Source organism: Dermacoccus sp. Ellin185 (assembly GCF_000152185.1).
GTDB lineage: Bacteria > Actinomycetota > Actinomycetes > Actinomycetales > Dermatophilaceae > Dermacoccus > Dermacoccus nishinomiyaensis.
In genome coordinates this window covers 1-56,957 of the sequence record NZ_AEIQ01000119.1, presented here as the reverse complement: position 1 = coordinate 56,957, position 56,957 = coordinate 1, and the positions used below count along the sequence as shown (strand labels likewise).

General features: G+C 68.8%; 53 protein-coding genes and 1 riboswitch (1 of these 54 running past the window's edge). Of the genes, 21 read left to right on the top strand and 32 right to left on the bottom strand.

What is annotated here, in order from left to right; all coding sequences use genetic code 11:
* The 7 genes from HMPREF0321_RS13670 to HMPREF0321_RS13640 form a co-directional block, all read right to left on the bottom strand.
* Positions 1-939 carry part of the coding region annotated (locus HMPREF0321_RS13670; RefSeq protein ID WP_006947261.1) for a TniB family NTP-binding protein on the bottom strand (this coding region is incomplete at its 3' end). 116 nt of the annotated region lie to the left of the window's left edge, so 939 of the 1,055 annotated nt are shown.
* 9 nt (positions 940-948) lie between these two features.
* A complete protein-coding gene (locus HMPREF0321_RS13665; protein WP_083803288.1) occupies positions 949-2,994 on the bottom strand; it encodes a Mu transposase C-terminal domain-containing protein in 2,046 nt (681 codons plus the stop codon).
* Positions 2,991-3,701, bottom strand: a complete 711-nt coding sequence (locus HMPREF0321_RS15155) for a TnsA-like heteromeric transposase endonuclease subunit (protein WP_170957188.1) — start codon at positions 3,699-3,701, stop codon at positions 2,991-2,993. The genes HMPREF0321_RS13665 and HMPREF0321_RS15155 overlap by 4 nt, the downstream gene beginning before the upstream one ends.
* Before the next feature lie 321 nt (positions 3,702-4,022).
* A complete protein-coding gene (locus HMPREF0321_RS15150) occupies positions 4,023-4,475 on the bottom strand; it encodes a hypothetical protein (RefSeq protein WP_006947210.1) in 453 nt (150 codons plus the stop codon).
* A 66-nt stretch (positions 4,476-4,541) separates the two neighbouring features.
* On the bottom strand, positions 4,542-5,462 hold the full coding sequence (locus HMPREF0321_RS13650; protein WP_115296240.1) for a formate transporter FocA: 921 nt from the start codon (positions 5,460-5,462) through the stop codon (positions 4,542-4,544).
* A 262-nt stretch (positions 5,463-5,724) separates the two neighbouring features.
* Complete coding sequence (locus tag HMPREF0321_RS13645) at positions 5,725-6,669, bottom strand: aminoglycoside phosphotransferase family protein (protein ID WP_006947274.1); 945 nt, start codon at positions 6,667-6,669, stop codon at positions 5,725-5,727.
* Between the two features lie 112 nt (positions 6,670-6,781).
* Positions 6,782-7,210 carry a PH domain-containing protein gene (locus tag HMPREF0321_RS13640; RefSeq protein ID WP_006947257.1) on the bottom strand — a complete coding sequence of 143 codons (429 nt, stop codon included), beginning with the start codon at positions 7,208-7,210 and terminating at the stop codon, positions 6,782-6,784.
* Between the two features lie 212 nt (positions 7,211-7,422).
* Here HMPREF0321_RS13640 and HMPREF0321_RS13635 point away from each other — a divergent pair, with 212 nt between their 5' ends.
* From HMPREF0321_RS13635 to HMPREF0321_RS13605, 7 genes are all read left to right on the top strand, one after another.
* On the top strand, positions 7,423-7,899 hold the full coding sequence (locus tag HMPREF0321_RS13635; protein ID WP_006947224.1) for an SRPBCC family protein: 477 nt from the start codon (positions 7,423-7,425) through the stop codon (positions 7,897-7,899).
* 103 nt (positions 7,900-8,002) lie between these two features.
* Entirely contained in the window at positions 8,003-8,863 is an 861-nt protein-coding gene (locus HMPREF0321_RS13630; RefSeq protein WP_006947219.1) for a pseudouridine synthase, read from the top strand.
* A gap of 163 nt (positions 8,864-9,026) precedes the next feature.
* The gene (locus HMPREF0321_RS13625; RefSeq protein ID WP_006947263.1) at positions 9,027-10,598 is read left to right on the top strand and encodes an APC family permease; all 1,572 of its coding nucleotides are present in this window, start codon (positions 9,027-9,029) and stop codon (positions 10,596-10,598) included.
* Between the two features lie 88 nt (positions 10,599-10,686).
* Positions 10,687-11,499: a gamma-glutamyl-gamma-aminobutyrate hydrolase family protein gene (locus HMPREF0321_RS13620; protein ID WP_006947309.1), complete on the top strand. Its 813-nt coding sequence runs from the start codon at positions 10,687-10,689 to the stop codon at positions 11,497-11,499.
* Positions 11,496-12,449, top strand: coding sequence for an Rv0909 family putative TA system antitoxin (locus tag HMPREF0321_RS13615; protein ID WP_006947227.1), 954 nt, complete (start codon positions 11,496-11,498; stop codon positions 12,447-12,449). The genes HMPREF0321_RS13620 and HMPREF0321_RS13615 overlap by 4 nt, the downstream gene beginning before the upstream one ends.
* Before the next feature lie 56 nt (positions 12,450-12,505).
* Positions 12,506-13,873, top strand: a complete 1,368-nt coding sequence (locus HMPREF0321_RS13610; RefSeq protein ID WP_006947229.1) for an MFS transporter — start codon at positions 12,506-12,508, stop codon at positions 13,871-13,873.
* Positions 13,874-14,091: 218 nt separating this feature from the next.
* The gene (locus HMPREF0321_RS13605) at positions 14,092-14,460 is read left to right on the top strand and encodes an RNA polymerase-binding protein RbpA (protein WP_006947299.1); all 369 of its coding nucleotides are present in this window, start codon (positions 14,092-14,094) and stop codon (positions 14,458-14,460) included.
* Positions 14,461-14,592: 132 nt separating this feature from the next.
* On the opposite strand, the gene HMPREF0321_RS13600 is transcribed toward HMPREF0321_RS13605, so the two are convergent.
* Together HMPREF0321_RS13600 and lnt are read right to left on the bottom strand one after the other, a co-directional pair.
* The gene (locus tag HMPREF0321_RS13600) at positions 14,593-15,225 is read right to left on the bottom strand and encodes an FxsA family protein (protein WP_006947225.1); all 633 of its coding nucleotides are present in this window, start codon (positions 15,223-15,225) and stop codon (positions 14,593-14,595) included.
* A gap of 103 nt (positions 15,226-15,328) precedes the next feature.
* Positions 15,329-17,029, bottom strand: a complete 1,701-nt coding sequence (gene lnt, locus HMPREF0321_RS13595) for an apolipoprotein N-acyltransferase (protein WP_006947221.1) — start codon at positions 17,027-17,029, stop codon at positions 15,329-15,331.
* A 284-nt stretch (positions 17,030-17,313) separates the two neighbouring features.
* Here lnt and ybaK point away from each other — a divergent pair, with 284 nt between their 5' ends.
* Both ybaK and HMPREF0321_RS13585 read left to right on the top strand, forming a co-directional pair.
* Positions 17,314-17,817: a Cys-tRNA(Pro) deacylase gene (gene ybaK / locus HMPREF0321_RS13590; protein ID WP_006947301.1), complete on the top strand. Its 504-nt coding sequence runs from the start codon at positions 17,314-17,316 to the stop codon at positions 17,815-17,817.
* A 43-nt stretch (positions 17,818-17,860) separates the two neighbouring features.
* On the top strand, positions 17,861-18,787 hold the full coding sequence (locus HMPREF0321_RS13585) for a 5'-3' exonuclease (protein ID WP_006947213.1): 927 nt from the start codon (positions 17,861-17,863) through the stop codon (positions 18,785-18,787).
* A gap of 3 nt (positions 18,788-18,790) precedes the next feature.
* On the opposite strand, the gene HMPREF0321_RS13580 is transcribed toward HMPREF0321_RS13585, so the two are convergent.
* The 12 genes from HMPREF0321_RS13580 to HMPREF0321_RS13525 form a co-directional block, all read right to left on the bottom strand.
* Positions 18,791-21,580, bottom strand: coding sequence for an RNA helicase (locus HMPREF0321_RS13580; RefSeq protein WP_006947218.1), 2,790 nt, complete (start codon positions 21,578-21,580; stop codon positions 18,791-18,793).
* Positions 21,581-21,662: 82 nt separating this feature from the next.
* The gene (gene tatC / locus HMPREF0321_RS13575; RefSeq protein ID WP_006947222.1) at positions 21,663-22,487 is read right to left on the bottom strand and encodes a twin-arginine translocase subunit TatC; all 825 of its coding nucleotides are present in this window, start codon (positions 22,485-22,487) and stop codon (positions 21,663-21,665) included.
* A gap of 17 nt (positions 22,488-22,504) precedes the next feature.
* A complete protein-coding gene (tatA, locus tag HMPREF0321_RS13570) occupies positions 22,505-22,789 on the bottom strand; it encodes a Sec-independent protein translocase subunit TatA (protein ID WP_006947258.1) in 285 nt (94 codons plus the stop codon).
* A 56-nt stretch (positions 22,790-22,845) separates the two neighbouring features.
* Complete coding sequence (locus tag HMPREF0321_RS13565) at positions 22,846-23,187, bottom strand: hypothetical protein (RefSeq protein WP_006947226.1); 342 nt, start codon at positions 23,185-23,187, stop codon at positions 22,846-22,848.
* Positions 23,184-24,260 carry a YafY family protein gene (locus HMPREF0321_RS13560; RefSeq protein WP_006947310.1) on the bottom strand — a complete coding sequence of 359 codons (1,077 nt, stop codon included), beginning with the start codon at positions 24,258-24,260 and terminating at the stop codon, positions 23,184-23,186. Before HMPREF0321_RS13560 ends, HMPREF0321_RS13565 begins: the two co-directional genes overlap by 4 nt.
* A complete protein-coding gene (locus HMPREF0321_RS13555; protein ID WP_006947232.1) occupies positions 24,257-25,249 on the bottom strand; it encodes a YafY family protein in 993 nt (330 codons plus the stop codon). The genes HMPREF0321_RS13560 and HMPREF0321_RS13555 overlap by 4 nt, the downstream gene beginning before the upstream one ends.
* Before the next feature lie 206 nt (positions 25,250-25,455).
* Positions 25,456-25,875: an FKBP-type peptidyl-prolyl cis-trans isomerase gene (locus tag HMPREF0321_RS13550; protein WP_006947303.1), complete on the bottom strand. Its 420-nt coding sequence runs from the start codon at positions 25,873-25,875 to the stop codon at positions 25,456-25,458.
* Positions 25,876-25,916: 41 nt separating this feature from the next.
* A complete protein-coding gene (locus tag HMPREF0321_RS13545; protein ID WP_006947214.1) occupies positions 25,917-26,966 on the bottom strand; it encodes an FKBP-type peptidyl-prolyl cis-trans isomerase in 1,050 nt (349 codons plus the stop codon).
* Between the two features lie 104 nt (positions 26,967-27,070).
* Positions 27,071-28,444: a Pup--protein ligase gene (gene pafA, locus HMPREF0321_RS13540; RefSeq protein ID WP_006947220.1), complete on the bottom strand. Its 1,374-nt coding sequence runs from the start codon at positions 28,442-28,444 to the stop codon at positions 27,071-27,073.
* 133 nt (positions 28,445-28,577) lie between these two features.
* A complete protein-coding gene (locus HMPREF0321_RS13535; protein WP_006947260.1) occupies positions 28,578-28,769 on the bottom strand; it encodes a ubiquitin-like protein Pup in 192 nt (63 codons plus the stop codon).
* Positions 28,770-28,949: 180 nt separating this feature from the next.
* The gene (dop, locus tag HMPREF0321_RS13530) at positions 28,950-30,467 is read right to left on the bottom strand and encodes a depupylase/deamidase Dop (protein WP_006947228.1); all 1,518 of its coding nucleotides are present in this window, start codon (positions 30,465-30,467) and stop codon (positions 28,950-28,952) included.
* A gap of 70 nt (positions 30,468-30,537) precedes the next feature.
* The gene (locus tag HMPREF0321_RS13525; RefSeq protein WP_006947289.1) at positions 30,538-32,550 is read right to left on the bottom strand and encodes an MFS transporter; all 2,013 of its coding nucleotides are present in this window, start codon (positions 32,548-32,550) and stop codon (positions 30,538-30,540) included.
* Between the two features lie 113 nt (positions 32,551-32,663).
* On the opposite strand from HMPREF0321_RS13525, the gene HMPREF0321_RS13520 reads away from it, so the two are divergent.
* Entirely contained in the window at positions 32,664-33,020 is a 357-nt protein-coding gene (locus HMPREF0321_RS13520; protein ID WP_006947215.1) for a DUF3054 domain-containing protein, read from the top strand.
* Positions 33,021-33,168: 148 nt separating this feature from the next.
* Here HMPREF0321_RS13520 and arc read toward each other — a convergent pair whose 3' ends face one another.
* The 3 genes from arc to HMPREF0321_RS13505 all read right to left on the bottom strand — a co-directional run bounded on the left by arc (position 33,169) and on the right by HMPREF0321_RS13505 (position 37,406).
* On the bottom strand, positions 33,169-34,800 hold the full coding sequence (gene arc, locus HMPREF0321_RS13515; protein WP_006947264.1) for a proteasome ATPase: 1,632 nt from the start codon (positions 34,798-34,800) through the stop codon (positions 33,169-33,171).
* Between the two features lie 210 nt (positions 34,801-35,010).
* Positions 35,011-36,219, bottom strand: coding sequence for a tRNA (adenine-N1)-methyltransferase (locus HMPREF0321_RS13510; protein WP_006947211.1), 1,209 nt, complete (start codon positions 36,217-36,219; stop codon positions 35,011-35,013).
* Between the two features lie 11 nt (positions 36,220-36,230).
* Positions 36,231-37,406: a site-2 protease family protein gene (locus HMPREF0321_RS13505; protein WP_006947279.1), complete on the bottom strand. Its 1,176-nt coding sequence runs from the start codon at positions 37,404-37,406 to the stop codon at positions 36,231-36,233.
* Between the two features lie 49 nt (positions 37,407-37,455).
* Between HMPREF0321_RS13505 and HMPREF0321_RS13500 the strand changes: the two genes are divergently transcribed.
* The 4 genes from HMPREF0321_RS13500 to thiC all read left to right on the top strand — a co-directional run bounded on the left by HMPREF0321_RS13500 (position 37,456) and on the right by thiC (position 42,761).
* Positions 37,456-38,301 (top strand): PD-(D/E)XK nuclease family protein, encoded by an 846-nt coding sequence (locus HMPREF0321_RS13500; protein ID WP_006947250.1) that lies wholly within the window; start codon positions 37,456-37,458, stop codon positions 38,299-38,301.
* Positions 38,302-38,593: 292 nt separating this feature from the next.
* Positions 38,594-39,784 (top strand): CE1758 family FMN-dependent luciferase-like monooxygenase, encoded by a 1,191-nt coding sequence (locus tag HMPREF0321_RS13495; RefSeq protein ID WP_006947212.1) that lies wholly within the window; start codon positions 38,594-38,596, stop codon positions 39,782-39,784.
* Between the two features lie 103 nt (positions 39,785-39,887).
* A complete protein-coding gene (locus HMPREF0321_RS13490; protein ID WP_006947233.1) occupies positions 39,888-40,598 on the top strand; it encodes a CE1759 family FMN reductase in 711 nt (236 codons plus the stop codon).
* Positions 40,599-40,691: 93 nt separating this feature from the next.
* A riboswitch (TPP riboswitch) is annotated at positions 40,692-40,806 on the top strand.
* 89 nt (positions 40,807-40,895) lie between these two features.
* Positions 40,896-42,761, top strand: coding sequence for a phosphomethylpyrimidine synthase ThiC (gene thiC, locus HMPREF0321_RS13485; protein ID WP_006947230.1), 1,866 nt, complete (start codon positions 40,896-40,898; stop codon positions 42,759-42,761).
* Positions 42,762-42,932: 171 nt separating this feature from the next.
* Here thiC and HMPREF0321_RS13480 read toward each other — a convergent pair whose 3' ends face one another.
* Entirely contained in the window at positions 42,933-43,685 is a 753-nt protein-coding gene (locus HMPREF0321_RS13480; protein ID WP_006947276.1) for an HAD family phosphatase, read from the bottom strand.
* Positions 43,686-43,688: 3 nt separating this feature from the next.
* Positions 43,689-47,381 carry a methionine synthase gene (metH, locus tag HMPREF0321_RS13475; RefSeq protein WP_050786620.1) on the bottom strand — a complete coding sequence of 1,231 codons (3,693 nt, stop codon included), beginning with the start codon at positions 47,379-47,381 and terminating at the stop codon, positions 43,689-43,691.
* A gap of 260 nt (positions 47,382-47,641) precedes the next feature.
* Here metH and HMPREF0321_RS13470 point away from each other — a divergent pair, with 260 nt between their 5' ends.
* The 3 genes from HMPREF0321_RS13470 (at position 47,642) to HMPREF0321_RS16620 (ending at position 49,071) form a co-directional block, all read left to right on the top strand.
* Positions 47,642-48,520 carry a proteasome assembly chaperone family protein gene (locus HMPREF0321_RS13470; protein WP_006947266.1) on the top strand — a complete coding sequence of 293 codons (879 nt, stop codon included), beginning with the start codon at positions 47,642-47,644 and terminating at the stop codon, positions 48,518-48,520.
* A gap of 195 nt (positions 48,521-48,715) precedes the next feature.
* Positions 48,716-48,925, top strand: a complete 210-nt coding sequence (locus tag HMPREF0321_RS13465) for a type II toxin-antitoxin system Y4mF family antitoxin (RefSeq protein WP_040015113.1) — start codon at positions 48,716-48,718, stop codon at positions 48,923-48,925.
* Positions 48,922-49,071, top strand: a complete 150-nt coding sequence (locus HMPREF0321_RS16620; protein ID WP_160126205.1) for a hypothetical protein — start codon at positions 48,922-48,924, stop codon at positions 49,069-49,071. Before HMPREF0321_RS13465 ends, HMPREF0321_RS16620 begins: the two co-directional genes overlap by 4 nt.
* A gap of 28 nt (positions 49,072-49,099) precedes the next feature.
* Here the strand turns inward: HMPREF0321_RS16620 and HMPREF0321_RS13460 are convergent, their stop codons facing one another.
* Positions 49,100-50,275 (bottom strand): PLP-dependent aspartate aminotransferase family protein, encoded by a 1,176-nt coding sequence (locus HMPREF0321_RS13460; protein ID WP_040015112.1) that lies wholly within the window; start codon positions 50,273-50,275, stop codon positions 49,100-49,102.
* 85 nt (positions 50,276-50,360) lie between these two features.
* Here HMPREF0321_RS13460 and HMPREF0321_RS13455 point away from each other — a divergent pair, with 85 nt between their 5' ends.
* Together HMPREF0321_RS13455 and HMPREF0321_RS16210 are read left to right on the top strand one after the other, a co-directional pair.
* Positions 50,361-50,888, top strand: a complete 528-nt coding sequence (locus tag HMPREF0321_RS13455; protein ID WP_006947262.1) for an Lrp/AsnC family transcriptional regulator — start codon at positions 50,361-50,363, stop codon at positions 50,886-50,888.
* Positions 50,889-51,404: 516 nt separating this feature from the next.
* Positions 51,405-51,650 carry a hypothetical protein gene (locus HMPREF0321_RS16210; RefSeq protein WP_006947265.1) on the top strand — a complete coding sequence of 82 codons (246 nt, stop codon included), beginning with the start codon at positions 51,405-51,407 and terminating at the stop codon, positions 51,648-51,650.
* Here the strand turns inward: HMPREF0321_RS16210 and HMPREF0321_RS13445 are convergent.
* The 5 genes from HMPREF0321_RS13445 to HMPREF0321_RS13425 form a co-directional block, all read right to left on the bottom strand.
* Complete coding sequence (locus tag HMPREF0321_RS13445; protein WP_006947267.1) at positions 51,637-52,218, bottom strand: hypothetical protein; 582 nt, start codon at positions 52,216-52,218, stop codon at positions 51,637-51,639. The genes HMPREF0321_RS16210 and HMPREF0321_RS13445 overlap by 14 nt on opposite strands.
* Positions 52,215-53,477 carry a cysteine--1-D-myo-inosityl 2-amino-2-deoxy-alpha-D-glucopyranoside ligase gene (mshC, locus tag HMPREF0321_RS13440; RefSeq protein WP_006947307.1) on the bottom strand — a complete coding sequence of 421 codons (1,263 nt, stop codon included), beginning with the start codon at positions 53,475-53,477 and terminating at the stop codon, positions 52,215-52,217. The genes HMPREF0321_RS13445 and mshC overlap by 4 nt, the downstream gene beginning before the upstream one ends.
* Positions 53,478-53,548: 71 nt before the next feature.
* Positions 53,549-54,370 (bottom strand): SCO1664 family protein, encoded by an 822-nt coding sequence (locus HMPREF0321_RS13435; RefSeq protein WP_006947217.1) that lies wholly within the window; start codon positions 54,368-54,370, stop codon positions 53,549-53,551.
* Positions 54,367-54,894 (bottom strand): DUF3090 family protein, encoded by a 528-nt coding sequence (locus tag HMPREF0321_RS13430; protein ID WP_006947252.1) that lies wholly within the window; start codon positions 54,892-54,894, stop codon positions 54,367-54,369. The genes HMPREF0321_RS13435 and HMPREF0321_RS13430 overlap by 4 nt, the downstream gene beginning before the upstream one ends.
* A gap of 10 nt (positions 54,895-54,904) precedes the next feature.
* Positions 54,905-55,624: an MSMEG_4193 family putative phosphomutase gene (locus HMPREF0321_RS13425; RefSeq protein ID WP_006947223.1), complete on the bottom strand. Its 720-nt coding sequence runs from the start codon at positions 55,622-55,624 to the stop codon at positions 54,905-54,907.
* A gap of 79 nt (positions 55,625-55,703) precedes the next feature.
* On the opposite strand from HMPREF0321_RS13425, the gene HMPREF0321_RS13420 reads away from it, so the two are divergent.
* Both HMPREF0321_RS13420 and HMPREF0321_RS13415 read left to right on the top strand, forming a co-directional pair.
* The gene (locus HMPREF0321_RS13420) at positions 55,704-56,708 is read left to right on the top strand and encodes a magnesium and cobalt transport protein CorA (RefSeq protein ID WP_006947278.1); all 1,005 of its coding nucleotides are present in this window, start codon (positions 55,704-55,706) and stop codon (positions 56,706-56,708) included.
* On the top strand, positions 56,708-56,957 hold a 250-nt coding region (locus HMPREF0321_RS13415), incomplete at its 3' end, for a hypothetical protein (RefSeq protein WP_006947280.1). The genes HMPREF0321_RS13420 and HMPREF0321_RS13415, both read left to right, overlap by 1 nt.

The following is a 56,957-nucleotide window of genomic DNA, read 5'->3' as shown; positions in this document are numbered from 1 at the left end:
TTTGCCGTCGATGAGGGCGCCGAGCGCTGCCATGCGCACGAGGGTGCGCAGGGAGCCGATGCTGCCGCCTGTTGCGGCGTGCAGGAACTCGCTCGCTTGACTCGACAGGTGGCCGGCGGGCTGGCTCATCAAAGGCAATGACTCCTCGAGGAGGTCGATGAGCGAATCCCACTCGTCACGGTCCTCTTGGGTGCCTCTGCTCATGGGCTTGAGGTAGTGCATGGTCACGCGCCCTTGCATTTGGGCGCTCATAGGGCCCGCGAACAGGTCAGAGTCCGGAAGGTCGACTCCGACAAATAGGAATAGCGCTGGCACGCGGTCCATGAAGGCCTTGAGTGCTGACGCTGCGTCCAGGCCGGATTGGGCTCGTGTGCGGAGGTTTTGGACCTCGTCAACGATGATGAGACTGGTGCTGAGGCTGGCAAGGACGTCAACGACCTGAGCGGTGATGGTCTCGGTGGTGTCACGTACGTGCACCGGGAGGTTCAGTGCGGCGGCGAATGCACTCATGAGGGTCTTGGGCGTAGCCCCGGGGGGTGTCGACAGGTAGAGGGTCGGTGCGAAGTCCGTGCCGGCACGGCCCGTCTTCCTTCGCTCGGTGATTTCGTGGAGCTTGCCGAGATGGAGGGCTGCGGTGCTCTTGCCCAGGCGCTGGGCTCCCGAGACCGCCATGCTCTGGCGGGGCCCGAACTGGGGGCCGTGCGCGCCGAGCCGATGAACCCTGAATTGACGTTCAAGGCGATCCAAGTCAGGCGTGAGGAGCACGTCGTGGCTGTTGATAGCGGCGGCGCGACGCTCTAGGTAACGCTCGGCTTCTTCGTGTGTCAGCCGTTCAACTTGCTCTGGACTAAGGGCGTCGACGATCACCGGCTCATATGCCATGAAGCGTCGCCATTGGTCGAGTGTGATTGGTGCGCTAGTCAGTTGGATGTCGCTCATGGTGGCTCCTCAGTACTCGGCGCGGCGCACTCGTTTGCGTTGCTTCGTCTGGTCCTCGGCGTCCGGCTCTTCTTCCGGTGTGGGGGCGCTAGCCTCGCCATTCCGGGGGACAGGTGTCCGCGCCTCAGGTGCGAGGGCTACCTCCGGAACGTTCGGCTGGCTGTTCCGTCGCCTGGCCTTACGTTCCGTCGCTGTCGATAGGTTCAGTCCGGACTGAATGCGCATGATGTGGTCGAGTACAAGGTTTGACGGTGCTTCTTGGCCCCGGGATGCTTCCTTCGCGAGTCTGACAGCCACCTTGGCCACGCTCTCCGAGAACGCTGGGACGGCGTCGGTGTGCAAGATCCACGGCACCTCAATCCACTGCTCGCCAGACGGCTTGCGGTGGTCACGCAAGAAGATGACGTTCATGCGAGAAGGGTCGTAGCGCACCTCCCACTTGTCGGTGTTCGACAATCCGGATGGTTGTTTGCGGTAGGGGTTGAGGGCAGGGGAGTTGTACGACATCGCGTCCAGATTAATTCCGGAGTGCTGGACGGTTCGCATTTTCATCGGGAGCATACTGATGTAGTCGTCGCGGGTGAGAGCCCTCGTGGCTGTCGGTGCGACCCCCGACAGCGCCGTGTACATCTGATTGGGTGTCAGCGCCCGCTTCGGAACGGCGGGGTGTCGCAGGCGGTCCTTCGGTTGGTTCTGCCAGACGGTGACGAGCCACTGGTCGAGAAGTGATTGAACCTCGTGGAGAGCCCATCGGGCCCTTCGTTCGACGTCGCGGCCACGGTTGGCGACATCTCGACCGGTGTATCCGTTGAGGTACTGCGTGAACTGCTCCTCGACTGCTCGCATGAACCGTTCGATGTGTGGCTTATCTGTGGGCGTGCCCGGAGAGGCTAGCGTTAGACCGATTTCGAGGCGTTCGCATGCGTTCCTGAAAACCTCACTCATGTAGTTCTTTCCCCGGTCGATCGTGATCGTTTCGGGGTAGATGAGGGGGCGGGCGGCGATCCCCGCTCTCAGTTCGGGGTCGGGAACCATCATTTCGACGGGCAGGGTGGATCGCGCGAGAGAGAGGGCGTCGTCCCATCCGGGCTGCATGGGAAGTGGGGTCAGAGAGCGCGCCAACAATTGAGTACCGAGTTCCACTCCCTTCGTTCCCTCGGGCACCAGGATGGCGCCGCAAATGGTCCCGGTGGCTACGTCGATCATTGCGGACAGCTCTGGGCGCCCGGTGCTTCCGTCTGGGTACACGATGGCGAGGTCGAGTGGGGTCGAGTCGATTTCAACGAGTTGGCCTGGAAGCGTGGCCCGGCGCCTGCTGAAGGGCTGGTTCGGCCGGTTGGCGCGGGTTCGTCTGGTCGTGGCGTTGCCAAATGGGTGCAGGTCACCTTCCACTTGGGACAGGAGGCGGTAGAGGGTCGCGTCGGAAGGAACCGTGATGCCCTCAAGCCGGGCCTGGTACTTCAGATGATCCAATGCGCGTTTACGGGTTCCGGTAGACGTCTCCGTTTGGTCGACGACGTACGCGTGTAGGAGCGTCATGATGCGCGGATCTTGTCGGAGACCGGGCCGCTTGTCGCGCAATTTGCGCTTGTCGACGAGGGCGGCCACGCCATCGCGTTCATATGCCTTCACGTATTGCCGAAGTTGCCGCTCCTTTAGGGGTCGTGCCGTTGAGGCGAGCTCGGCTACTTTGGCTTCAATGCGGCGGTAGCGGGGGACGTCGTCGGCGTAGGCCGGATTCGGGATAGTCTCCTGGGGGGTGTCGTCGATGGGTGGCACACCGCGGATGATTTCCACGATGTGCCGCTGGAGCCAGCGGGCATCCTCGGCGACCTGCTGGGGGACGCTCTCCAAGAAACGCACATCGTCGAGGGTTGGCAAGCGGTCCGGGGTCTCTGGCTGGAAGGAGTCATCGGCGAGTAGCTCGGTGAGCGCGACGTGGCGGATGCGCCCACTCGCTTGGCTTTTCAACGCGGCTCTCGGGCCATCCACGCCGACGACCTGCCAGGCCTGGGCGTCGAAGAGAATGAAGTCGTACATCCTGACAGATTTCATGCACTCTCCGCCGTGACTATGGTGCTGCTGCGTAGCGGCTGCTCGAGGTCAAACGTAAGCTGCTGGTGCCACATCATGTTGTAGAGGTGCATGCGCGCTTCGTGTTCGGGTAGCGCGGCCTCGCGCATCAGACGCCTCATCCCGAGGTTGAATGACGCGCCACCGTCGAACGCCGTTAGCGCTGCGTCACGCACTGAGGGATCGGGAACGAAGCGCGTGCGCCGGTAGGTGCACAGGTGTTCCATGTTGAATGCCCGCTGGGGTTCCCAACCTGAGAACACCTCGTACTGCCATCCAACGGTTTCACAGGCTGTGCGGGTGAGGGCGAACTGATCTGCGGCAGCTTCAGTGTGATCGGCGGACTTGACGTCAACGACGAGACCGTCACCGCTAGCGAGTCGGCAGAAGAAGTCTGGGACGTGGTCACGTCGTCCGGGTGTTCCTCGCGGCCAGGAGAAGATGAGCGGCTGCCATGAGTACGCGACCACATCGCGGCGGAAGTCAGCCTCGACCGCGAACCTCTTCTCGAGCCCAGATTCGTGGTGAACGAGGCACCCCAGCGTCGCGGACCAATAATCGCCCTCAAATGAGCGCTTCTGCTTGTACGAGGTGACCTCCCGTATGGGGCGAGCGTGCTCAACGGCCACCCTGGCTAAATCGGGCCCGAGGGGAGTTACGAGTCGCTCACCGTCCGCTGTGCGGATCATGCACATCGTCTCGTCACTGGCGGCTACGGAGGTTGTACCCATGGTCCCTCGATCTAGTGGCGATGAATCGTGCGAGTCAACCATCAAAAGGTAACAGGAGGAGTTGAGTGAGAAAACGGCAGTCTTTTATGAACGATAACACGTGTGGGGGTGCTGGGGAAGGCCCCTCATCCGCTTACTTAACATAATGTAGATTATCGGATGACGAACGTGGCGCAGAAGAGGTCCCAATGACAGTGGGTCACACCGCTGTGTGCGATGTGACCCACTGCTGGCTCTCGCCGCCAGAGTGCTGACGCTTACGTCCGCGCGCCCGAAGCGTCAGGACACGTCGTCGAGCGTCAACATCGTGCCGTTGAACTCGAATGTGTCTTCGGCTCGCTTGCCCTCGATGGCTGCGTAGATCGGTGCGTCCGGTGAGATGCCCAGGTAGGTCGTGCCGCCCGAGGTGAACTCGTCCGTCGCCACGCCGACGACGAAGTGCTCGCCGCCGAAACTGATGACCGCGCCGGGCTTGACGACGTCACACGCCGTCGTCGTCAACGCCTTCGCCGTCTCGACGATGCGCTGCTGCGTCTTGTCGACCTCCTGGAGCATGTCGTGCATGTCGCCGGCGTCCTCCTGATGCGAGACGTCGTCGACGCGGTGCTCGTCCTGCTCGATCACCTCGCCGACCTGCTGGCGCAGGCCGACAGCCTTGTCGGCCTGGTCGAGGCGCTCGCTCAGGTGTGCGACGAGGTCCTCCAGGACCTGCGCCTTGTCGACACCGCTCACGGTGGTCTCTTTCTGGTGCAACTCCCCTGCGCCATAAATATAGCTAATGAATGTAAAGCGCGATCCTCAGACCGCAGCTGCTTCGACCTTCGGACGGTTCGCGTACCACTGGTACAGGCCCGCGATTAGCCCGCCACCGATGATGTTGCCGAGCGTCACCGGCAGCAAATTGTTGACGAAGACATGCGTCCAGGTGAGATCCGAGTACGCCGACATGTCGAGGCCCTTGAGGAACTTCGCTCCCCCGTGATCCTTGAAGATCATGGCGAGCGGCAGGAAGAACATGTTGGCGATCGAGTGCTCCAGACCCGTCGCGACGAACAGCGCGACCGGCCCGACGACGGCGAACGCCTTGTCGACGAGCGTCTTGCCGGCGAACGCCATCCACACCGCGAGGCAGACCGCGAGGTTCGCGAAGATGCCGAGGACGAACGCCTCACCCCACGAGTGATGCAGCTTGGCAGCCGCGCCGTCGAGGACGACCTTGCCCCACCCGTTCTTACCGTTCGTCTGCAGCCCACCGAAGTAGCACAGCGCCGCGACGAGCAGCGCGCCGACGAAGTTGAACACCCACACGATCACCCAGTGCAGCGCGAACTGGGGCCACGTGATGCGTCCAACGACCTTGGCGATGATCGTCATCGTCGAGGACGTGAACAGCTCCGCGCCCGTCACGATGACGAGCAGCAGGCCGACGGAGAACGCGACGCCGCCAATGGTGCGCGAGATGCCCCACGGCATCGTCGACGCGCCCGTTTGCGTCGTGATGTAGAAGACAAAACCGAGCGCGATCCATGCGCCGCCCAGCACGGCGAGCATGGCGATGCGCCACGGTTCGCGCACAGGCCGCTTGGCCATCGCGGCCTCGGCAGCCGTCGCGATCGCTTCAGGGGTGAGGATGGCGGTCGATGCGGCGGGTGGCGCCGCAGGCGCCGGGGCCGAGCTGACGGGCGCGGCGGGCGTCGACGAATCAGTGGGATGGCTCATGGCCACAGCGTACGAGATGGCCCGCCGCCGGGTGGCGCGACGCTCCGCACGGCCCGGGCACCTCACCTGCCACGTGCGACGGCCGGGGCGAATGCTTCCGAAAATCGCAGATGGGGACGCAGATCGCGAAGGTGGACGTGAGTCGCCGATGGCTACGCAGATCGCGAATGGGGACGTACATCGCACGTGGGGCGGGGCCGCTGGGCAGTAGTCGGAAGCTCTCTGAGGCCTTCGAACCGAGGCGTTCGGGCAGGGGTGAACGTCAGCCCTGCATGGCCTTGATGATGGCGACCTCGCGAGTCAGATCCGGTGCAGGAGCGCGTCGCTCGCGCGCGTCGTGGCAGGCCCACCAGGCGTTGGCAAGCACCCGAATGATCGTCCATGCCCGGGCCGCTTCGGGCGCGACGCCCATCGGGTCGCACGCGTAATCGACGCGAAAACGCAGATGATTCCTCAGGTTGTAGGCGTCAGCGGCCTCGTCCCACCGGTTCCACAACAACGGTGCAACCGCGAGCGCGAGGTTTCCCGCGACCGGTTTCGGATCGATCGCGACGAGCCCGCCAATAGCTCCGGCTCGCGTCACGCTCATGACGTTGTCGTCGTGCAGATCCGAGTGCACGAGCGTCGCGTCGACACCACGCTCTTGCGCGAGCGATCTCGCCAACGACACCCCCTGGGTGACGAACCGCCTCGGCATCGGCAGCTCCTCCCCCGTCAGCCGCTCGGCGATCCGGCCGCACCACGCAGACGCCGTGTCGAGCTGCGGCAACGCCGGCACGGCGAGACGCCGGTGGATCGCGCCGATCGTCTCCGCCGCGTCGAGCGACGACATCTCCACCAGCTGCGTCGCCGGCCGACACCGTTCGAGCAGCAGCGCCCATGACGACGGTTCGGCCGCGACGAGCTTGACCGCTCCGACACCGCGCCACGCGCGCAGCGCCAGGTGCTCGTGCCGCGCCTCGGCGTGCGGCCACGCGAGCTTGAGCGCGAGCCGCTCCGAACCCCGCCGCACCGGCACGACGAGCGCGCACTGACCGTGCATCGACGGCCCGTCCGGCGTCAGACGCCAGGTGCCCAGCAGCGTCTCGAGCGTCTTCGGGACGCTGCGCAGCCACGCCTCACCGTCAGGCAGCCCGGCGCCGTCAGCCGCCCGACCGGCCAACAGCGCTCGCAGCGACTCGGGGATCAACGCGTCCGTCTCGACCATTGCCCGATCCTGTCATGCGCGTCGAGTCCCCAACTCGGCGCGCAGGCGACATCTCGCTCGGCGCGCAGCCCCGCGTCGAGCGGCTACGCACGCAGGCCGGCAGGCACCACTGTCACGCGCGGTTCAGGTTCTGACGGTTGTTGAGGGCGATGCCCATGAGATGCCGATACAGCGCCGCGATGTCGAAGTTCTTGGGGAACTCGAACGTGTACTCGCCGTACTGCAGGGTGTGGGCCCTGAGGTAAGGCGTCACGACGTACGTGATCGTGATCTCCGAGTCGTCGACTCCTCCGCCTGCGGTCTCTGCGGTGACGTCCACGATCGCAGCCAGCTGGATCGACTTGACGCGAGTCTTCTTCCCCGTCGCACCCTGGTGATCGAGCGTGATGATGCGGAAGTTGGTCATGCAGAAGCCGTCGCGCAGCATCTTGTACGCCGACTGGATCTGCTCACCCTCGAGCAGCCAGGGGCCGTAGAGCTCATGTGCTTGCTGCGGGTCGATCTGCTGCATGTTGCCAGCGAGGCCCTGAAAGATTCCCATGCCGTGAATCTACGTGGCTGGAGGTACCTGCGGGCGCCCGGCGCCCTACTCCTTGTCTCCGCGACTCCTGCTGCGAGGCCGGCCACGCGGGCGACCCAGGGCCTGTCCGGGCCGACCTGGCATTCCCTGCCACCACACTCGATGAGGGCGGCCGGGTGAGCCCCGGAGCGTGCGTGTACCAGCTCGGGCGGCTCCCGCATATCCTCTGGGGCATGGGTGAGTTCCGCGTCAGTCGCAGCCGTCACATCGCTGCGCCGCTCGAGCAGGTGCACGGGTTCGTCGACGACTTGCACGAATGGGTGCACTGGTCACCGTGGGAGGGGCTCGATCCGCAGCTGCGCCGCACCTATTCGGGGGCCGCACGTGGCGTCGGCGCGCCGTACGAGTGGGCCGGCGACAAGAAGGCCGGGTCGGGACACAGGGAGATCCTCGACTCGACGCCGCACGAGATCACCGTCGCGCTCACGTTCACGGCGCCGTTCGAGTCGGAGAACACCTCCCACTTCGCCTTCTCCCCCGCCGCTGACGGCGGAACCGACGTCACCTGGACGATGACGGGTCCGCAGAGCGCGCCGCAGCGCGTCCTGTTCACCCTCATCCGCATGAACGCGAAGGTGGCGAAGGACGTCGACAAGGGCCTCGCCGCCCTCGACGCCGCCGCGACGGGCCGCGCGCCCGCGGGCGCCTGACGGTTCGCGAGCGCCGTCCGTGCCAGATTTTCATCCCCTTCCCCGCCGTCACGGCCTCAGTGCCGCATGGGTGCGCACGCCCGATCGTGACCGCACGAACCCCATGCCCTGGCCGACGATGCGGGCGTTCCTGCACGACAAGCTGCCCGACCACGTCGACGTCGACGGGATGCTCGAACGCGGCCGTTTCGTCGACGACCACGGCCGATCCTGGAACGGTGACGAACCGTACCGGCCGCACACGTTCGTCCACTTCCACCGCGAGCTGCGCGAGGAGCCGGAGGTGCCGTTCGAACTCACGGTGCTGCACGAGGACGAACGCATCGTCGTCGTCGACAAGCCGCACTTCCTCGCTTCGATCCCGCGCGGCAGGCACGTCACGCAGTCGGTCGTCGTCAAGGCACGCGCGATGCTCGACGAACCGACGCTCGTGCCCGTTCACCGCCTCGACCGGCTCACCGCCGGGGTGCTCCTGCTGACGCGCGAGCCACGCTGGCGCGCTGCATACCAGGGCATCTTCGAAGCGCGGCAGGTGAGCAAGACGTACGAGGCCGTCGCGGCGTACGACCCGTCGCTCGAGCTGCCGCGTCGGGTCGAGTCGCACATTCGCAAGCAGCACGGCCTCGCGCAGGCGTTCGAGGTGCCGGGGGCGCCGGTCAACGCCATCACCGACATCGAACTCGGGCAGGTGCGCGGCGACGTCGCCACCTACCGACTGACCCCCGCCACGGGCCGCACCCATCAGCTGCGCCTGCACCTCAACGGTCTCGGCATCCCGATCGTCGGCGATCCGCTCTATCCGCACGTGCGTCTCGACGACGACATCGACGACTTCACGCGTCCGCTGCAGTTGCTCGCGAAGACGCTCGCGTTCGTCGACCCCGTCGACGGCACCCCCCGCCACTTCACATCGGCGCGCACCCTCACCTGGCCCGACGGCACCGCGGCTCCGTCGCCGGCGTGACCACGCTGACGTCCTGCCCAACCCGCGGACGTCACGTCGCCGGCGGCGAACGCAGCACTAGGCAGATGAGGACGAATCACGCGGCGATGCGTCTGGGGGCGACTCACCGCGACTGACGCCGTCGTCCCCTCGCCGGGGCACGGCCCGAGGAGAGGAAGCCGTCATGGCCGCATCATCGGCGGGTTCGACCCCGTCTGCGAGCGCGGACGGGTCGTCGACGCCCGCGACGACGCCTGATCAGCCCACTCGCGGCGAGACGCCACAGGACGCGACGACGCGCGGCGAGACGCCGCAGGAAGCGGCGAATCGGGATGACACCAGCGGGCGCAAGACGTCGCGCGCCAAGTTCGGGCTCGCGTCAATCGTCCTGCTGACGATCAACGGCATCATCGGCTCGGGCATCTTTCTCTCCCCCGGCGCCGTCATGAAGGTCGCGGGCACGTGGACGCCGCTCGTCTATGTCATCGCCGGTGTTTTCGCGGCCGTCCTCGCCGTGACGTTCGCCGCCGCGGCCCGTTGGACGAGCGAGAACGGCGCGGCGTTCGCGTACACGCGGGTCGCGTTCGGTGACGACGTCGGGTTCTACGTCGGCCTGACGCGCTTCGTCGGCGCCGCGATCGCGTGGGGCGTCATGGCGACGGCCGTCGTGACGACCGTGCTCACCGTCTTCGGCGGCCACGAGGCGGTGACGACGACGAACATCACGATCGGCTTCGTCCTGCTCATGGTGGTGCTGCTCGCGATCAACCTGGCGGGCACACGCATCACGAAGGTCGTCAACAACATCTCGACGATCGGCAAGGTCGCCGCGCTCGTCCTGACGATCGTCGCCGGCCTCGTCGTGCTGGCGATGACGGGCGACAACCACTTCTCCGATCTCGCGCATCTCAAGGGCCCCGACGGCAGCCCTCTCGTGCCGAGCATGGACACGACCGCGTTCGTCGGCGCAATGCTCGCCGCGTTCTACGCGTTCACCGGGTTCGAGGGCGCCGGCAGCGCCGCGAGCGAGATGGAAGACCCGGCCCGCAACCTGCCGCGCGCCATCCCGATCGGTGTCGCGGTCGTCATCGTCGTGTACGTGGCCGTCGTGTCCGTGGCGATGATGATCAACCCGACGGGCGTGCTCGAGTCGAAGGACGCCGTCGTGCTCGCGAGCGCCTTCGACAACTCGATCGTGCGCGACCTCATCGTCCTCGGCGCCCTCGTCAGCATGTTCGGCATCAACGTCGCGGCGAGCTTCAACACGCCGCGCATCTTCGACGCGATGAGCCGCCGTCGGATGCTGCCCGCCGCGGCAAGTCGGACGTCGCAGCGCGGGGTGCCGGTCGTCGCGTTCGTCGTGACGGCGGTGCTCGCGATCGTCGTGCCGATGGCGTTCGGGTACTCGATGCGCGGCATCATGGTCATCAGTTCGGTGACGCGGTTCGTGCAGTTCGTCATGGTGCCGCTCGCGCTCATCCTGTGCTTCCTCGGGCGCACGCGGCACCGCCCGAACGATGTGAAGCGCAGCGTCCTCCTCGACGTCGTGTTCCCGATCCTGTCGATCGCCGCGTCGGTGCTCCTCATGGTCGAGTTCGACTGGCGTGGCCAGTTCAGCAATCCCGGCGGCGGGCTCAACCTGTGGGCGGTCGCGGCGATGATCGTCGGCTACGTCGTGTTGCCGGCGGCGTTGTACTTGCCGTGGAAGCTGGGCGTCTACGACGACACCCCGAAGCAGCTCCCCGAGGACCGCTGAGCTGACACATCGGTGATTCACGGACACATTCGCGATTCACGGTCACATTCGCACCGCCCCACGAGGGCCAGGCCAGGAAGGACGCACGATGAGCGCCCGCAAACCCGTCATCGGCATCATCACGAACGTCGAGTACGACCCGCACTACCTCTTCCCCGGCTACCGGCGCGTCGCCGTCAACGAGGACTATTCGCGCTCGATCACGCAGGCCGGCGGCATTCCGATCATGTTGCCGCCGTCGACGGATCACTCGACACTGCCGCAACAGCTGACCCTGCTCGACGGCTTGCTGCTCGCCGGTGGTTCCGACGTCGACCCGCTGCTGTACGGCCAGCCCGCGAAGCAGGAATGCCAGACGACGTCGCCGATCCGCGACGCGTACGAGATCGAGGCGCTCCGGCTCGCGCGCGAGAACCGGCTGCCCGTGCTCGGCATCTGCCGCGGCATGCAGCTCATCAACGTGGCCCTCGGCGGGAGCCTGTTCCAGGATCTGCGCTACGCGGGCACCGACCAGCAGCACATGGCGATGGGCAACCCCGCCTCGCCGCTGCATCACATCAGCGTCGAGGAACGCTCGTTCCTCCACGACGCGTGGGGTGTGACGAAGGCGGCCGTCAACTCCTTCCACCACCAGGCGCTCGACGCCATCGCCGACGCGCTGCGGGTCGTCGCGCGCGCCGACGACGGCCTCGTCGAGGCGGTGCAGCACGCGGACGACGCGTGGTGCCTCGCGGCCGTGCAGTGGCACCCGGAGATGATGAGCGGGGCCGACGTGCGTTCGCAGCAGGTGTTCACGTGGTTCGTCGACGCCGTCACCGCCGACGCTGAGCGCCGCGCCGCGGCCCGCTCCGCGCGCATCACCGCGAACCCCACCCACGGCACCGCGCAGGCCGCGTCATGACAGGCGCTTCACACCAGGCTGACGCCGACACCACCTGGCCGCACGGCCCGCTCACTCTCGTGCTGTTCGATCTCGACGGGACGTTGTCCGACTCGGCGCGCGGCATCACAGCATCGATGCGGCATGCGCTCGGCGTCCACGGCGTCGCGGTGCCCGAGCAACACGTGCTCGACTCGTTCGTCGGCCCGCCGTTCAAGGTCGCCCTCGAAGGCATCGGTATCCCGGCCGAGCAGGTGCCGGGCATCGTCGGCACCTACCGCGAGGATTACAACGCCGGGCGCCTGTTCGACAACGACCTCTACCCCGGCATGGCCGACCTGCTCGCCGAGCTGCACGCTGCCGGCGTCAGCGTCGCCGTCGCGACGTCGAAACCGCAGCCGACGGCGCGCCGCATCGTCGCCCACTTCGGCCTCGAGCCATACCTGACCGGGGGTCTCGACGGCGTCTTCGGGGCCGACATCACGCGCCCGGACGACACGAAGGCGGACGTCATCGCCCGCGCGCTGGCCGCGCTCGGTCGTGACGCCGGGCCGGACGTCGTCATGGTCGGCGACCGCCTCCACGACGTCGAGGGCGCCGCGCGTCACGGCATCGCGACGATCGGGGTGAGCTGGGGCTACGCCGCGGACGACGAGCTCGCGCGCGCGGGAGCCGTGGCCGTCGTGGACACCGCCGAGCAGCTCGCGGCACTGCTGCTGCCCTGGGCACAGGGACGAGACGGCGGACGTCCACTAGGATCACGCCCCATGAAGACCAACATCGCCAGGCAGCTCGTCGCGCAGGGTCGCCGCTACGTGCAGCAGAACCCCGAGAAGGTGCGCGCCATGACCGACAAGGCCGGCGAGTTCGTCGACCAGCGCACGGGCCGCAAGTACTCGGCGCAGATCACGAAGGCGCGCGACTCGGCGGGGCGCTACCTCGACAAGCAGCGCCTCGATCGGCGGCGCTGACCTCTCAGTGGCCCGCATGCCCGAAGATCGCGTCGTCGATGTGACACGCTTCACCCGTGATCGAAGCCCCCACCCCGCCCCCTGACGCCGTTCTGACGAGGCGCCAGCGCAGCTGGTACTTCTACGACTGGGCCAACTCGGCGTACGTGACGACGACGTCGACGGTGCTGTTCTCCCCGTATCTCACTGCGGTCGCGAAGTCGGCGGCCTGCCCGGGGCAGGATACGGACCTGGCGTGCCACACCGACCTGCACGTGCTCGGTCTACCGATCTCGCCCGGCTCGCTCGCGCCGTACACGGTGACGGTCTCGACGATCATCAGCGCGATCCTGCTCATCTTCGTCGGCGCGATCGCCGACCGCATCTCGCGCCCGGCGCACCTGCTGGGCGCGTTCGCGTTCGTCGGTGCCCTCGGGGCGAGTTCGATGTTCTTCGTCGCAGGCAGCAACTGGCAGCTCGGTGTTGTCGTGCTCATCCTGGCGAACCAGTGTCTGGGTGCCTCCCTCGTCGTTTACGACGGGCTGCTCGTTCAGATCTCGAGCGACGACGAGCGTGACCGCGTCAGTTCACGGGGGTGGGCGCTCGGCTATCTGGGCGGCGGGCTGCTGCTGGCCGTCAACCTCGTCGTCATGACGATGCACGACTCGTTGGGGCTGTCGACGGGCGAGGCCGTGCGCGTCAATCTGCTGAGTGCCGGCGTGTGGTGGGGCATGTTCACGATCATCCCGGTTGTCGGCCTACGGGACGTGCGTCGGGTCGGCCCGGCCGTGACCGGCTCGCTGACGGCGGCGGTGAGCGGCAGCGTCCGTCAGCTTCGCTCGACGTTCGCGGAGTTGCGGCATTTCCCCGACACGATGACGTTCCTGCTCGCGTACCTGTTCTTCAACGACGGCATCCAGACGGTCATCGTCTCGGCGAGCCTGTACGGCAAGGAGGAGCTGGGCTTCGGCGACAGCCAGCTCATCGTGACGATCCTGCTCGTGCAGTTCGTCGCCTTCCTCGGCGCGCTGCTGTTCGGTCGGCTCGCGCGGACGATGGGCGCCAAACGGGCCGTGTTGCTCTCCCTCGGCTTGTGGACGCTCGTCGTGTTCGCAGCGTTCTTCCTGCCGTCGGGGCAGTTCGGGTTGTGGCTCGTGCTGGGCGTCGGCATCGGCATCGTGCTCGGCGGGTCGCAGGCACTCAGCCGGTCGTTGTACTCGCGGCTCGTGCCGACGGGCCGGGAGTCGGAGTACTTCAGCCTCTATCAGGCGATGGAGCGAGGGACGAGCTGGTTCGGCACCCTCACGTTCGGTCTCGTGCACCAGCTGACTGGCTCCTACCGCCTGTCGATCGTCGCGCTCGTTGTCTTCTTCGCGCTCGGCGCGGTGCTGCTGCGCCGCGTCGACGTCGAGCGAGGCAGCGCCCGGGCACGCGCCGCCGGCTGACGCCCCGGGCTCGAGACCGGCGGCAGGATGCGCGCCGGCCGCTCCCCCGAACGCGATTCGTGACGCGTCCCGTCCGCGCCGTAGACTGGTGTGTCAGCGCGTCGGCGTGCGTGCGGAACAAACGGCCCCCGGCCGGCGTTGTTCCGTCAGGATCGCGCGGGCTGCAGGCTCAGCGCATCACGAACCACCACGAACCCCGTGTGACGTAGGGAGACACCATGGCAGAACGTTCACTGCGAGGCACCAACCTCAGCACGCTCTCGCTCGAGACCGACGAGGGCATCGCGTTCAGCGAGCGACAGATGGTCAGCTACAAGTGCGCTCAGGGCCACGTCATCGAGCTGCCGTTCTCCGTCGAGGCCGACGTGCCCGCGCTGTGGGAGTGCCGTTGCGGCCTCGAGGCGCTGCTCGTCGACGGCCCCGAGCCCGACCGCAAGCCCACGAAGCCGGCGCGTACCCACTGGGACATGCTGCTCGAGCGCCGTTCCGTCGAAGAGCTCGAGGAGCTGCTCGACGAGCGCCTCACGCTGCTGCGCGAGTCGCGCGGCGAAAAGCCGAAGCGAAAGCGTGCTGCCGCGTCCAAGTGACGCTCACGTCGTGACGAACAAGGCCGCCCCCGGTTCGGGGGCGGCCTTCGTGTGTGCTCGCTCGTCTTGTTCAGGGCCTTGGGTATCAGCGTGTGACGGCGGAGGGCACTGCGGCCGAGCCGTCTCACCAACTCAGTCGATGATCTCGCCCTCGACGACGTCGGACGCACCCCGTCGTGGAGAGTTCCAGGCAGCGTCGCGCCCGGCCTGCGTGGCGAACGCGTCGGCGGTGGGGTATGGCCCGGGCGCGGGTGACGGACCAGCCGCCGAAGCGCCGCCCGCATCGGCGGCGCGCACGCGGGTGAAGCGCACTCGGCCGGGCGCCGCGTTCGCGGCACCAAAGGCGGCCGCACCAAGGGGAGATGCACCGAACAGCTTGTGTGCGACGGCACCTTCGAGCAGTCGGCGCGTCAGCGGGCGCGTGAAGGGCAGCAGGACGAACAGGCCGAGTGCGTCCGTGAGGAAGCCCGGGGCGAGCAGCAGCGTGCCGCCGATGAGGACGAGCGCCGCGTCGGAAAGCTCGCGCGCAGGCATACGACCAGAGCCGAACGCCTGACGGAGGGAGCCGAACGCGCGCGAGAACTCGCGCTTGACGATCCACGCGCCGAGCGCCGACCAGAACAGGAGCAGCAGGAAGGTGCTGAGGCCACCGATCTGCTGCCCGACCTTGAGGATGATGAAGACCTCGACGACGGGGACGACGAGCAACGCCAGCATGAGCCAGCGCGCGAAGCCGCGGCGGCGAGGTCGAGTCGTGGTGTTCACATCTCGTTCAACGCGCGGGCACGCTCGAAGAGTTCCGATTCGTCGACGAATCGTGAAGCGATCGCCGGTCGTGAAACCCCCGTTGGCACCAGCGAGAGCGGGCTCAGGCGTCGCCGCGACCGTTCTTGCGGCGGCGACGGCGCGGCAGGCGGGCATGACGCAGCGCGAACGCGAGCGCGACGACGCTGACGACGGAGGCGGCGATCTCGGGCCAGCGTCCGAGCCGCTGGGCGGGCGTCGCGTCCGAACGCAGGGGCAGCTGCCCGGTCAGCACCTTCTGCGTGAACAGTTCGCTGCGCTCGTGCAGCTGCCCGTCGGGGGTGATGAGGGCGCTGACGCCGACCGTCGAGACGTGGATGATCGAGCGGCCGTATTCGAGCGCGCGTAGGCGCGAGATCTCGAGTTGCTGCGTCGACTCGGCGGTGTGGCCGAACGTCGCGTTGTTCGTCTGCACGGCGAAGATCTGTGCGCCCTGGTTCGCCGGTTTGCGCAGCAGATCGTCGTAGGCGACCTCGAAGCAGATGATCGGGGCGAGTTTCACGTCACCCTTCGCGTTCGGCAGCGTGAACAACCCGACCTTGCGCCCGGAGGCGAAGTCGGCCTTGACGAGGTCGACCCGCGAGGAGAACGTGCGGAAGAACGAACGGTACGGGATGTATTCGCCGAACGGCACCGGGTGCTGCTTGACGTAGGTGTCGCTCAGGCCCTTGCCGGGCAGGTAGAGCATCGACGCGTTGGACACCTCGGGGCGCGGTTCGTTCAGCACGGCACCGACGATGAGCGGCGTGTTGACGGCGGCGAGGGCCGAGGCGATCTCGGCGCCCGCGTCGGGGTTGCGTTTGGGGTCGATGTCGGAGGCGTTCTCGGGCCAGACGACGACATCGGGGCGCGGCGTCGCTCCGGCATCGATCTGCTTGGCGAGGTCGAGCGTCGCGTGGACGTGGTTGTCGAGCACGGCGCGGCGCTGCGCGTTGAACTCGAGCCCCTCGGTGGGCACGTTGCCCTGCACGCCGGCGACGCGCAGCATCCGCCCGCTCGTGCCGGGCGTGATGAGTGAGCCGACGATCAGTGCGAGGACGGCCGTCGACGCGGCCGCAGCGGGCACGGCGATCGGGAGACGAGCCGTGATGCCGCGGGCGTCGTCGGGCCGTGCGTCACCAACAGGCGTGGCCCCGGAGCCCGTGGCGTTCGCTGAGGTGTAGGCGTCGTCCGAAACCGAAGCCGAATCCGAAGCAGACGTTCGGCCCGCACTCCCCCGCCGTTCCGCCGTGAAGAGCCGCGGCGCGGCCAGGGCCACGCACGATGCGAGCGCCGCGCCCGCGAGCGCGAGCACGAACGTCAGGCCGGGTGCGCTGACCCACGCGATGAGCGGTGCCCACGGTGCGTCGGCCTGGGAGAACGACAGGCGTGCCCAGGGGAATCCGCCGAACGGCGTCGTCGAGCGCAGCCATTCCTGCGTCACCCACAGGCAGGCGACGACGAACGGCGCGATGCGGCGGCGTTGCACGAGCGCAACCGCTGCGCCGAGCGCGGCCATGTAGAGCGATTCGAGGACGGCGAGCGCTGTCCACGGGAACGCGCCGACGTAGACGCCCGACCACGACAGCGTCGGCAGGAAGAACGCCATGCCGAAGACGAAACCGAGCAGCGCGCCGGTGCGCGCCCGCACGCGCCAGAGGCACAGCGTGATGAGGGCGACGGCTATCGGCGGCGTCCACCACAGACCGTGGTCGGGAAACGCGAGCCACAGGAGCAACCCGGCGCTGATGGCGCCGAATGCGCGAAGGAGAGATTTCGTGGGCACCGGCCAAGCGTAGGCCTCTCAGGCGAGAGGCGGCGGACGGGCTCACGCCGTTGGGGCCATCGCGGGGTGAACCGCGAAGTTTTCTACTAGGCGTGAGGCCCGTCCGCAATGACGCGCGCAACGGGCGCGTTCGAGCCAACATAGCCGCCCCACAGCCCGGGAGCAACGCAGGCGAGCGCACTGGCGCCCGGCCGACGGGGCGTCGAACAGTGGCCGAGGTGCGTCATGCCTTGTGTGCGTAGGCATGTCGCTCACCTTGAATCCGTCGCGCATGAGGTAGGAGGATGAACACGATGTCTCGCACGATGAACACACCACCCGCCACGCCCGCGACCCGCGCCCTCGACCGGCTCGGTATCGCCTACGAGGCGCTCCCCTACGCCCACGATCCCGACGTCACGAGCTACGGCGCCGAGGCGGCATCCGCGCTGGGGCTCGACCCTGCGACGGTCTACAAGACGCTCGTCGTGAAGCTCGACACCGGCCGCTTCGCGATGGCCTGCGTCCCCGTCTCGACGACGGCGGACCTCAAGGCGGTCGCCGCCGCGTGCGGCGCGAAGAAAGCTGTGCTGGCCGCGGAGGCCGACGTCCGGCGCCTCACCGGCTACGTCCTCGGCGGCGTCAGCCCACTCGGAACGCGCTCACGCCTCGACGTCGTCATCGACGCGCAGGCGCACGAACATCCGCGGGTCTGCGTCTCCGGCGGCCGTCGCGGCTTCGACGTGCGGCTCTCCCCCGACGACCTCGCCCGTGCCTGCGACGCCCACATGGCCGACATCGCGCGCTGACGAGCACTGACGCTCGACGCCGCACCGTGACAGGATGGCGCCCATGACGCCGCGCCGACTCATGCTGCTCGACTCTGCCAGCCTCTACTTCCGCGCTTTCTACGGCGTGCCCGAGCGCACCGCCGCCGACGGCACGCCCAACAACGCGCTGCGCGGCTTCGCCGACATGATCGCGACGCTGCTCACGACGTACGAACCGACCGACATCGTCGCCTGCTGGGACAACGATTGGCGCCCCGCGTTCCGCGTCGAGGCGATCCCGAGCTACAAGGCGCACCGCGTGCAAGAGGGCTCCGACGTCGCCGAGGAGAGCCCCGAGAACCTCACCCCGCAGGTGCCGCTCATCCGCGAACTGCTCGAACTCGCAGGCATCACCCGCCTCGGCGTCGACGGGTACGAGGCCGACGACGTCATCGGCACCCTGACGCACCGATTCCGCGACGCCGGCCCCGTCGACGTCGTCACCGGTGACCGTGACCTGTTCCAACTCGTCGACGACGCGATGGGCGTGCGCGTCATCTACACGGCCAAGGGTGGCGTGCGGGCCCCCGACCTCGTCGACGAGAGCTTCCTCATGGCGAGGTACGGCGTCGCGACGGGCCGCGCCTACGCCGACATGGCCGTCATGCGCGGCGACACGAGTGACGGGCTGCCCGGTGTCGCCGGCATCGGTGAGAAGACGGCGGCGGCCCTCATCGCCGAGTTCGGCTCCCTCGCGGCCATCCGCGACGCCATCGCCTCCGGCGACCCGCGGATCAAGGGCGCACGCCGCACGCGTCTCGAGGCAGCCTCCGATTACCTCGACGTCGCACCGCGCGTCGTCGACGTCGCTCTCGACGTCCGTGTGCCCCACGACCTCGTCACGACGCGCCCGCAGGGCGTCGCCGACGGCGCCGGATTCGCTGACTTCGCAGCGCGCTGGGACATGGGCGGCTCCGCTGAACGCCTTTCCGCAGCCCTCGCCCGCTGACGTTCAGTCGATCCGGTCAGCCGCGACGACGCCGCGCTGCACGCCCTTGATCGCCTTGCGCGCTGCCCTGCGGATGCCGTCGTCATCGGTGGCGGCGGCGATCTGGTCGAGCACGTCGACGAGCTGACGGCAGCGTCGTACGAAGTCGCCGGCGGTGAGGTCCTCGTCGCGTAGCACCGTCTCGAGGCCCTGGCCGCTCGCCCAGCGGTGCGCGGCCCAGGCCAGGCCCGCGTCGGGTGCCGCCATCTCGGGCAGTCGGTGCATGACGAGCGCGTCGTCGATGACCGACCACAGCTCGTGCGTGCGCTCCAGCGCGTCGGCGACATCACGGTTCGGCATGCGCGGGGTCTCACCGACCACGTCACGCCGCGACTCGTGGACGAGCGCCGAGACGGCCGCCGCGAGCGACGGTGCGTCAAGGCCCTTCCACGCACCCGAGCGCAGGCACTCGGCGGTGAGCAGATCCTTGTCCGAGTACAGGCGCATGAGCATCGCGCCGTCGTCGGTCAGCTTCACTCCACCGGCAGCCGACGGATCGGCCGCGAGGTAGTCGAACTCGAGCAGCAGGTCGCAGATGCGGTCGAACTGCTTCGCGACGGTGTTCGTCCGGTTCTCGACCTTCGTGACGAGCGCGTCGGTCTCGCGGCGCAGCGTCCACCAGCGTTGCGCCCAGCGCGCGTGCTCCTCGCGGTACTCGCACGCGTGGCACGGATGGGCGGCGAGCCGGCGTCGCAACTCCTCGATCTCCGCGGTGACGGCCTTGTCCGGTTCGATCTCGGTGCGTCGCAACGGCTTCGGCGGATCGTGCGGCACCTTGGCGCGCAGCGTCGCCGCGAGGTCGCGGCGCGACTTCGACGAGCGTGCGGTGAATGTCTTCGGGATGGCGAGGTGCGTCAGCACCTCGAGCGGCGCGTGGATGTCGCTGGAACGGATCTGGCGCAGCTGTGCGTCCTCGGTGACGACGGACGGGCTCGGGCCCTCGCGCTTGCCGCCGCGGTTGGTGCGCACCACGATGGCGAGCCCCTCACGTCGCCCGGACGGCACGCGCACGACGTCGCCGGGGCTGAGGTCGGCGAGCGAGCGGTCCGCGGCGGCGCGCAGGGCGGCGGCGCGTCGCTTCTGCGCGTTCTTCTCGAGGTCGCTGATGCGACGGCGGATGCCCGCGTACTCCGCGAAATCGCCGAGGTGGCACTGCATCGCCTCGGCGTAGCCCTCGAGGCCCTCATTGTTCTTGGCGATCTGACGCGACAACCCGACGACGCTGCGGTCGGCCTGGAACTGCGCGAACGACGACTCGAGCACCTCGCGCGCCCGCTCCCGTCCGACGGTGTGGACGAGGTTGACGGCCATGTTGAACGTCGGGCGGAAGCTCGAGCGCAGCGGGTAGGTGCGGCGCGATGCGAGGCCTGCGACCGCCTCCGGTTCGACGCCGCGGTTGTACAGGACGATCGCGTGGCCCTCGACGTCGATGCCGCGCCGGCCCGCGCGGCCCGTCAGCTGGGTGAACTCCGCGGGCGTGACGTCGACGTGAGCTTCACCGTTGTACTTGACGAGCCGTTCGAGCACGACGCTGCGCGCCGGCATGTTGATGCCGAGAGCGAGCGTCTCCGTCGCGAATACGGCCTTGATCTGACCGGTGACGAACAGTTCCTCGACGATCTCGCGGAACGTCGGCAGCATCCCCGCGTGGTGCGCGGCGAAGCCGCGCGCGAGGCCCTCGACGAAGTCGTGGTAACCGATGACGGCAAGATCCTCGACGGGGATGTGCGCGACGCGCTCGGCGACGTAGGCGCGGATCGTGGCGCTCTCATCGTCGGTGACCAACTGCATGCCGTACCCGAGCAGCTGCGCGACGGCGCCCTCGCACCCGGCGCGGCTGAAGATGAACGTGATGGCCGGCAGCAGCCCCGCGCGATCGAGTGCGGCGATGACCTCGGCGCGCGGCGCCGGGCGGAACGTCTCCCCCTGCGGCTGACGCGGCACGGGACGGCGGCCGCGCCCACGTCGACCGGACGGGGCGCCGACGTCGAAGCGGTGACCGCCGCGCGCGGGCGCCGTCAGGCTCGCGATGCGCGAGAGCAGGTCGGGGTTGACGACGCGATCGCCGCGTTCGTCCTCGCCCAGCAGGTCGTACAGGCGCGCGCCGACCATCATGTGCTGGTACAGCGGCACCGGGCGGTGCTCGGTGATGACGACGTCGGTGTCGCCGCGCACCTGCTGCATCCAGTCGCCGAACTCCTCGGCGTTGCTCACCGTCGCCGACAGCGCGATGACCTGCACCGACTCGGGCAGGTGGATCATCACCTCTTCCCAGACGGCGCCGCGGAAGCGGTCGGCGAGGTAATGGACCTCGTCCATGACGACGAAGCCGAGGCCGCCCAGCGTCGAACTGCCCGCGTAGAGCATGTTGCGCAGCACCTCGGTCGTCATGACGACGACCGGCGCCTCACTGTTGTGCGAGGTGTCACCGGTCAGCAGCCCGACGTTCTCCGTTCCGAGCATCTCGACGAGGTCGGCGTACTTCTGGTTCGACAGCGCCTTGATCGGCGTCGTGTAGAACGCCTTGCGCCCGGTGTGCACCGCGAGATAGCAGGCGAACTCGCCGACGACGGACTTGCCCGCACCCGTCGGCGCTGCGACGAGGACGCTGCGTCCGTCCTGCACGGTCCGCGCCGCCTCCGACTGGAAGTCGTCGAGCGGGTACGGCAACGTCTCGACGAAGTGGCCGAGGTGACTCGAGTCGAACTTTCGCCGACGAGCGGCCTGGGCGAACTTCTCGGCGGGCGACGACATGCCCCCAGGCTATGACAACGGCGGGCTCCCGCTCGGGAGCCCGCCGTCGGGCGTCATGTGTGTCGTGCCTGCAGCCTGGGCCTCACAGGGCCGAGGCCTGGTCGTCGCTGACGTCCATCCAGGCCGGACGCTCACGCTTCTCCTTGCGTGCACGCCACGCGTCGAGTGCGAGGGCTAGCCCCGCGCTGCCGAAGAACAGCACGATGAGCGGCACTGCCATGAGGAACATCGTGTAGACGTCCGGCGTCGGCGTCATGATGGCCGCGAAGGCCACTGCGATGATGACGGCGAAGCGCCACCCCTTGAGCATGATCCGGCCCTTGAGCACGCCGACCGCGTTGAGTGCCAGCAGCAGGATCGGCAGCATGAACGTCAGCCCGAACGACAGGATGAAGCGGGTGACGAACGAGAAGTACATCCCGCCGTCGGCGAAGTTGGCCGCGCCGCGCGGCGTCGCACTGATGAACATCTCGACGGCGTTGCCGAAGGTCAGCGACCCCATGTAGACGCCGCAGGCGAACAGCACGATCGCTGAGGCGACGAAGATGCGGCCGACGCGCTTTTCCCGCGGCGTCAGGCCGGGCACGAGGAAGGCCCAGATCTGCCACAGCCACACGGGCGCCGCGAGGATGAGGCCGGCCCACGCCACGACCTTCAACTTGAGGTTGAACGGCGCCGTGACGGCGTTGAACGCGACCTCGACGTGCGCCTCGGGGTGGGCGTGCTGGTAGTCGCGGAACGGCTGCTCGATGAAGTCGTAGATGTTCTGGTAGTAGTGCCAGCCGATGATGCAGCACAGCAGGATCGCGACGCCGGCGACGATCGCGCGGTTGCGGAATTCGCGCAGATGGTCGCCGATGGACATCCGCGCTTCGGGGTTGTCCTTGCGTCGTCCGAAGATTGCCACGAGCGAACGGGATCCGATCAGACGTCGTTGCGGTGCGCGTCGGTGCGCGTCACGGGGTCACCGGAGTGGACCGGGTTGCCGTTGGCGTCGTGCACCGGGTTCGCCGTCTCACCCTCGACGGTGGCGCCGGAGGCCTTCGACCGGTTGCTCTCCGTCTTCATCTCGTCGATCTCGCTCTTGAGGATGCGCGAGCTGCGCCCGAGGCTGCGCGCCATGTCGGGCAGCTTCTTCCAGCCCAGGAGCACGACGATGACGAGCACCAGGATGAGCAGTGACGCGGGGTGTTCGAGCAGGTTTTTCATGGCCAGTCCTTGAGTCCCGGGAGTTTCCGGCGCGGCGGCAGCCGCATGGTCGTCGTTCACTCTAGTGGATCGCGCCAAGACGACCACACCTCGGCCTGGGAGTCCAAGCGCAGGTCGCGCTGCCGTTCGCGGGCCCGCTGACGCTCGCCTCGCCAGTGCGAGGCCGGCTTGTTCCACGCGAGATCGTCGACGCCCTGCGTGACGAGCGCCGCACTGTTCTCGGCGGCGGATCGCTGCTCGGCGAGGTTGCGCGCCTCGTCGAGACGCGACCACGCCTCGGACGTCGTGCGGGCGAAGTCGCGCGCGTGCGGCCACACGCGCCAGCATCGCCAGGCGAGGTAGGCGACGGCCGTGACCCAGAAGATCGCCCAGAACAGCAGCCACATCCACCACGTCACGGCACGGTGCCCCCGAGCATCTCGGCGTAGGCGTCGAGGGCGCGGCGGGCCTCGTCGGCGACCTGCGCCCGCACCGCGGCAGGCGCGAGCACCTGGGCGTCCCGGCCGAGCTGCAGCAGCAACCGGCGCAACCAGCGCCCGTCGCCGAGGACGAGCGAGACGTCTGCGTGCTCGCCGTCGTCGGATCGTTCGACGTCGAAGCACGGGTAGTAGTCGATGATCCAGAACGCGGCCCGCTGCACCCGCAGACGCACCTGCGGCGCGTCGGGGCTGGGGGCGAAGAAGCCGCGCGAGAGGTCGGTGCGCTGCGCGTCCTGCGGGATCTCGGCCCGGACATCGAGGAGCTCGACGCTCTCGATGCGGTCGAGACGGAACGTGCGCATGCCCTCGGCGCGACGGCACCACCCTTCGAGGTACCAGTGGCCGTCGGAGGTGAACAGGCGCAGCGGGTCGACGTCACGCTCCGTCACCTCGTCCCGGGCCGGCGCAAGGTAGCGCAGGTGCACCCGATGTGCGCGGCGCACCGCGTCCTGCAGCGTGCTGAGCACCTGCTCACCATCGCGTTCGAGGCTGACGTGGACGCGTGCGGCGCCGCTCTCCCCCGTCGCCTCGCTCAGCTTGGCGAGGGCGCGATCGACGGCGTCGCGCTCCTGCAGCCCGGGCACGTCGAGCAGCGTGCGCAGCCCGACGGTGAGGGCGAGCGCCTCGTCGCGGGTGAAGCGCAGCGGTTTGGCGATGGCGTCGGCGTTGCGGATGTAGACACGCCCCTGCTCCCACTCGGCCTCGATGAGGTCGTCGGGCATGTGGCCGGGTGTGCCGCAGACGAAGAGCAGCTCGAGGTCGGCCTCGATCTGCGCGCGGCTGACGCCGAGGGTGCGGGCCGCCTCCTCGATGTCGATGCCCTGACGGTTCATCAGCCACGGCACCATCGTGAGCAGCCGTGACAGGCGCGTCGTCGCCGCTTCGGAGTTGATCGGCCCCGAGTTGATCGACCCCGAGCTGATGGACCCCGTGTCGGCGGACCCAGAGTCGATCGCCCCAGAGCGGGCGGCCTTGTCAGTGCGGGCGTTCATGGTGCAGTCTCCGCCGTCTGGGCTTCATAGGCGCCCCGCAGGCGCGCCATGACACGTTCGCGCAGCTCGTCGGGCTTCTCCACGAGCACGTCGGCGCCGAAGGAGACGACTTCGTCGGCGAGCACGCCGGGGTCGGCGTACTCGATGTCGATGAGCTGCCACGTCTCGTCGATGACGCCGACGGTGCGGGCGCGCCGCACGAGCGAGTGTCCTCGCCCCGCGCGCACCCGCAGGACGGCAGGCGCCCAGTCGGGGGTGCGTTCGGTACGTTCGATGAGGGCGCTCGTGTCGTGATCGTCCGGCACCTCGTAGGCGCCCGGCTTGCCGACGAGTCGCACCGGGCCCTCGATTCGCGAGAGACGGAAGACGCGCGGCGCGTCACGGTCGGTGTCGAACCCGGCGACGTACCAATGACCCCGGCGGTTCGTCACCGTCCACGGCTGAACGTGACGCACAGCGCTCTCCCGCCCGGCCGCGCGGTAGGTGAACGTGATGGCGCGCCGCGTCATCACCGCGTCCTTGACGGCGTCGAAGGCGGGTTCGCTGGTGCGGATACGAGGTTCGAGGCCGACGACCGATTCGACGTCGGGGCTGATGTCGAGCGCCTCGAGCTTGCGCATCGCCGCCGCCGCAGGGCCGGCGAGGCTGGCCTGCTGCCACGCACGCGAGGCGAGGCCGAGGACAGCGAGTTCGTCGGCGTCGAAGTGCAGGTCGGGCAGCTCGTACTCACGCTTGTCGATGCGGTAGCCGATCTCGTCCTCGAACAGGATGTCGATGGGTTCGGCGCGCAGCGGGATGCCGAGCTCACGCAACTCGTCCTTGTCCCGCTCGAACATCCGGTCGAAGGCTTCGTCGTTCGGTGCCTCGGTGTACGGGCGCACGGCCTGACGGATGGCGTCCTTCGTCAGCGGCCTGCGCGTGTAGAGCAGCGCGATGACGAGGTTGAGCAGGCGCTCGGTCTTCGCCTCCGGGGTGGGTCGTGCTGCCACGCTCGCTCCTTCGTCGCTGTCGGGTCTGACGCCGTGGTCCTGCTGCAGAGCCTACCCTCTCATTCGCACAGGTGTGCGATTGGCGGCACTCGGCCCCGCGTGATGGCCACGGGCACGCAGAACGGGGTGAGTACCGATGGCACTCACCCCGTCTTGTTGCTCAGGCCGAACCCACTCGCGGGACGACCAGAGCGGCGAAGGCTACCTCAGCGCAGGCCGAAGGAGCGTCCAGCGCCGGGCTTGTTCGTCGAAACGAGGTCGACGACGAAGATCAGCGTCTCGTTCGGGCCGATCGAGGCACCCGCGCCGCGCTCGCCGTAGCCGAGCGCCGGCGGGATGATGATCTTGCGGCGGCCGCCGACCTTCATGCCGAGCAGGCCCTCATCCCAGCCCTGGATGACCTGGCCGACGCCGGCGGTGAACTCCAGCGGCTCGCCGCGGTTCCACGAGGCGTCGAACTCCTCGCCGGTCGACCAGGAGACGCCGACGTAGTGCGCCTTGATGATGTCGCCGGCCTCGACGGTGGCGCCGTCACCAACGGTGATGTCCTCGACGACGAGTTCCGCCGGCGGGGTGTCACCGGGGAAGTCGATCTCGGGCTTGGTCGTCTTGGGGTCGAAACCCATGGTTGCTCCTTCGAGAAAGTGTCGCTGACAGGCTCAGCGTGTCAGTTGGCGGCGAGGATGTCGACGACGAACACGAGGGTGTCGGTGCCCTTGATGCCCGCCTGCTGGTTGCCGTCCTTGCCATAGCCCTCGGACGGCGGCACCACGACGAGCACGCGGCTGCCGACCTTCTGGCCGACGAGCGCCTTGTCCCAGCCGGTGATGACCTGGCCCTTGCCGATGACGAACACCGACGGCTTGCCACCGTCGTTGTGCTTCGCGGTGGCGTCGAAGATCGTCGACGTGCCCCAGATCTGGCCGGTGTAGCTGACGGCGACCGAGTCGCCGGAGGCGACCTTCTTGCCGTTGCCCTCGATGAGGGTGGCCGTCTTGAGGCTCGTCGGGGCCTTCGCGCCCTTGGCGACGGTGATGCTCGCCTGCTTGCCCTGGCCGGCGGGGACGCTGACCTTCGGCATGTCGGCGGGCACGTCCTTGGTCGTGCCCTGGGCTTCCTTGAGCGGCGTGTCGGTGGCCTTGATCTCCATGTAGAGCACGAGGTTGTCGTTCGCGCCGACACCGATCTTCTCGTTGCCCGCGGCACCGAAGCTGTCCTTCGGCGGCAGGGAGACGACGAGCTTCGTCCCGGCCTTCTGGCCCTTCAGCGTGCTGATGATGCCCGGCAGGTTGTTGTTGTCGCTCATGTTGAAGCTGGGCACGGTCTCACCGAACGTCGAACCGATCGTCTTGCCGGTCGTGCCGTTCACCATGACGAAGTTGGCCTTGACGATGTCGTTGTTGCCGACCGTCTTGCCGGAACCCTGCGTCAGGATCTTCGGCTTCGTGCTGCTCGTGCCGAACGGCAGCTTGTCCTTCGGGATCGAGACGGTGGGCTTCGCAGCGTCCTTCGTGTCGACCTTGACGTCGTCGAGGTTGCCCTTCGTCGCGGGTGCGGACAGCCCGCTCGACGACGACGGTGACGATGCGTTCGACGACGCGCTGGCGCCGGAGGAGCCGCTCGAGCTCTTGGAGGCCTTCGAGTCGTCGTTGCCGCATCCGGCCAGGAAGACGATGGGCAGAGCGGCCAGGGCAAGCAGACGCTTGGGGGAAGTCACAGCAGAGGATCCTCGCGCGATGGGTGACAGGTCGTCCGCCACGATAACCCGCGTGGGGTGTGCTTTGCCTGGCAAGGGCCTGTGCGTCCGAGCCCGCAGGCGTCTCAGACGGGCGTCGTCAGGCTCTCGACGAGACGATCGACGCGGGCATCGGTGGCGAGGAACGGATCCTTGCACATGAGCGTGCGGCCGGCTTGGTCGTTGAGCTTGAGGTGCACCCAGTCGACGGTGAAGTCACGCCCCGCCTCACGCGCGGCCCTGACGAAATCGCCGCGCAGCTTCGCGCGTGTTGTCTGTGGCGGCGTCGTCATGGCCTCGGTGACGCGGGCGTCGTCGACGATGCGTCGCACGCGTCCAGCCTTCTCGAGCAGGCCGAACACGCCGCGTCCGGCGCGGATGTCGTGGAACGTGAGGTCGAGTTGGGCGAGCTTCGGGTCGTCCAACTCGAGGCCCTGACGCGCCGCGTAGTCGGTGAGCAGCTTGCGCTTGATGACCCATTCGATCTCGGTCTCGATGCCGGTGAAGTTCTGCGATTCGACCGCCTCGAGGGTGCGCCCCCACAGGTCGAGGACGTCCGCGATCGCCGGGTCGGGGTCGCCCTCGCGCTCGACGAACGCCGTCGCGCGCTCGAGGAACATGTGCTGCATCGCGAGGGCCGTCATGCTCGTGCCGCCCTGCAGCTCGATGACGCACTGGCCGGTGGGGTCGGCGGAGACGTCGCGGATCGCCTGGATCTGGTTGGCGAGGTGCAGGCGCGGGAAGCTCTCCCCCGCCTCGATCATGCGCAGCACGAGGTGGGCGGAGCCGACCTTGAGCAGCGTCGTCGCCTCGCTCATCGTCGAGTCGCCGACGATGACGTGCAGGCGACGGTAGCGCGCCGAGTCGGCGTGCGGTTCGTCGCGGCTGTTGATGATGGGGCGTGAGCGCGTCGTCGCGCTCGAGTAGCCGTCCCAGATGTGCTCGGCGCGCTGCGTCAGGTTGAACACGGTGCGCCCGTCGCGCACGAGCAGCTTGCCGGCGCCCGCGACGAGCTGGCGGGAGACGAGGAACGCGACGAAGATCTCCGCGATGCGGTTCATGTCGGCGCCGCGATCGAGCAGGAAGTTCTCGTGGCAGCCGTAGGAGTTGCCCGCCGAGTCGGTGTTGTTCTTGAATACGTAGATCGTGCCGTCGACGCCGTCCTCCGCCAGGCGCGCCTGGGCGTCGCTCGTCATGTCGTCGAGGATGCGCTCGCCGGCGCGATCCTGGGCGACGAGATCAAGCAGCGAATCGCACTCGGCCGTCGCGTACTCGGGGTGCGCGCCGACGTCGAGGTAGAGGCGCGAGCCGTTGTCGAGGAAGACGTTGCTCGAACGCCCCCACGCGACGACCTTGCGGAACAACGCGCGGCTCACCTCGTCGGGCGTCAGGCGACGCTGGCCGTTCGTCGTCGCGGTGACGCCGAACTCCGTCTCGATGCCGTAGATGCGGCGTTCCATGGCTGCTCCTGATCGTCTGACTGACTGCTGAGGTCGTGACTGGACGCGGTGTCTGGGCCGCTCGCGGTGGTGTCGCGTTATCGCGTTATCGCGTTATCGCATCAACCCTGCGTCGGGCGCGTAGCCCGTGGCGTCACTCGCCGCCCTTCTGCACGAACCCGGAGACGAACTCGCTCGCGTTGGTCTCGAGCACGCCGTCGATCTCGTCGAGCATCGAGTCGATGTCGCTCGTCGACGACGCCGCCTGCACCTGGCCGGCGTCTGCGCCTGCCTCGAACTCGTCGTCGCCCTTGCCGCTGGCGTTCTTGAACTGCTGACCGCTCATCGTTGCTCCTCGAAATGACGTCGCTGGTTGCTGTTCGCCACCCTATCGCCGCCCGAACGCCGGAGCGCTCGTTGCACGAGTAATGCGCATCTGCAGGAGGAATGAGCGGCACAAACCCCGTGCAAGTGCACAATTTTCGAGCAGCTGTGCCACGTCGTCGCGCAGCCCGCCCCGATTCGCTCACTCCACGACGAGGTCGGGCCCGACCTGAGCGATGAGGTGCGCGACGTCGGCGTCGAACCAACCGCGGGTCTGCTCGGCGCTGCCGGCGAGTGGCTCGGGCAGGCGGATGCGCGTGTAGCTCGACGGCTGCGTGGTGCGGTAGACCATCCCGTCCCACGACGCGGAGGCGACGTCGCTGCCGAACGCCTCGATGCTCTTGCCGCGCAGCCATGCTCGCGTGTCGCGCGGGGGCTCGACGACGGCGCGCGCGACGTCCTCGTCACTCACGACGCGGGTGAAGCGACCGGCGCGTTCGAACGTGTGGAACAGGCCCTTGTCGGCGCGCACGTCGGACCACTGGATGTCGAGCGCGCGCAGACGCGGGTCGTCCCACCCGACATCATGGCGTGTCATGAACGCCTCCATGACGCTCTTCTTCGCCACCCAGTCGAGGTCGGCCGCGAGGCTCATGGGGTCGCGACGCAGCCCGTCGAGGACGCGCCCCCAGTGCTCGAAGACCTCGCGCGTCTGCTCCTCGACCGGGTCGTCGCCGCGCCGCTGCCACCACGTGTGCGTGGCATCGCGGTACGCCTCGAGGATGTCGAGCGCGCTCATCGCGCGGCCGTCGACGAGGTCGAGCGGCTCGGCGAGCGTCAGGTCGTGACTGACGGCGCGCATCGACGTGACCGGTCGCGCGAGGACGATCCGCGGCAGGGCCTCGTCCTCGAGGGCGCCGAGCACGAGGCTCGTCATGCCCATCTTGAGCAGGTTCGCGACGTCGGCGTGGTTGGCGTCGCCGACGATGACGTGCAGGCGGCGATACTTGCGGTGGTCGGCGTGCGGCTCGTCGCGCGTGTTGATGATGGGACGCTTCAACGTCGTCTCGAGACCGACCTCGGCCTCGAAGAAGTCGGCGCGCTGAGTGAGCTGGAAACCGGCCCGCTCGCTCTCGGTGCCGATGCCGACGCGGCCGCTGCCGGTGACGACCTGACGCGCGACGAAGAACGGCGTCATGCCCGCGACGACGCGCGCCCACGGCACGTCGCGGCGCAGCAGGTAGTTCTCGTGCGTGCCGTACGAGGCGCCCTGACCGTCGGTGTTGTTCTTGTACAGCTGCGTCGGGCCGTCCTCGTCGTCGGCGAGCAACGCCGCCGTGCGCCGCATGATGACCTCGCCCGCGCGGTCGTACGCGACGGCGTCGCGGGGCGTCGTCACTTCCGGCGAGCTGTACTCGGGGTGGGCGTGGTCGACGTACAGGCGCGCGCCGTTCTTGAGCACGACGTTGGCGAAGCTCGGGTCGATGTCGTCGGTCAGCTGGCTCTCGTGCGCGACCTCGCGAGCGATGTCGTAGCCGCGCTGATCGCGCAACGGCGACTCGTCGCTGTAGTCCCACCGACTCTGCGCCGCGTTGAGGCCAACGTCGTTCGCGTAGGCGCGCACGACGAGGCCCGACAGCACCATCGGCGTCGTCCGTTGATCGCCGGGGCGCAGCACGCCGTACTCGGTCTCGATGCCCATGATGCGCTGAACCGTCATGGCGCCACCCTAGTGATGTTGCCCGGGATTCCGAGTGCCCGCGCCCGAAATCGCGGGCGAAATCGGCGGGTCAGAGGGTGATGTCGGCGCTCACCGGTTCGGTGAGCACGGTGACGCTCGCCGCGGCTGTCGCGTCGTGCTCGGCATCGAGAGCGGCGACGACGTAGCGCCCGCCCGGCGGCAGCGGCATGACGTAGCGGCCCTCGCCGTCGGTGAGCGTGTCCGCGTGGTACTCGCCCGAGTGCTTGATGAGCGTCACCGGCACCTGCGCGGCCGGTGAACCGTCGCTGCGCCGCACGACGCCCGTGAGCTGCAGCGGGTCGACGAGGCTCAACTGCGGCAGACCGGGGCCCGTGACCTCGACGATCCGCGAGCGTGTGGCCCAGCCCTCGGCGGAGGCGACGAGTACGTAGCGTCCCGCGCCGGGCAGGGCGAGGCGGTAGCACCCGTCGTCGTCGACGCGCCCCCAGTCGAGGTGCGCGCCGTCGCTGGCGAGCGCCGTCACGACGCCGCGGCGTACGGGGTGGCCGTCGAGGCCGACGAGCGTTCCGGTCGCGACGATCTCGCGGCTGTCGCCACCACGCACGGCGTCCTTGTCGGCGCTCGCCGGGGCGGGGCGCGTCGCGGGGGTGGCGCTCGGCGCGCTTGCGGACGCGGGCTGCGCCGTCGGCACGAACGCAGCGACGATGGCGGAGGCGAGCGCCGCGATGGCGGCCATGACGAAGACGGCCTTGAACGCGGCGAGCTTCGGCAGGTCGTGCCCGTCGACGTGCATCGCCATGTTCGTCAGGATCGCCGCGACGGCGGCGGACGACGTCGACGTGCCGATCGAGCGCAGCAGCGTGTTGAGGCCGTTCGCGGACGCGGTCTCCGTCAGCGGCACCGACCGCATGATGAGTGTCGGCATCGCGGCGTACGCGAACGCTGTCGCGGCGCTGCACAGCGTGGCGCCGAGCACGACCTGCCACACCGCGCCGGTGAGGAAGACGCGCAGCGTGTACGACGCGGCAAGGCCGAGCGCGCCGGCGAGCAGTGTCGTGCGGGCGCCGAAGCGCTTCGTGACGGCGGCGCTCGCGGGCGACAGCACGACCATCGCGAGGCCACCGGGCAGCATCGCGACGCCCGCGGCGATGACGGACATGCCGAAGCCGTACCCGGTGATTTCGGGCATCTGCAGCTGCTGGGTCGTCGTCATCATGTTGGCGTACATGGCGAAGCCGACGAGCAGGCTCGCGGCGTTCGTCAGCAGCACGGGGCGTCGCGCCGAGGTGCGCAGATCGACCATCGGCGAGTTGTGACGCAGTTCGTACGGCGCCCAGACGGCGAACAGCGCGATGCTCGCGGCGAACAGGAGCAGGACGCGCTCGCTCCCCCAACCCCACTGCCCGCCCTTGGTGATGGGCACGAGCAGGCACAGCAGCGCCGCCGACAGCAGCACGGCGCCGACGAGGTCGAAGCGTCCGCGCGAGGTGACCTTCGATTCGGGCACGACGAGCGCGACGGCCGCGAACATGAGGCTCGCGGAGACGACCGACACCCAGAACACCATGTGCCAGGAGAAGTGCTCGACGAGGAAACCGGCGAGCGGCAACCCGATCGCGGAGCCGATGCCGAGGGTCGCGCTCATCGTCGCGACGGCGCCGCCCACCTTCTCGCGTGGCAGCTCGTCGCGCAGGATGCTGATGCCGATCGGGATCATCGACGCGCCCACGCCCTGGAACGTGCGCGCGACGACGAGCGCGCCGAGCCCCGAGCCGATACCACCGATGACCGAGCCGACGATGACGAAAGCCAGCGACACGAGCATGATCTTCTTCTTGCCGACCATGTCCGCCAGGCGCGCCAGGATGGGCGTCGCGACGGCACCCGCGAGCAGCGTCGCGGTGACGAGCCATGAGGTGTTGTCGGCGCTCGTGTGCAGCAGCGTCGGCCACTCGGGGATGAGCGGGATGACGAGCGTCTGCTGCAGCGCGACGACGGTGCCGGCGATGCACAAGACGGCGGCGATCAGGCTCTGACGCGACGAGCCCGCACCGGAGCGGGCCGAGGGCTCGGCGTGGGCGGGTGAGTGACGGCTGGGCACGAAGCTCCTCGGGCGACGACTATTGAATTGACAATAAATATAGTCGATGTTGTCCGGGTTCCGCGGCGTCTGCGCTGCGAAACCCGGGCAAGATCGGCGGATACGGTGGGGTCATGCTTGCTCTCGCGCCGCTTCTCGACCTGCTCGTCGTCCTCGTCTTCGCCGCCGTCGGACGGCGCAACCACGGCGAGGCCGACGCCCTCACCGGCATCGTGACGACGGCGTGGCCGTTCGTCGTGGGAGCGATCGTCGGGTGGATCGTCCTTGTCGTCATGAAGCGATTGCCGGGGCGCTCGCTGACGTCGGGAGTGATCGTGTGGCTGACGACGGTCATCGTCGGAATGATCCTGCGTCAGGTCTCCGGGCACGGCACGGCCGTCGCGTTCGTCATCGTCGCGCTGGCGTTCAACGGCGCGTGCATGCTCGGCTGGCGTCTCGTCGCGCGCGTGCTGGAACGTCGTCGCGCCTGATCCGGCTCCCCGTTCGGGAATCGCCGCAGCGATACGGCACCTCGCGTCCTCGCCCGCATGGCGCCGGACGCCGGACGAAGCCGAACTGGAACGCGGCGTCGCGCGGCTCGTCGAGGTGCTGCGGGACTGACCCGTGGCGACGCGTCAGTCAGTTCTTGTCCGCGAGCGTGCGGATGTTGACGATGCGCTCACCGCGGCGGCCGGACACGCGGGCCCAGTCGTCGGGGTTACTCGTGCCGGGCAGATCCTCGTTCTCGCGGAACTCGTCACGGCACGCCTGACGCACGTGCTCCGCGCGAATACCGCGCTCCTCGGAAGTGATGAGGGCCTTGATCGCGGCCTTCTTCGCGCGGTCGACGATGTTCTGGATCATCGCGCCGCTCGCGAAGTCGGCGAAGTACAGCACCTCGCGCGAACCGTCCGCGTACGTCGCCTCGAGGTAGGCGTGCGCGTCGTCGCGGGCATACAACTCCCCCGCAGCGATGTCGATGAGCGACGCCGCAACCTTCGACGGATCGCCGTCGTGCGCGGCGATCTCGTCGGCGTGGAACGGCAGGGCCGGCGTCAGATACTTGCCGAAGATGTCGCGCCCGGCGACCTCGTCGGGGCGTTCGATGCGGATCTTGACGTCGAGGCGCCCCGGGCGCAGGACGGCCGGGTCGATCATGTCCTCGCGGTTGCTCGCGCCGATGACGATGACGTTCTCGAGGCTCTCGACGCCGTCGATCTCGGCGAGCAGCTGCGGCACTATCGTCGTCTCGACGTCCGAGCTGACGCCGGCGCCACGGATGCGGAACAGTGACTCCATCTCGTCGAAGAACACGACGACCGGCGTGCCCGAACTCGCGACCTCACGCGCGCGCTGGAACAGCACGCGGATGTGACGCTCCGTCTCGCCGACGTACTTGTTGAGCAGCTCCGGGCCCTTGATGTTGAGGAAGTAGCTCGTCGCGTCCGAGTTGCCCTGCTTCGCCGCGACCTGCTTCGCGAGCGACGCGGCAACCGCCTTGGCCACCAACGTCTTTCCACACCCAGGCGGGCCATAGAGCAGCACGCCCTTCGGTGGACGCAGGTGGTGCTCGGCGTACAGATCGGCGTGCAGGAACGGCAACTCGACGGAGTCGCGGATCGTCTCGATCTGCCCGGCGAGACCCCCGATGTCGGAGTAGTCGATGTCGGGCACCTCCTCGAGCCCGAGGTCGGAGACCTCCGCGCGCGTCAGCCGTTCGAGCACGAAACCGCTCTTGGCCTCCATGAGCAGCGTGTCGCCGGGACGCACCGTCACGTCCGCGAGCGGCCCGGCGGTGCGGACGACACGTTCCTCGTCGTTGCCCGTCGCGACGAGCAGGCGGCCGTCCTCGAGCGTCTCCTTGAGCGTGACGGTCTCGCCGGCGCGCTCGAACCCGACGACCCTGACGATGTTCATGGCCTCGTTGACCATGACCTCCTGGCCGGGCACGAGCTCCTCGATCGTGATCGCGGGCGAGAACGACACGAGCATCTTTCGGCCCATGTAGAAGATGTCGGCGCTGCCGTCGTCATGCGCCGCGATGACGGTGGCGTAGTTGTTCGGCGGCTGCGCGAGACGTTCGATCTCACCCTTCATCGACGCGATCTGGTCGCGCGCATCCTTGAGCGTGCGCACGAGACGCTCGTTCTGCGACGACACCGTCGTCAACTGCGAACGCAGCCGCAGGACGTCGGCGGGCGACGTCGCGCCTGATGACGTGTCGTTCGAGGACGACGTCCGGTCCGTCGGGTCGAACTTCGGGCCACTCATCACCGTTTCCTTCGCCTTCGGGGTGCTCGTCAGAGCCGTCCGGCTCCTCGTGCGCACCGAAGCGCGGCCCGAGCAGCCACTCGTTCCACCCTATCGACCTGCGCACACCCGCGACGACGAACGAGCACGACCCAAGTGGATCGTGCTCGTTCGACGAGGCGCTGATGGCTGGCTGGTGCCTCGATGACGACGTCTGAGACGACCCTCGCGTCAGTCCTGATCGGTTGCGACGGGCGCCTCGGCGTTCTCTGCGGCAGCGTCCGGTTCAGCAGCGACGGACGTCTCCGCGTCGGCGGCCGAGCCGGCGCTCGCCTGCGCCACCGAAGCGTCGTCAGAGCCCGCCGGCGCCGCCGACTCAGGGGCGCGTGCGGTGTCATCGCCCGCGAGCGCCTGTGCCGTCGGGGTGTTCTCGAACGAGCGCACGAGCTTGCGCATCTTCTTGTCGGAGACGGGGCGTTCGCCGACGGCTTCGGGTGTCCACGCGTCGTCGGGCGTGGGCTCCGGGGCGCTGGCGGGAGCGCCGTCGTCACCGTAGGCACCCTTGGCAGGGCGGCGCTTGACGAGCGGCGCGGCGACGCCGTCGGCGAGGCGGCGCGTGGAGATGAGGAAGCCGGTGTGGGCGTGCATGCGGTGCTCGGGGCGCACCGCGAGGCCTTCGAGGTGCCAGCCGCGCACGAGGCTCTCCCACGCGTTCGGCTCGGTGAAGCCGCCGTGATCGCGCGCGGCCTCGGCGACGCGCGACAACTGCGTCGCCGTCGCGACGTAACAGATGAGCACGCCGCCGGGCGCGAGCGCCTCGTGAACGACGTCGAGGCACTCCCAGGGCGCGAGCATGTCGAGCACGACGCGGTCGATCGTGCCCGACTCGACGGTCTGCGGCAGCGCCTCGACCAGGTCGCCGACGGTGATGCTCCACGCCGGGTGGTCGACGCCGAAGAACTCGCGCGCGTTGCCCGCGGCGATGGCGGCGAAGTCCTCGCGACGCTCGAACGAGTACAGGCGCCCGTCCTCACCGACGGCGCGCAGCAGCGACATCGACAACGCACCCGAACCGACGCCCGCTTCGACGACGCGTGCGCCGGGGAAGATGTCGGCCATCGTGACGATCTGCCCGGCGTCCTTCGGATAGACGACGGCCGCGCCGCGCGGCATCGACATGACGTAGTCGCTCAGCAGCGGACGCACCGCGAGGTACTCGACGCCCGCCGTGTTCGTCACCGTCACCGCATCGGGCGAACCGATGAGGTCGTCGTGCTTGATGTGACCGCGGTGGGTGTGGAACTGCTTGCCGGGCGTCAGCGTGATCGTGTGCATGCGCCCCTTGGGGTCGGTGAGCTGGATGCGCTCGCCCTCCCGGAAGGGGCCGCGGCGGTACTCGGCGCCGGTCGACGGGGCGGGGGTCTGATCGCTCTCGCTCATGGGGAGCAAGTCTAGGCGCCCCGCGGCATGGTGCCGCTCTCGTGCGCGTGACGCTGCATCGCACGCTCGAGGTCGGCGAGCGTCGCGATGCCGACCAGTCGCAGCGCGACCGGGTCGTCGGCAGCTGCGGGCTGCCCTTCCACCGGCATGCTGACGGTGACGACACCCGGCGTCGGATCGCCCTCGAACGCGGGCAGGATCGCCATCACGTCGTCCTGCGGTGAGGAGATGACGGCGCCCGCATGCGGCAGCAGGGCCTCGCCGAGGGCGCTCGCGGGCACGTGCGGGCGCTGATCCACGGGCACCCGCACGTGCGCACCGGGCGCGACGAGGGCGCTGGCGGCGCCGTCTGCGTCGATGAGGACGATCGTGTCGCCCGTCTCCGGCAGTGCCGCGACGGGCGTGCTCGCGGGGACGGCGACGGCGGGGCGGATGACGTCGGCGACTCGGATGCCGCCGAGGAACTCGCGGTTGATGCCGACGTTGACGGCGACGCTCGCGCCGCGCCAGAGGAACGAGGCGATGAACAGCAGCCACACGAGGCTCCACAGCGAGCCGGGCGCGCGTACGAACCCGAGCACGGCCCACGCGGCCACGCCGATGGCGACGATGCGTCCGCACCAGCCGGCGGCCTTCATGCCCGTGGCGCGGTTGCCCGTCAGCTTCCACACGAGCGCGTCGACGAGGAACCCACCATCGAGCGGCAGACCGGGCAACGCGTTGAACGCCGCGACGAACGCGTTGCTCCACGCGAACGCCCCGAGCAGCAGCGGCACGGCGCCGTCGCCGTCACTCGCGCGGTGGCCGAGGAAGCCGATCACCGCGAGCACCGCGTTCGACAGCGGCCCGACGGCGGCGACGAGCGCGCTGCGTCCGGGCGTCGCGTCGGGGGTGTCGTAGCTCGTGTGGCCGCCCATGAGGTCGGCGACGATATGCGTGACGCGGTAGTGGCAAGCCTGTGCGACGAGGGCGTGCGCCGCCTCGTGGACGAGCACGCTGAGCAGCAGCAACAACGCGTACCCGATGCCGACGACGTACGCGCCGAAACCCCATTCGGGGTGAAGCGAGGCGACCTGCGGGCCGAAGATCGCGACGATGATGACGGCGATGATCGGCCACGTGCGTCCGATGTAGACGGGGACGCCGCGCAGTGAGGCGATCTTGAGGCCGGGTGTGGGCTGGGGCATGCCCCAAGACTATGTGGGCCTCGTGCGCCGGGATGATTAGACTTCTCGGATGCCCGCTTCGTTGTCTCCGTCGCGCGCCTCCGACTTCATGCAGTGTCCCCTGCTCTATCGCTTCCGCGTCATCGACAAGCTGCCGGAGTCGCCGAGTGCGGCGGCGTCGCGGGGGACGCTCGTCCATTCGGTGCTCGAGCGCATCTTCGACGTCGACGCCCCGAAACGCACGCTCGAGCGGGCGCTCGACCTCGTCCCCCATGCCTGGGAGGACATGCTCACCGACGAACCGGAGCTGGCCGAACTCGCGGGCAGCACACCGCACGATCTCGCGACGTGGCTGCGTGATGCGGAGAAGCTCGTCGAGAAGTGGTTCGCGATGGAGAACCCGCAGTTCCTCGAACCCGCCGAGCGCGAGCTCTACGTCGAGGCCGACCTCGACGGGCTCACGCTGCGCGGGTACATCGACCGCCTCGACGTCGCTCCCGGCGGGCAGATCCGCGTCGTCGACTACAAGACGGGACGGGCGCCGTCGGAGCTCTTCGAGAACAAGGCGTTGTTCCAGATGAAGTTCTACGCGCTCGTCATCTGGCGCACGCGGGGCGTCATGCCGCTCATGCTGCAACTCGTCTACCTGGGCAACAGTCAGTTCTTGCGTTATCAACCCGACGAGGCCGACTTGCTCGCGCTCGAACGCAAGCTCAAGGCGCTGTGGCGCGCGATCGAGCGCTGCGCTCGGACGGGTGACTGGCGGCCCAAGAAGTCGCGCTTGTGCTCGTGGTGCGATCACAAGGCGCTGTGCCCGGAATGGGGCGGCACTCCCCCGCCGCTGCCCGAGCACGCGGCGCGTCTCGCGCTCGGTCCCCGCACCACCGGCGACCTCGGAGACGTCGATGGCGACTGAAGGATGACCGTTCGGGCCGGTCGTCGAAGCGGCAGCCACCGTCCGAGTGACGCGTTGCGGGCATCTATCGCCTCCTGCACCGCGCCCGCCTCCGCGGCGAGGCTGACGACAACCGCTCATTCACCAACGTCCATTGAATAAGACGAAGATCGCAGATGGGTACGGGGATCGCAGTTGGGCCGCGCAGGGCCAGGGTCACCGCGCGCGCAGCTGGAATAACCGGCCGCGCCGTCCCGTTCCGCAAGTAGTTGCATTTTCAACTACATGAATGCATGGACCAAGGGAGGCCCTCATGCAGTTCGGCATCTTCACCGTCGGTGACGTCACGACGAACCCGACGACAGGGCGCACCGTCAGCGAGCACGAGCGCATCGCGAACACCGTCGAGATGGCGAAGCTCGCCGACGAGGTGGGCCTCGACGTCTTCGCCACCGGCCAGCACCACAACCCGCCGTTCGTCGCACCGGCCAACCCGGCCGTGCTGATGGCGAACCTCGCGGTGGTGACGAAGAACATCATCCTGTCGACGTCGACGACGCTCATCACGACGACGGACCCGGTGCGCATCGCCGAGGACTACGCCTACGCGCAGCATCTCGCCGGCGGCCGCGTCGACCTCATGCTGGGGCGTGGCAACACCGGCCCGGTCTACCCGTGGTTCGGCAAGGACATCCGCGACGGCATCCCGCTCGCCATCGAGAACTACGCGCTGCTGCGCCGCCTGTGGAACGAAGAGAACGTGACGTGGGAGGGCAAGTTCCGCACACCGCTGCAGGGTTTCACCTCGACGCCGCGCCCGCTCGACGACATCGCGCCGTTCGTCTGGCACGGCTCGATCCGCAGCCCCGAGATCGCGGAGCAGGCCGCCTACTACGGTGACGGTTTCTTCCACAACCACATCTTCTGGCCGCCGCAGCACGCTGCGCAGATGGTGCAGTTCTACCGGGAACGCTTCGAGCACTACGGTCACGGCCGGGCGCAGGACGCGATCGTCGGCCTCGGTGGGCAGGTGTTCATGGCCGAGTCGAAGGCGAAGGCGATGGAGACGTTCCGCCCCTACTTCGATCACGCGCCGGTCTACGGCGGGGCGGGTTCGTTGGAGGACTACACGCGTCAGACGCCGCTGACGGTCGGCACGCCGGACGAGGTCGTCGAGGCCACGCTCGGCTTCCGCGACTACGTCGGTGACTACCAGCGTCAGCTGTTCCTCATCGACCACGCCGGGCTGCCGCACGCCGAGGTCATGCACCAGATCGAGCTGCTCGGCACGAAGGTCGTGCCGCAGCTGCGCGCCGAGATGGACATCCGACGCGCCGCCGGCGTGCCTGATGCCCCGACGCATGCCAGCCTGCTGGCTGCGCGCGCTGCCCAGGCGACCGACACGCCCTCGGCTGACGCCGGTCAGATGGGCGGCGTCGAGACAGGTGTGCCGCGTGCTCCGAAGACCGACGACGTGACGGGAACGCGCGCCGAAGACCGTTGAGCATCAGCCCGGTTCGTCGACAACTCGGCTGACCGGGCCGGGCGGGCGACGCCGGCGGCGGCGTTACGCCCAAACTCAGAGCAACGAGACGAAGGAGAACACGATGATGAACTGGACGGCACGCCTCGCCGTGATCAGCGGCGGGTTGAGTGAGGAATCGTCGACGCATCGTCTCGCCCAGCTGCTGAGCGACGCGGTTGTCGAGAGTGCGCGGGAGCAGGGCAGCGAGGTCGTCGTCGAGCGGATCGACCTGCGGGCGCTGGCGCACGACATCACGACGGCGTCGTTGACGGGGTTCGCTCCCCCGGCGCTCGCGGACGCCTACGAGGTGCTGGGCGCGGCCGACGCCGTGGTCGCGGTGACGCCGACGTACAAGGCGAGCTTCACGGGCTTGTTCAAGTCGTTCTGGGATGCGACTGCGGGCGGCGTGCTGAGCGGCGTGCCCGTCATCGTCGGCGCGACGGGCGGTTCCGCCCGACACTCACTGGTGACGGACACCGCCTTGCGACCGCTGTTCGCGTACATGAAGGCGCTCGTCATGCCGACGGCGGTCTACGCCGCGCCCGACGACTGGGCCGGGCGAGGCCTGGAAGCGCGGGCGAGCGAGGCCGCCGGTGAGTTGACGCAGCAGCTAGAGCGCGTGCTCGGCGGAGCAGACGTGGTGGTGAACGGCGGTTCTGGCGCGCGCGTGTCCAAGGATGGGGAAGCGCCGAGAACATCGTCGAAATCGGTTCGTACGCTTGCCGAGACGCGCAATCGGGCGCGCGATCCGTTCGTCGCGGTGCCGACGATGGAAGAGATGTTGCGCCGCTGAGCACGACTCGTGACCGGAGGGGTCCGTCAGGTTCGTCACGAACCTGACGGACCCCTTCGTCACGTTCGTCTGCCGGGATGTGCCATAGTCGGAAGCGTCCTTCGTGGGAGTCCTGAGAACAGGGCTGAGAGGGAGCTGATACTGCTCCGACCGCTACCCGACCTGACCCGGATCATGCCGGCGCAGGCAGCCAAGGAGACCTCATGGTCGCTCATCCTCCGTTCGGTGCCGACGTTCGTCGACGCCTGCTGCGTGGGGTCTTGCCGTGCCTTCGTCCGATCCGAAGGAGGCACCATCATGACGACGTTCAACGCCCGCGACCTCGCGGCCACCACCGACCGAGCAGCCACGTCGCCGGCGTCGGCCGCGGTTCAGAGGCGCGCAACCACCCCCGCTGACGGATCGGACGCTCGCCGCAAGCAGTACCGAGACGCGGACGGCCTGCGCGTGCCCTACACCGAGGTCATCCTCGACAACTCCCCCGGCACCGGCGCGGCCAACGCTCCCGTCGAGCTGTACGACACCTCCGGCCCGGGCAGTGACCCCGAGGTCGGGCTGCCGCCGTTGCGCGCCGAGTGGATCGCCGAGCGCGACGACGTCGAGACGTACGCCGGCCGAGAGCGCACCCTGCTCGACGACGGCCGCTCGGCCGTCCGACGCGGTGAGGCGAGCCACGAGTGGCGCGGCGAACGTCGCGCACCGCTGCGCTCGAAGGACGGCGCCGTCGTCACCCAGATGCACTACGCCCGTAAGGGATTGATCACCCCCGAGATGCGATTCGTCGCCGCCCGCGAGAACTGCGCCCTCGAACTCGTGCGCGACGAGGTCGCCGCCGGACGCGCGATCATCCCCGCCAACGTCAACCACCCGGAGAGCGAGCCGATGATCATCGGGCGTCGCTTCCTCGTCAAGGTCAACGCGAACATCGGAAACTCGGCCGTGACGTCGTCGATCGCCGAGGAGGTCGACAAGCTGACGTGGGCGACGACGTGGGGCGCCGACACCGTCATGGACCTGTCGACCGGTGACGACATCCACACAACGCGCGAGTGGATCCTCCGCAACTCCCCCGTCCCGATCGGCACCGTGCCGATCTACCAGGCCCTCGAGAAGGTCAACGGTGAGGCCGACAAGCTGACGTGGGAGATCTTCCGCGACACCGTCATCGAGCAGTGCGAGCAGGGCGTCGACTACATGACGATCCACGCCGGCGTGCTGCTGCGCTACGTGCCGATGACGGCCGAGCGCATCACGGGCATCGTCAGCCGCGGCGGCTCGATCATGGCCGGCTGGTGTCTCGCGCACCACGAGGAGAACTTCCTCTACACCCACTTCGACGAGCTGTGCGAGATCTTCGCCCGCTACGACGTCGCCTTCTCCCTCGGTGACGGCCTGCGCCCTGGCTGTACCGCCGACGCCAACGACGAGGCGCAGCTTTCCGAGCTGCGCACCCTCGCCGAGCTGACGAAGCGGGCATGGCAGTTCGACGTCCAGGTCATGGTCGAGGGCCCCGGGCACGTGCCGCTCGACCTCGTCGAGGAGAACGTGCGCCTGCAGCAGGAGTGGTGTGACGGCGCGCCGTTCTACACGCTCGGCCCGCTCGTCACCGACGTCGCACCCGGCTACGACCACATCACTTCCGCCATCGGCGCGACGACGATCGCGATGGGTGGCACCGCGATGCTGTGCTACGTCACGCCGAAGGAGCACCTCGGCCTGCCGAACCGTGATGACGTCAAGACCGGCGTCATCACGTACAAGCTCGCGGCGCACGCCGCGGACGTCGCGAAGCGCCACCCCGGCGCGCGAGCGTGGGACGACGCGTTGAGCAAGGCGCGCTTCGAGTTCCGTTGGAACGACCAGTTCAACCTGTCGCTCGACCCCGACACCGCGCGCGAGTTCCACGACGAATCGCTGCCCGCCGAGGCGGCGAAGACAGCACACTTCTGCTCGATGTGCGGGCCGAAGTTCTGCTCGATGCGCATCAGCCAGGACGTGCGCGACCGCTTCGGCGACGCCGGCGCCCAGCAGCGCGTCGTCAGCGAGAGCGAGGCGCGCGAGGGCATGCAGCAGATGTCGAAGACGTTCGTCGAGCTCGGGCGCAGCGTCTACGTCGACCCCGACACCGCCCACGCCCTGGCAACCCCCACGCCCCAGGACTGACGGGTTCGCAACGGTGAGGGGTGGAGCAACTCGACTCCGCCCCTCACCGACTCTTGTCTCCGTCCGTGCCCGCCCCATCTGCGATCTACGTCCACATTCGCGAACGGCGTACCCATCTGCGATTTTCGGTCACATTCGCCTGTGCCACGGCCTGCCGGGCCGGCTCGAGCATCAGCGCGTCGCGCGAGCTTGCTCCGCCAGACGCGGCAGGTCGTCGAGGCTGACGGCGGCGAGGTCGGGGACGACGACGAGGCCGTCGAGCTGCGGAATCTCGACGAGATGCGGCACGGCGAGCGTGGGGACGCCGGCCGCGACGGCCGAGCGCACGCCCGTCGCCGAATCCTCGATCGCGACGCACTGATCCGGGCGCAGGCCCAGCTCTGCCGCGGCCCGCACGTACGCCTCCGGGTCCGGTTTGCCCGCGCTCACCATGTCACCGGTGACGACGACCTCGAACGTCCCGGCCGGCAGCGCGTCGACGAGCACCCGCGCGAACGACTCGTACGACATCGTGACGAGCGCGCACGGCATCCCCGCCTCGTGGGCGGCGAGCAGCAGCTCCTGCGCGCCGGGGCGCCACGGCACGTGCTGCTTCAGCTTCTCGATGACCTGCTCGAGCAGGATGTCGACGATCTCGTCCGGCGTCAACGGAATACCCGTCTGATCCTTGATCATCCGACCCGTGACGGGCAGCGCGTTGCCGACGAGCTGGAACGCCTGCTCCTCGCTCCACGACGCCCCGTACGACTCGATCAGGCCGCGCTCGGCCTCCATCCAGTACGGCTCGGTGTCGATGACGGTGCCATCCATGTCCCACAGGATCGCGCGGGGGGCATGCGAACCATGCGCCGCGCGCGAGGACGCCGATGAGTCGAGCGCGTCGAGGCGGGCGTCGAGATGGTTCAGGTGCGGCGTCGGGTTCACGCGTCAGTCCTCCGGGTCGTATCCGAGGTTGGGGGCCAGGTGGCGCTCGGCCTCGGCCATCGTCCATCCCTTGCGCTCAGCGTAGTCGGCGACCTGATCGCGCCCGATCCGCCCGACGACGAAGTACTGCGCCTGCGGATGCGCGAAGTACCACCCGCTCACGGACGCGCCGGGCCACATCGCGCGCGACTCGGTCAGTTCGACCCCGATCGACGCGGTCACGTCGAGCAGGTCGAACAGCGTGTCCTTCTCGGTGTGCTCGGGGCACGCCGGGTAGCCGGGCGCGGGACGGATGCCCTGGTAGCGCTCCCTGATGAGTTCGTCGTTCGACAGCTTCTCCCCTGCCTCGTAACCCCAGAACTCGCGACGCACACGCTCGTGCAGCCGCTCGGCGAACGCCTCCGCGAGGCGGTCGGCGAGGGCCTCGAGCAGGATCGCCGAGTAGTCGTCGAGGTCGTCCTTGAACGCGCGGATCCGCTCCGGCAGCTCCGTCCCAGCCGTCACGGCGAACGCACCGACCCAGTCGTCGGCCGCACCCGTAGGGGCGACGAAGTCGGCGAGCGAGCGGTTCGGCACGCCGTCACGGTGCGTGCCCTGCTGACGCAGGTGGTGCAGGCGCGCCACCTCGGCCGAACGCGACGCGTCGCCGAACAGCACGGTGTCGTCACCGTCGGCCTGCGCCGGCCAGAACCCGATGACACCCGCCGGGTGCAACCAGCCCTCGTCACTGATGCGGTCGAGCATCGTCTGCGCGTCGTCGTACAGCTTGCGCGCCGCCTCGCCCTGCGCGGGGTTGCTCAGGATGTCGGGGAAGCGCCCCTTCATCTCCCAGGCGGCGAAGAACGGCTGCCAGTCGATGTACTCACGCAGCTCGCTCACCGGGTAGTCGGTGAACACCCTCGTCACGGGGGCGCCGTCGACGGCAAGGGCCGGAGCGTCGGGAACGCCTGCAGCCCAGTCCATCTCGGTGACGTTGGCCCGCGCCTCGTCGAGCGTCAGCAACGGACGCTCGTCGCGCTTGGCCGCGTGTCGGGCGCGCAACGCGTCGTAGTCGGCGACGACGTCGGCGAGCAACGCCTCGCGTCGCTCCCCCGTCGACAACAGCGCAGCGACGACCGGAACCGAGCGCGAGGCGTCCTTCACCCACACGACGGGCTCGTCGTAGCGCCCGTCGATCTTGACGGCCGTGTGCGCACGCGACGTCGTCGCGCCGCCGATGAGCAGCGGCTGAGTGAAGCCCTGACGCTGCATCTCAGAGGCCAGGTGCACCATCTCGTCGAGCGACGGCGTGATGAGGCCCGACAGCCCGATGATGTCGGCGTCGTGCTCGCGCGCAGCGTCGAGGATCTTCTGCGGAGCGACCATGACGCCGAGGTCGATCACCTCGTAGTTGTTGCACTGCAGCACGACGCCGACGATGTTCTTGCCGATGTCGTGCACGTCGCCCTTGACGGTGGCGAGCACGACGGTGCCGTTCGTCTGCTTGCTCGTGACGCCGCTCGCTTCCTTCTCCGCCTCGATGAACGGGATGAGGTAGGCGACGGCCTTCTTCATGACGCGCGCCGACTTCACGACCTGCGGCAGGAACATCTTGCCGGCGCCGAACAGGTCACCGACGACGCCCATGCCGTCCATGAGCGGGCCCTCGATCACCTCGAGCGGACGCTTGCCCTCGGCCTCCAGCTCGGCGCGCATCTGCTCGGTGTCGGCTTCGACGTGGTCGTCGATGCCCTTGACGAGCGCATGCGTGATGCGTTCGCGCACCGGCAGTTCGCGCCACTGTTCCGTCTTCGCTTCCGCCTGCTCACCGCTCGAGTTGTACTGTTCGGCGGCCTCGAGCAGCCGCTCGGTCGCGTCGGCGCGCCGGTTGAGGACGACGTCCTCGATCAGCTCGCGCAGTTCGGGGTCGATCTCGTCGTAGACGACGAGCGCGCCGGCGTTGACGATGCCCATGTCCATCCCCGCGGCGACCGCGTGGTAGAGGAAGACGGCGTGGATCGCCTCGCGCACCGGGTTGTTGCCGCGGAAGCTGAACGACACGTTCGACACGCCGCCGCTGACGAGGGCGCCGGGCAGGTTCGCCTTGATCCATCGCGTGCCCTCGATGAAGTCGACGCCGTAGTTGGCGTGCTCCTCGATGCCCGTGCCGATCGCGAAGATGTTCGGGTCGAAGATGATGTCCTCGGCCGGGAAGTCGACGTCGGGGCCGGTGAGGATGTCGTAGGCCCGCTTCGTGATCGTCTTGCGCCGCTCGAGGGTGTCGGCCTGGCCGTCCTCGTCGAACGCCATGACGACGATCGCCGCGCCGTAGCGCTTGCACAGCCGGGCGTGCTCGATGAACGGTTCGACGCCCTCCTTCATCGAGATCGAGTTGACGATCGACTTGCCCTGGATGCACTTCAGCCCGGCCTCGATGACCTCCCACTTCGAGGAGTCGACCATGACCGGGACGCGGCAGATGTCGGGTTCGGAGGCGATGAGCTTGCAGAAGCGATCCATCGCGGCGACGCCGTCGATCATGCCCTCGTCCATGTTGACGTCGATGATCTGCGCGCCGTTCTCGACCTGCTGACGGGCGACGGACAGCGCCGTCGCGTAGTCGCCGTCCTTGATGAGCTTGCGGAAGCGCGCCGAACCGGTGATGTTCGTGCGCTCACCGACGTTGACGAACAGCGAATCCTCGTCGACGGTGAACGGCTCGAGCCCGGACAGGCGCAGGGCGGGCGCGACGTCGGGCACGCTGCGCGGGGCCGTGGCGGCGACCGCGTCGGCGATCGCCCCGATGTGATCGGGCGAGGTGCCGCAGCATCCGCCGACGAGGTTGACGAGGCCGTCGCCCGCGAATGCGGCGACGGTCTGCGTCATCGCCTCGGGTGTCTCGTCGTACTCGCCGAACGCGTTGGGCAGGCCAGCGTTCGGGTAGCAGGAGACGAAACAGTCGGCGATGCGCGAGAGGTCGGCGACGTAGGGGCGCATCTCGTCGGCGCCGAGCGCGCAGTTGAGTCCGACGGCGAGCGGGCGCGCGTGACGCACCGAGTTCCAGAACGCCTCGCCCGTCTGCCCCGACAGGGTGCGGCCGGAGGCGTCGGTGATCGTGCCGGAGATGATGACGGGCCAGCGCCGCCCGCGTTCCTCGAACAGCTGCTCCAGCGCGAAGATCGCGGCCTTCGCGTTGAGCGTGTCAAAGATCGTCTCGATGAGCATGAGGTCGACGCCGCCGTCGGCCAGGCCGCGGGCCTGCTCGAGGTAGGCGCCGACGAGGTCGTCGAAGCTGACGTTGCGCGCGCCCGGGTCGTTGACGTCCGGTGAGATCGACGCCGTGCGGTTCGTCGGGCCGATCGCGCCGGCCACGAACCTCGGACGCGCCCCGGTGGTCACCGAATCGGCAGCAGTGCGAGCGAGTTTCGCGGATTCGACGTTGAATTCGTACGCGAACTCGGACATGTCGTAATCAGCCAATGAGATGCGCTGCGCGTTGAACGTGTTCGTCTCGACGATGTCAGCGCCGGCCTCGAGGTACTCGCGGTGGATGCCCTCGATGATGTCGGGCTGCGTCAGTGACAGCAGGTCGTTGTTGCCCTTGAGGTCGCTCGGCCAGTCGGCGAATCGCTCACCGCGGTAGTCGTCCTCACTCAACCCGTGCCGCTGGATCATCGTGCCCATCGCGCCGTCCATGACGAGGATTCGCTCACGCATGAGCGCGGCCAGCTCCTCGCTGCGATCCCCGCCTGCGTCGCGGCGGGCGTCGTGGTCGGTCGTGGTCGGGTCGGTTGCCTTGGAGCGGCTGCTCACGTGACGTCCCTTCGAGGGCGGGTGGATGTCGCATCATGCTATCGAGCGGCGTCGCCCCGCCTTGGAGCGTGCACGCCGTTGGCCGCATACTGGAATGTCAGGCCCTCGCCGCATCGTCGCCGCGCGCCCGATCCACTCTCACGACCTGCAGAAGGAGACACGCTGTGCGTCGTCACTTCGACCTCACCACGTCGACCCCACCGACCGTCCTCGTCGCCTTCCAGGGCTGGAACGACGTCACCGGCGCCGCGTTCGACGCGATGGATCACCTCGTCAAGGCCACCGGCGCGCGCCTGTGGGCCGACGTCGACCCGGAGGACTACTACGACTTCCAGGTCAACCAACCGCGCATCGACGTCGTCGACGGCGAGCGCCGCGTCATCTGGCGCACGACGGAGATCTTCCACACGCGACTCGACGCCGTGGGCGACGTGCTCATCGTCAAGGGCATCGAGCCGTCGTTCCGGTGGAAGGCGTTTCTCGCCGAACTGCTCGACGCCATCCATGCGAGCGAGCCGGCGCGCGTCGTGGTGTGCGGTGCGCTCGGTGGGGACACGCCGCACACGCGGCCGCTGCCTGTCACGCTGACGTCGCCGCAGCCGGCGACGCGTGAGGCGTATGACGCGAAGACGCCGACGTACGTCGGCCCGGCGGGCATCGTCGGCATTCTCATCGATGCGCTCGGGCGCTCGGATGTGACGACGATCGCGCAGTGGGTCGTCATGCCGCAGTACGCGCTGGGCAGCCCGCAGCCGAAGGTGACGTGGACGATGGTGCAGGGGTTGTCGAGACTGCTCGACGTCGCGCTGCCCGAGGGCGATCTCGAGGAGCAGGCGCGGGCCTGGGAGCGTGGCGTCAGCGAACTCGTCGCGCAGGACGGCGACATGACCTCCTACGTCGACACGCTCGAGCACTCGATGGACGTCACCGAACTGCCCGAGGCCTCCGGCGATGCGATCGCCGAACAGTTCGAGCAGTTCCTGCGCCGGCGGGACGGCGACAGCCGCCGCGGGGAGCAGGGCCCTGGGGGCGACACGGTCTGACGGGCCGTCGGAACGGCTGGCGTGAGCGGCATGATCGTGCCGAGTTTCTCGCGACGACGGCAGCAGGGGTCCTCGTCGGATCGTGCCGGTGTTGGCGCGAGCAGTGTGTTCAACCCCAAAGCGGAACGATCGTGTCGCTTCGGGTCGAATCGGCCCAGGACGAGTGCTCTGACGGCACGATCGTTCCGATGAAGGGTGCATGAGCCTGTTCAGGACGTGCGAGCGAGGCGGCGCAGCCTCGGCCTCGGCCAGATGGAGCTTGCCGAACTGGCTGATGTCTCCGAACGCTTCGTCCGCTCGCTCGAGCAGAACAAGGCCACGGTGCGACTCGACAAGCTCACGGCCGTCCTCGACGCGCTGGGTCTGGAGCTGCGTGCTGAACCCCGCGGGGGCGTCGGCGCATGAGCCCGCGCGCAGATCGCGCGCAGACGGCGGCGCTGGGTGCCGCTGAAGACCTCGACGAGATCGGGTTTGACGCCAGGCGTGTGCAGGACCTGAGCCGCGTCACGCGTCATCCGGCCCGGACGATGGCGGCCACCGCAGCGCGGTGACCGCCACCGGTAGCCCAGCGATACACGCTCAACCGCGCTGATGCACCGCGTCGAAGGCCTGGCTGAGGTCGGCGATGAGGTCGGCGGGGTCTTCGAGGCCCACGGACAGGCGCAGCACCGACTGTGACGGCTTCGCGTCCCCCTCCACGGGACGGTGCGTCAGGGCTGCCGGGTGCTGGATGAGCGTGTCGACTCCCCCGAGCGAGACGGCGTGCACGATGAGGCGGCAGGCCGACGTCACGACGGCGGCCGCATCGAAACCGTCGGCCATGCCGAACGCGAGCACCGAACCGGGCCCGGCCATCTGACGGGCCGCGATGCCGTCGACGTCGAACTGCGGCAACCCCGACCACATGACGGCGTCCACCTCGCCGCGCGTCAGCAGCCACTCGGCGACGGCGCGCGCGCCTTCCTGCTGCGCCTTGACCCGAATCGGCAGCGTCTGCAGCCCACGGTGCAACCCGTACGCGTTCGAGGGCGACAACAGCGCCCCCGTGATGGCGCGCACCTGACGCAGCCGCGGCGCCCACGCCTCGTCACACGCGACGACGCCGCCCATGAGGTCGCCGTGACCACCCATGAACTTCGTCGCCGAATGCACGCTCAACGTCGCACCGAGCGCGAGCGGCTGCTGCAGCACGGGCGTGGCGAACGTGTTGTCGACCATGACGGGCACGTCGCCCGCGGCGCGCACGACGGCCGCGATGTCGACGAGGTCGAGCGTCGGGTTGCCGGGAGACTCGAGGACGACCAGGCCCGTGTCGGCCTCGATCGCGTCGGCGATCTCGTCGACGCCCGCCCACGTCACCCGCGTGCCGAGCAGGCCAGTGGCGAGCAAGTGATCGGTGCCGCCATACAGCGGGCGGACGGCGACGACGTGCGGGGTGCCCGCCGCGACGGCCGCGAGTAGCACTGCGCTGATGGCGGCCATGCCGGTCGCCAACGCGACGGCCTCGTCAGCGTCCTCGAGCTGCGCGACGGCACGCTCGAACCGGTCGACGTTCGGGTTCCACAGGCGCTGGTACACGAGGGAGCCGTCGACGACGGGGTGCCCGCCCGTCGCGAGCACCTCGTACGAGTCGCCGCCGCGCTCGATGCTGAGCAGCGGGTACGTCGTCGACGCATCGAGGCTCGGCACGTGCACACCGAGGGCGGTGACGTCGTCACGCCCGGCGTGGACGGCGGCGGTGGCGAGTGATTCCATGTGATCTGTCACACAGGAAGAATGGAAGAACACAGCATCCGCTGTCCATCTGACTGAAGAGATCTCACGACGAAGCGAGCAGACGGTGAAACCTTCGAGTAGTGCACCGCGCTCCCCTGCGGAACGGGGGAATCGTCGTACCCGCTACGGGCCGTCGTGGCAACCCGACGCCACGGACCGTCGCATCGTCGAACTGCTCCTCGCGGAGGGACGCATGCCGAACGCCGAGCTGGCGCGCCGCATCGGCCTGCCCGAGTCGACGTGCAGCATCCGCGTGCGCACGCTGCGCGAGCAGGGCGTTCTCGCCGGTGTCCACGCCGACGTCGACCTCGCCCGGCTGGGGCGCGCCATGGAGGCGATGGTCGCCGTCCGGTTCGCCGGGCATCGACGTGAGCAGATGGACGCCTTCCGCGCAGCGATCGTCACCGTCCCCGGCGTCATCGCCGCCTACCACGTGGCGGGTGAGAACGACTTCCTCATCCATGTGTGCGCCGAGTCGCCGAACGCGCTGCGCGACTTCGTCCTCGATCGGCTCACCGGCATGCCGGGCATCGCGCAGGCGCAGACGAGCCTCATCTTCGAGCGGCTGCGCGGCACCGACCCGCTCGGGTGAGGTCGCCCTCGTCGCGCTCAATTGGTCGGATGAAGCCATGAATCCTGTGCGATCACCCCGCTCGACGTCGATGACCCCACCGCGATCGACGCCTGGAACGTCACCCTGCGCGACGCCCTGGCGGCCGGGCGCGAGCACCCCTGCGGGCGCACCGACCGGGCGGCCCGCGCGCAGGTGGCCGCCCACGAACCGGGGCACCTGCTGCACGGATTCGTCGCGCGACGAGGTGACGAGATCGTCGGCGCCGCACTCATCGAACAGGAGGCAGGCGAGCCCGCTGAGGTGATGGTCGGGGTGCGCTCGCAGGCGCGACGACGCGGTTCGGCCCTCAGATGGCCGACGACGACCCGCTCGGCGGCCTCACCCTGCCCGGCAAGCGTGACGGCGACGCCCGCCGCCGCGAGGACGAGCGTCACGTCGAGGAGGGGTATCTCCTCGTGCGCGCCCTCGCCTGGCTCGGCGGCCGGCCGGGTACACGCAGATCCTGCTGGCGAGCGACGCGCCCCGCAGATCGCGTTGCAGGACGACACGCTCGTCGACCGCTCCTGCCGTGGTGCGGGCGTCGCGCGGACGCTCAAGGTCGTCAATCTCGAGCACCTGCAGTCACTTCCGCAGGCGAGCGCGACGCAATGGGTCCAGACCTACTGCGCCGGGACGAACACCGCCATCCTCGCGCGCAAAGCCGCGCTGGGCTTTCGATGCGTTCACGTCATGACCGCGCTCGAAGGGCTCCCGGAGGCAGCTGCGCTCAGGCGTACCTGATCCGGTCGAGCAGCATCGCGAGCGGCTCGGGTACCTCGTCGGCGCCGAGCGCCGCGGCCAGCACAGCGGCCGCGTTCTCCTTGCGACCGGACACGGCGCGCGCGAACCGGCGCAGCTGATCCGCGAGCGGTTCGTCGGCCCACGCGGCCTGTGTGCGCAGCGCATCGAACTTGCTGCCGAGACCCGCGCCCTCGATGGCGGCCTTCGCGCGCTCGGCGCCGAGCGCGCGGATCAGTTCCCCCTCGAGGTCGGGTTCGCAGACGAAGAAGCCATAGACGGGCAGGTCGCTCGCGTCGAGCACGGGCAGCCCGTCGTCGGCGAGCGCCTTCTCGGCCGCGCGGGTGTCGGCGGCGTCGCAGAGCCCGACGACGTCGGCGTCGGATCGGATCTGCCGGATCTCGCCGAGGACACGGCCGACGTTCGTCGCGCCCTGCAGGTTGACGAGTTCGACGTTCGGGCTCGCGAGCCCGTCACGCTCCATGAGGGCCGCGACGGCCGCGACGTCGCTCGGGCCTTCGAGCAGGACGAACATCGTCGCGGCGCTGGCCGGGCTGATCGTCGTGGTCACAGCTTGACCCCGAGCAGGGCGTCGACGACGTCGTGGATCTGCTGTGCGGAGCCGACGGCTTCTTCGCCCTCGGCTGCACACCAGGCGTCGATCGCGGCGAGCGCGGCGGGCGTGTCGAGGTCGCTGCGCAGGGCGCGGCGGACCGCTTCGATCGTGGGCGTCGCGTCGACGCCATCCGCCTCGATGGCGCGTCGCCACGTCGCGAGGCGCTCCTTCGCGGCGTCGAGCAGCGCGTCGGTGTACTCCCAGTCGGTGCGGTAGTGCTGGTCGAGCAGGACGAGCCGGATCGCCATCGGGTCGACGCCCTCGCGGCGCAGCACGGACACCTTGACGAGGTTGCCCTTGCTCTTGCTCATCTTCTCGCCGTCGTAGCCGACCATGCCCTGGTGCGCGTAGTGGTGCGCGAACGGCGGCTGCCCCGTCAGCGCGTTGGCCTGCACGGCGCTCATCTCGTGGTGCGGGAAGATGAGGTCGGTGCCGCCGCCCTGCAGCGTGAAACCGTTGCCGAGGTGCTCGAGCGCGATCGACGTGCACTCGATGTGCCAGCCAGGTCGGCCGCGTCCGACGCCGGGGCCGCCGTCCCACGCCGGCTCTCCCTCACGCTCGGCGCGCCACAGCAGCGGGTCGAAGACGTCGCGCTTGCCCTCACGCTCTGGGTCGCCGCCGCGGTCGGCGAAGACGGCCATCATCTGCTCACGGTCCCAGTGCGAGACCGAACCGAACGTCGGCTGCTGCGCGAGGTCGAGGTAGACGTCCTTCGCGCCGGCAGCGGCGTTCTCGGCGGCGGGTACGTCGACGGTGTAGGCGAGACCGCGCTCGAGCAGCCGGGCGACGTTGGTCGAATGCAAGGTCATCGACTCGACGACGCCGACGTAGTGCTGCGGCGGGATGACACCGAGGGCCTCCATGTCGCCGTGGAACAGCTCGATCTCGCTCGTCGCGAGCTCACGCCAGTCGACGCCGTCTCGGGCGGCCCGCTCGAGCAGTGGGTCGTCGACGTCGGTGACGTTCTGCACGTAGGTGACCTGCGCGCCCGCGTCGATCATGACGCGCTGGGCGATGTCGAAGGTGACGTAGGTGGCCGCGTGGCCGAGGTGCGTCGCGTCGTACGGCGTGATGCCGCAGACGTACAGCCCGGCCTGCTCGCCGAGGTCGATCGGGACGATCTCACCGGCTGCCGTGTCGAAGAGGCGGACGTCGATGTCGGCTCCAGCCGGGGAGGCGACGGGGTTGAGCGCAGGGCGAGACCAGGATTTCACCGCCTCAGCCTAACGGGTGCGACCGACGCCTCCGCCCGGCGGACGCGTCACGGCGAGGCCCTCGTGGGCTCTCACAGCGGCGGCCACGGCAGCGGGTAGCGATCGGACGGCGGCTGTGGAAACACGCCGGCGGTGCGCAGCGCCGCCACGCGCTCGAAGAACGCCTCGACCTCGTCATCGTCGAGGTGTGCGCTGAGCTGCGCGCCGAGCCCGTCTCGCGCGGCCAGGAGCGCCGTGAGGCACGCGTCGTGCGCCGCACTCAACGGTTCACCGGCGAAGCCCCACAGGACGGTGCGCAGCTTGTCGTCGATGTGGAACGTCAGGCCGTGATCGATGGCGTAGAGCTGCATGTCTCCCCCGCCCGATGTGTCCTCGATGAGGTGAGAACCCTTGCGGTCGGCGTTGTTCGTCAGCACGTCCAGCAGCGCGACGTCGCGTAGTGGGTCACCGTCGTGGTGAGCGAGCACGAGGGGGCCCTCGTCGGTGTCGAACGCGGCGATCGCGTGCACGTCGTCAGTCAGCTCGTCCTCGTCGAGCAACGCCACCTGGTCCTGCTCGGCCGGTTCGAGCGGTCCGACCCAGCGCTGCAGGGATCCCTCGCCGAGCTGCGGGTCGACGTGCCACGTCGTCTCCGGAACGCAGCGCATGCCGGCCGCGGCGGCGACGAGGTAGGTCGCGACCTCGCGGTGCGCGAGCGTCCCCGACCGGAAGTCGCGCAACGGTTGTTCACCACGCACGGGTTTGAACACGGCGCGCTCCCCCGTCGCCGTCATCAACCGCACGACGACGTTGGAGGCGTCGACGAGGCGACCCTCGATCTGCCACTCGAGCTCGCTCAGTTCGGGCGTGCCGAGCTCGAGTGGTCGGGAGGTGACGTCGCGCGTCTCGCTCACCGGCGTCGGTACCCGTTCGCGCGGGGGCAGACGTGGCCGCGCGGGTCGAGCGGCTCGTTGCACAGCGGGCAGGGACGGCGGCCCTGCGCGACGAGCGCGAGCGAACGACGCGTGAACTCGCGCGCCGCGGGCGGGGCGAGCACGACGCGCAGGCCCGTGATGGCGGTGATCGCGGCGCCGTCATCGTCCTGGTCCATCTCGGCGTCGAGGTCGTGGCACTCGAGCGCGAAGACGCGCTCCATCGGATTCCAGCTGACGCTCATGCTGCCGACGCGGAACAGCGGGTCGACGGGCAGTTCGAGCGGGTCGTTGTCGGGTGCGGTGGCCGGCTCGTCGCGGTCGGCGCCGACCTCGTCGAGCAGCTCTTCGAGGCGCTCGGCGAGCAGAGCCACCTGCTGCTTCTCGATGGCGACGCCCTCGACGCGGCGCGCGTCACGCACCTGCAGGTAGAACTCGCGAGAGCCCGGCTCACCGACGGTGCCCGCCACGAAGCGCGCGGGCTGGTTGAACTCGACTACAGACATGTCCGTGAGCCTACTGCGTCGCGCCGGTGGCGCCACCGACGGTGGATTCGGCGCTCGTCGAGCGCGCCAGACCGACGGCCTCGCCGAGGCCACCGGAGGTCACGTTCATCGCGAGGACGAAGGGGCGATCGCCGACGAAGCGGATGACGCTCATCGACGCGGGTGCAAGGACGATGCGCTGGAAGTCGTCGAGGTGCTGACCGAGCGCGTCCGACAGCACCGACTTGATGACGTCCCCGTGGCTGACGACGACGCCCACGCCCGAACCGCCCTGCTCGTCGTTGCTGCGTTCGTCCAGCTCGCGCGCGAGGGCGCGCACGGCGTCGACGGCGCGTCGCTGCATGGCGAGCATCGACTCGTGCTCGAACTGCGGGCTCGGCGGGAACGTCACCTGCGACGGGTGTTCCTGCACCTGCTTCCACAGCTCCTCGCCGGCGAGGTCGCTGAGCTTGCGCCCCGTCCAGGCGCCGTAGCGGCACTCGCCGACGGCGTCGTCGGTCTCGACAGCGGCGCCGCTCGCCGCGCGCAGGGCGTCCGCCGTCTCCTGGCAGCGCACGAGCGGCGAGGCGACGATGCGCTCAGGCGTGCAGCAGGCGCTGATCGCCGCGGCGGCGGCGTCGGCCTGGGCGCGCCCCAGCTCGTCGAGATGGACGTCGGGGCTCCAACCGGCGAGGACGCCGGAGGCGTTGGCGCTCGTGCGCCCGTGCCGCAGCAGGATGATGGTGGCCACGAAGCCAGGCTACCGGCCCGGCCGTCCATGACCCGTGTCGCGCCACGGCGCGGGCAGCGCGGTAGCGCAGAATACGACGGTGATCATCGACCAGGCCGTCTATCGCGGCGGCAAGCGCATCGACTGCGGCGACCTGCACGCCGGGCTCGCCGATCTGCGCGAGCACGACGACGGCTTCCTGTGGGTCGGGTTGAAGGATCCGACGGCCGGCGAGTTCTCGCTCATCGCCACGGAGTTCGGCCTGCACCCCCTCGCGGTCGAGGACGCTCTCGGCGGTGGGCAACGCCCCAAGTTCGAGGTCTACGACGGCATGGCGTTCCTCGTCATGCGCACGTTGCGCTACATCGAGGCGACGTCCGACGTCGAGACCGGCGAACTCATGGTGTTCGTCGGCGACCGCTTCGTCGTCACCGTCAGGCGCGGTGAGCCGACGCCGCTGGAGACGGTGCGCACCGCGTTGGAGCACGACCCGAGGCTGCTGGAGAAGGGCCCCGTCGCGGTCATCTACTCGGTCATGGACGCGGTCGTCGACAAGTACCTCGCCATCGACGAGGAGCTCAGCGACGACGTCCTCGCGATCGAGCATCAGGTGTTCACGCCGAGCGTGACGACGGACGTCAGCGACATCTACGAACTGAAGCGCGAACTGCTCGAGGCGCGGTGGGCTGTGCAGCCGCTCATCGAGCCGACGCGGCGCCTCGTCGCGTCGTCGTTCGTCGACGAGGGGTTCGCGCCGTTCTTCCGTGACGTTCTCGATCACCTGCAACTCGTCAGCGAGCACATCGAGACCTACGATCGGTTGCTGTCGGACGTGCTGTCGGCGTACCTGTCGCAGGTCGGCGTGCAGCAGAACAACGACATGCGCAAGATTTCGGCGTGGGTCGCCATCGCGACGGTGCCGACGATGCTCGCCGGCATCTACGGCACGAACTTCCACTCGGTGCCGGAGCTGGAGGCGTCCGTGCACTTCGGCGGCCGCGGCGGTGGGTACGAGTTCTACTACGGGTACTACCTGATGATCGCCGTGCTCGCGACGATCGGCGTGCTGCTGTGGCGCGCGTTCAAGAAGTCTGGATGGTTGTGATGGTGGTTCGCCACATCGGTGACGCGGCGCCGCGGGTGCCGACGCGCGTGCTCAACGGCAGCGGGACGCGTGTCAGCGCGTTCGTGCTCGGCGTTTCCGGGTGGGCCCGCGGCGTGACGGCGGAGAGCGCGCAGGAGATGGCGAGCACCTACCTCGCTGCCGGCGGGCACACGTTCGAGACGAACGACGTCGACGCGGGCGCCGCCGAGGTGCGGCTGCGTGAGGCCCCCGAGGGCCGCCCGCGCGAGG

What these genes read in the sequence shown, in the direction of transcription:
- ybaK (WP_006947301.1), top strand. Translation starts at nt 17,314, where the DNA reads ATGAACACGATGTCTCGCACGATGAACACACCACCCGCCACGCCCGCG.
- HMPREF0321_RS13430 (WP_006947252.1), bottom strand. Translation starts at nt 54,894, where the DNA reads ATGTCTGTAGTCGAGTTCAACCAGCCCGCGCGCTTCGTGGCGGGCACC.
- metH (WP_050786620.1), bottom strand. Translation starts at nt 47,381, where the DNA reads ATGCGTGAGCGAATCCTCGTCATGGACGGCGCGATGGGCACGATGATC.
- HMPREF0321_RS13630 (WP_006947219.1), top strand. Translation starts at nt 8,003, where the DNA reads ATGCCCTGGCCGACGATGCGGGCGTTCCTGCACGACAAGCTGCCCGAC.
- HMPREF0321_RS13620 (WP_006947309.1), top strand. Translation starts at nt 10,687, where the DNA reads ATGAGCGCCCGCAAACCCGTCATCGGCATCATCACGAACGTCGAGTAC.
- HMPREF0321_RS13535 (WP_006947260.1), bottom strand. Translation starts at nt 28,769, where the DNA reads ATGAGCGGTCAGCAGTTCAAGAACGCCAGCGGCAAGGGCGACGACGAG.
- HMPREF0321_RS13500 (WP_006947250.1), top strand. Translation starts at nt 37,456, where the DNA reads ATGCCCGCTTCGTTGTCTCCGTCGCGCGCCTCCGACTTCATGCAGTGT.
- arc (WP_006947264.1), bottom strand. Translation starts at nt 34,800, where the DNA reads ATGAGTGGCCCGAAGTTCGACCCGACGGACCGGACGTCGTCCTCGAAC.
- HMPREF0321_RS16620 (WP_160126205.1), top strand. Translation starts at nt 48,922, where the DNA reads ATGAGCCCGCGCGCAGATCGCGCGCAGACGGCGGCGCTGGGTGCCGCT.
- HMPREF0321_RS13490 (WP_006947233.1), top strand. Translation starts at nt 39,888, where the DNA reads ATGATGAACTGGACGGCACGCCTCGCCGTGATCAGCGGCGGGTTGAGT.
- HMPREF0321_RS13615 (WP_006947227.1), top strand. Translation starts at nt 11,496, where the DNA reads ATGACAGGCGCTTCACACCAGGCTGACGCCGACACCACCTGGCCGCAC.
- HMPREF0321_RS13505 (WP_006947279.1), bottom strand. Translation starts at nt 37,406, where the DNA reads ATGCCCCAGCCCACACCCGGCCTCAAGATCGCCTCACTGCGCGGCGTC.
- HMPREF0321_RS13640 (WP_006947257.1), bottom strand. Translation starts at nt 7,210, where the DNA reads ATGGGAATCTTTCAGGGCCTCGCTGGCAACATGCAGCAGATCGACCCG.
- thiC (WP_006947230.1), top strand. Translation starts at nt 40,896, where the DNA reads ATGACGACGTTCAACGCCCGCGACCTCGCGGCCACCACCGACCGAGCA.
- HMPREF0321_RS15155 (WP_170957188.1), bottom strand. Translation starts at nt 3,701, where the DNA reads ATGATCCGCACAGCGGACGGTGAGCGACTCGTAACTCCCCTCGGGCCC.
- HMPREF0321_RS13585 (WP_006947213.1), top strand. Translation starts at nt 17,861, where the DNA reads ATGACGCCGCGCCGACTCATGCTGCTCGACTCTGCCAGCCTCTACTTC.
- HMPREF0321_RS13605 (WP_006947299.1), top strand. Translation starts at nt 14,092, where the DNA reads ATGGCAGAACGTTCACTGCGAGGCACCAACCTCAGCACGCTCTCGCTC.
- HMPREF0321_RS13645 (WP_006947274.1), bottom strand. Translation starts at nt 6,669, where the DNA reads ATGGTCGAGACGGACGCGTTGATCCCCGAGTCGCTGCGAGCGCTGTTG.
- HMPREF0321_RS13580 (WP_006947218.1), bottom strand. Translation starts at nt 21,580, where the DNA reads ATGTCGTCGCCCGCCGAGAAGTTCGCCCAGGCCGCTCGTCGGCGAAAG.
- HMPREF0321_RS13665 (WP_083803288.1), bottom strand. Translation starts at nt 2,994, where the DNA reads ATGAAATCTGTCAGGATGTACGACTTCATTCTCTTCGACGCCCAGGCC.
- HMPREF0321_RS13635 (WP_006947224.1), top strand. Translation starts at nt 7,423, where the DNA reads ATGGGTGAGTTCCGCGTCAGTCGCAGCCGTCACATCGCTGCGCCGCTC.
- HMPREF0321_RS13520 (WP_006947215.1), top strand. Translation starts at nt 32,664, where the DNA reads ATGCTTGCTCTCGCGCCGCTTCTCGACCTGCTCGTCGTCCTCGTCTTC.
- HMPREF0321_RS13510 (WP_006947211.1), bottom strand. Translation starts at nt 36,219, where the DNA reads ATGAGCGAGAGCGATCAGACCCCCGCCCCGTCGACCGGCGCCGAGTAC.
- pafA (WP_006947220.1), bottom strand. Translation starts at nt 28,444, where the DNA reads ATGGAACGCCGCATCTACGGCATCGAGACGGAGTTCGGCGTCACCGCG.
- dop (WP_006947228.1), bottom strand. Translation starts at nt 30,467, where the DNA reads ATGACGGTTCAGCGCATCATGGGCATCGAGACCGAGTACGGCGTGCTG.
- tatA (WP_006947258.1), bottom strand. Translation starts at nt 22,789, where the DNA reads ATGAAAAACCTGCTCGAACACCCCGCGTCACTGCTCATCCTGGTGCTC.
- HMPREF0321_RS13460 (WP_040015112.1), bottom strand. Translation starts at nt 50,275, where the DNA reads ATGGAATCACTCGCCACCGCCGCCGTCCACGCCGGGCGTGACGACGTC.
- HMPREF0321_RS13560 (WP_006947310.1), bottom strand. Translation starts at nt 24,260, where the DNA reads ATGAACGCCCGCACTGACAAGGCCGCCCGCTCTGGGGCGATCGACTCT.
- HMPREF0321_RS13625 (WP_006947263.1), top strand. Translation starts at nt 9,027, where the DNA reads ATGGCCGCATCATCGGCGGGTTCGACCCCGTCTGCGAGCGCGGACGGG.
- HMPREF0321_RS13550 (WP_006947303.1), bottom strand. Translation starts at nt 25,875, where the DNA reads ATGGGTTTCGACCCCAAGACGACCAAGCCCGAGATCGACTTCCCCGGT.
- HMPREF0321_RS13650 (WP_115296240.1), bottom strand. Translation starts at nt 5,462, where the DNA reads ATGAGCCATCCCACTGATTCGTCGACGCCCGCCGCGCCCGTCAGCTCG.
- HMPREF0321_RS13495 (WP_006947212.1), top strand. Translation starts at nt 38,594, where the DNA reads ATGCAGTTCGGCATCTTCACCGTCGGTGACGTCACGACGAACCCGACG.